39 protein-coding genes, 1 tRNA gene and 1 pseudogene (1 of these 41 running past the window's edge) are annotated in these 57,671 nt (G+C 66.8%); 16 read left to right on the forward strand and 25 right to left on the reverse strand.

Annotation, left to right across the window (positions count from 1 at the left end):
* Positions 1 to 308: 308 nt before the first annotated feature.
* The 4 genes from STRIP9103_RS19210 to STRIP9103_RS19225 all read left to right on the forward strand — a co-directional run bounded on the left by STRIP9103_RS19210 (position 309) and on the right by STRIP9103_RS19225 (position 4,392).
* Positions 309 to 1,514 (forward strand): DNA polymerase III subunit delta', encoded by a 1,206-nt coding sequence (locus tag STRIP9103_RS19210; RefSeq protein ID WP_009315093.1) that lies wholly within the window; start codon positions 309 to 311, stop codon positions 1,512 to 1,514.
* Positions 1,515 to 1,701: 187 nt separating this feature from the next.
* Positions 1,702 to 3,288, forward strand: a complete 1,587-nt coding sequence (locus tag STRIP9103_RS19215; protein ID WP_048820567.1) for an alpha/beta hydrolase — start codon at positions 1,702 to 1,704, stop codon at positions 3,286 to 3,288.
* Between the two features lie 124 nt (positions 3,289 to 3,412).
* A tRNA-Thr gene (locus STRIP9103_RS19220) sits at positions 3,413 to 3,486 on the forward strand.
* Between the two features lie 267 nt (positions 3,487 to 3,753).
* Positions 3,754 to 4,392 (forward strand): hypothetical protein, encoded by a 639-nt coding sequence (locus tag STRIP9103_RS19225; RefSeq protein WP_009315112.1) that lies wholly within the window; start codon positions 3,754 to 3,756, stop codon positions 4,390 to 4,392.
* A gap of 146 nt (positions 4,393 to 4,538) precedes the next feature.
* Here STRIP9103_RS19225 and STRIP9103_RS19230 read toward each other — a convergent pair whose 3' ends face one another.
* Both STRIP9103_RS19230 and STRIP9103_RS19235 read right to left on the reverse strand, forming a co-directional pair.
* A complete protein-coding gene (locus STRIP9103_RS19230; RefSeq protein WP_158696890.1) occupies positions 4,539 to 9,290 on the reverse strand; it encodes an NACHT domain-containing protein in 4,752 nt (1,583 codons plus the stop codon).
* A 25-nt stretch (positions 9,291 to 9,315) separates the two neighbouring features.
* Positions 9,316 to 9,744, reverse strand: a complete 429-nt coding sequence (locus STRIP9103_RS19235; protein WP_158696891.1) for a CU044_2847 family protein — start codon at positions 9,742 to 9,744, stop codon at positions 9,316 to 9,318.
* A gap of 252 nt (positions 9,745 to 9,996) precedes the next feature.
* Here STRIP9103_RS19235 and STRIP9103_RS46655 point away from each other — a divergent pair.
* Positions 9,997 to 10,871 (forward strand): IS5 family transposase gene (locus STRIP9103_RS46655; RefSeq protein ID WP_234022174.1). Its coding sequence is split into 2 segments (ribosomal slippage): positions 9,997 to 10,378 and positions 10,378 to 10,871, totalling 876 coding nucleotides; the frame shifts between segments, so codons are not numbered across the junction.
* 21 nt (positions 10,872 to 10,892) lie between these two features.
* Here the strand turns inward: STRIP9103_RS46655 and STRIP9103_RS19250 are convergent.
* Together STRIP9103_RS19250 and STRIP9103_RS19255 are read right to left on the reverse strand one after the other, a co-directional pair.
* On the reverse strand, positions 10,893 to 12,434 hold the full coding sequence (locus STRIP9103_RS19250; RefSeq protein WP_009315101.1) for a tyrosine-type recombinase/integrase: 1,542 nt from the start codon (positions 12,432 to 12,434) through the stop codon (positions 10,893 to 10,895).
* Positions 12,431 to 13,081: a helix-turn-helix domain-containing protein gene (locus tag STRIP9103_RS19255; protein ID WP_009315167.1), complete on the reverse strand. Its 651-nt coding sequence runs from the start codon at positions 13,079 to 13,081 to the stop codon at positions 12,431 to 12,433. The genes STRIP9103_RS19250 and STRIP9103_RS19255 overlap by 4 nt, the downstream gene beginning before the upstream one ends.
* Before the next feature lie 90 nt (positions 13,082 to 13,171).
* Between STRIP9103_RS19255 and STRIP9103_RS19260 the strand changes: the two genes are divergently transcribed.
* The 6 genes from STRIP9103_RS19260 (at position 13,172) to STRIP9103_RS19285 (ending at position 31,504) form a co-directional block, all read left to right on the forward strand.
* Positions 13,172 to 13,435 (forward strand): hypothetical protein, encoded by a 264-nt coding sequence (locus STRIP9103_RS19260; RefSeq protein WP_048820570.1) that lies wholly within the window; start codon positions 13,172 to 13,174, stop codon positions 13,433 to 13,435.
* A 318-nt stretch (positions 13,436 to 13,753) separates the two neighbouring features.
* Complete coding sequence (locus STRIP9103_RS19265; RefSeq protein ID WP_009315119.1) at positions 13,754 to 14,818, forward strand: serine/threonine-protein kinase; 1,065 nt, start codon at positions 13,754 to 13,756, stop codon at positions 14,816 to 14,818.
* A 62-nt stretch (positions 14,819 to 14,880) separates the two neighbouring features.
* Positions 14,881 to 17,820 (forward strand): DEAD/DEAH box helicase, encoded by a 2,940-nt coding sequence (locus STRIP9103_RS19270; RefSeq protein WP_009315128.1) that lies wholly within the window; start codon positions 14,881 to 14,883, stop codon positions 17,818 to 17,820.
* Positions 17,817 to 22,733, forward strand: a complete 4,917-nt coding sequence (locus tag STRIP9103_RS19275) for a type II restriction endonuclease subunit M (RefSeq protein WP_199790555.1) — start codon at positions 17,817 to 17,819, stop codon at positions 22,731 to 22,733. The genes STRIP9103_RS19270 and STRIP9103_RS19275 overlap by 4 nt, the downstream gene beginning before the upstream one ends.
* Before the next feature lie 9 nt (positions 22,734 to 22,742).
* Positions 22,743 to 29,351 carry a DEAD/DEAH box helicase gene (locus STRIP9103_RS19280; RefSeq protein WP_009315126.1) on the forward strand — a complete coding sequence of 2,203 codons (6,609 nt, stop codon included), beginning with the start codon at positions 22,743 to 22,745 and terminating at the stop codon, positions 29,349 to 29,351.
* Positions 29,351 to 31,504, forward strand: coding sequence for a UvrD-helicase domain-containing protein (locus STRIP9103_RS19285; RefSeq protein WP_009315148.1), 2,154 nt, complete (start codon positions 29,351 to 29,353; stop codon positions 31,502 to 31,504). Before STRIP9103_RS19280 ends, STRIP9103_RS19285 begins: the two co-directional genes overlap by 1 nt.
* Positions 31,505 to 31,864: 360 nt before the next feature.
* Here the strand turns inward: STRIP9103_RS19285 and STRIP9103_RS46660 are convergent.
* A protein-coding gene (locus STRIP9103_RS46660; protein ID WP_374005668.1) for an IS5 family transposase occupies positions 31,865 to 32,739 on the reverse strand; the annotation gives its coding sequence in 2 pieces (ribosomal slippage) (positions 31,865 to 32,347 and positions 32,350 to 32,739; 873 coding nt in all).
* A 73-nt stretch (positions 32,740 to 32,812) separates the two neighbouring features.
* Here STRIP9103_RS46660 and STRIP9103_RS53465 point away from each other — a divergent pair.
* The gene (locus STRIP9103_RS53465) at positions 32,813 to 33,292 is read left to right on the forward strand and encodes an ATP-binding protein (RefSeq protein ID WP_078613964.1); all 480 of its coding nucleotides are present in this window, start codon (positions 32,813 to 32,815) and stop codon (positions 33,290 to 33,292) included.
* Positions 33,293 to 33,412: 120 nt separating this feature from the next.
* On the opposite strand, the gene STRIP9103_RS19300 is transcribed toward STRIP9103_RS53465, so the two are convergent.
* Both STRIP9103_RS19300 and STRIP9103_RS19305 read right to left on the reverse strand, forming a co-directional pair.
* Positions 33,413 to 33,604 (reverse strand): hypothetical protein, encoded by a 192-nt coding sequence (locus STRIP9103_RS19300; RefSeq protein WP_009315151.1) that lies wholly within the window; start codon positions 33,602 to 33,604, stop codon positions 33,413 to 33,415.
* Between the two features lie 67 nt (positions 33,605 to 33,671).
* Positions 33,672 to 34,852, reverse strand: a protein-coding gene (locus STRIP9103_RS19305) for an IS3 family transposase (RefSeq protein ID WP_086019286.1) whose coding sequence is annotated in 2 segments (ribosomal slippage) — positions 33,672 to 34,588 and positions 34,588 to 34,852 — 1,182 coding nt in all. Because the reading frame shifts where the segments join, the coding sequence is not laid out codon by codon here.
* A 139-nt stretch (positions 34,853 to 34,991) separates the two neighbouring features.
* On the opposite strand from STRIP9103_RS19305, the gene STRIP9103_RS19315 reads away from it, so the two are divergent.
* Both STRIP9103_RS19315 and STRIP9103_RS51605 read left to right on the forward strand, forming a co-directional pair.
* On the forward strand, positions 34,992 to 35,627 hold the full coding sequence (locus STRIP9103_RS19315) for a GNAT family N-acetyltransferase (RefSeq protein WP_078613965.1): 636 nt from the start codon (positions 34,992 to 34,994) through the stop codon (positions 35,625 to 35,627).
* Between the two features lie 205 nt (positions 35,628 to 35,832).
* Positions 35,833 to 36,204 (forward strand): annotated as a pseudogene (locus tag STRIP9103_RS51605) (ATP-binding protein); the annotation flags it as partial.
* Between the two features lie 16 nt (positions 36,205 to 36,220).
* Here STRIP9103_RS51605 and STRIP9103_RS19320 read toward each other — a convergent pair.
* The 15 genes from STRIP9103_RS19320 to STRIP9103_RS19390 all read right to left on the reverse strand — a co-directional run bounded on the left by STRIP9103_RS19320 (position 36,221) and on the right by STRIP9103_RS19390 (position 53,678).
* A complete protein-coding gene (locus tag STRIP9103_RS19320; protein WP_009315172.1) occupies positions 36,221 to 37,960 on the reverse strand; it encodes a LacI family DNA-binding transcriptional regulator in 1,740 nt (579 codons plus the stop codon).
* A gap of 47 nt (positions 37,961 to 38,007) precedes the next feature.
* Positions 38,008 to 38,388 (reverse strand): helix-turn-helix domain-containing protein, encoded by a 381-nt coding sequence (locus tag STRIP9103_RS19325; protein WP_048820571.1) that lies wholly within the window; start codon positions 38,386 to 38,388, stop codon positions 38,008 to 38,010.
* Positions 38,389 to 38,871: 483 nt separating this feature from the next.
* Entirely contained in the window at positions 38,872 to 39,915 is a 1,044-nt protein-coding gene (locus STRIP9103_RS19330) for a S66 peptidase family protein (RefSeq protein ID WP_048820585.1), read from the reverse strand.
* A 163-nt stretch (positions 39,916 to 40,078) separates the two neighbouring features.
* Complete coding sequence (gene hisS / locus STRIP9103_RS19335) at positions 40,079 to 41,371, reverse strand: histidine--tRNA ligase (protein ID WP_009315155.1); 1,293 nt, start codon at positions 41,369 to 41,371, stop codon at positions 40,079 to 40,081.
* A 180-nt stretch (positions 41,372 to 41,551) separates the two neighbouring features.
* Positions 41,552 to 42,619 carry an SAM-dependent methyltransferase gene (locus STRIP9103_RS19340; protein ID WP_009315160.1) on the reverse strand — a complete coding sequence of 356 codons (1,068 nt, stop codon included), beginning with the start codon at positions 42,617 to 42,619 and terminating at the stop codon, positions 41,552 to 41,554.
* Positions 42,616 to 43,563 (reverse strand): aminotransferase class IV, encoded by a 948-nt coding sequence (locus STRIP9103_RS19345; protein WP_009315168.1) that lies wholly within the window; start codon positions 43,561 to 43,563, stop codon positions 42,616 to 42,618. Before STRIP9103_RS19345 ends, STRIP9103_RS19340 begins: the two co-directional genes overlap by 4 nt.
* On the reverse strand, positions 43,560 to 45,086 hold the full coding sequence (locus STRIP9103_RS19350; protein ID WP_009315095.1) for a class I adenylate-forming enzyme family protein: 1,527 nt from the start codon (positions 45,084 to 45,086) through the stop codon (positions 43,560 to 43,562). Before STRIP9103_RS19350 ends, STRIP9103_RS19345 begins: the two co-directional genes overlap by 4 nt.
* Positions 45,083 to 46,255: a DapH/DapD/GlmU-related protein gene (locus STRIP9103_RS19355; RefSeq protein ID WP_158696892.1), complete on the reverse strand. Its 1,173-nt coding sequence runs from the start codon at positions 46,253 to 46,255 to the stop codon at positions 45,083 to 45,085. The genes STRIP9103_RS19350 and STRIP9103_RS19355 overlap by 4 nt, the downstream gene beginning before the upstream one ends.
* A gap of 20 nt (positions 46,256 to 46,275) precedes the next feature.
* Entirely contained in the window at positions 46,276 to 47,304 is a 1,029-nt protein-coding gene (locus STRIP9103_RS19360) for a DegT/DnrJ/EryC1/StrS family aminotransferase (protein WP_234022242.1), read from the reverse strand.
* A 32-nt stretch (positions 47,305 to 47,336) separates the two neighbouring features.
* On the reverse strand, positions 47,337 to 48,152 hold the full coding sequence (locus tag STRIP9103_RS19365; protein ID WP_009315163.1) for a sugar phosphate isomerase/epimerase family protein: 816 nt from the start codon (positions 48,150 to 48,152) through the stop codon (positions 47,337 to 47,339).
* Positions 48,149 to 48,895 carry a class I SAM-dependent methyltransferase gene (locus tag STRIP9103_RS19370; RefSeq protein ID WP_009315090.1) on the reverse strand — a complete coding sequence of 249 codons (747 nt, stop codon included), beginning with the start codon at positions 48,893 to 48,895 and terminating at the stop codon, positions 48,149 to 48,151. Before STRIP9103_RS19370 ends, STRIP9103_RS19365 begins: the two co-directional genes overlap by 4 nt.
* Entirely contained in the window at positions 48,882 to 50,303 is a 1,422-nt protein-coding gene (locus STRIP9103_RS19375; protein WP_009315132.1) for a pentapeptide repeat-containing protein, read from the reverse strand. The genes STRIP9103_RS19370 and STRIP9103_RS19375 overlap by 14 nt, the downstream gene beginning before the upstream one ends.
* Before the next feature lie 50 nt (positions 50,304 to 50,353).
* Complete coding sequence (locus tag STRIP9103_RS19380; RefSeq protein WP_009315152.1) at positions 50,354 to 51,058, reverse strand: PIG-L deacetylase family protein; 705 nt, start codon at positions 51,056 to 51,058, stop codon at positions 50,354 to 50,356.
* A complete protein-coding gene (locus tag STRIP9103_RS19385) occupies positions 51,055 to 52,410 on the reverse strand; it encodes a UDP binding domain-containing protein (RefSeq protein WP_009315171.1) in 1,356 nt (451 codons plus the stop codon). Before STRIP9103_RS19385 ends, STRIP9103_RS19380 begins: the two co-directional genes overlap by 4 nt.
* Complete coding sequence (locus STRIP9103_RS19390) at positions 52,407 to 53,678, reverse strand: ATP phosphoribosyltransferase regulatory subunit (RefSeq protein WP_009315125.1); 1,272 nt, start codon at positions 53,676 to 53,678, stop codon at positions 52,407 to 52,409. Before STRIP9103_RS19390 ends, STRIP9103_RS19385 begins: the two co-directional genes overlap by 4 nt.
* Positions 53,679 to 54,225: 547 nt before the next feature.
* Between STRIP9103_RS19390 and STRIP9103_RS19395 the strand changes: the two genes are divergently transcribed.
* A complete protein-coding gene (locus STRIP9103_RS19395) occupies positions 54,226 to 55,263 on the forward strand; it encodes an AAA family ATPase (protein WP_009315116.1) in 1,038 nt (345 codons plus the stop codon).
* Between the two features lie 20 nt (positions 55,264 to 55,283).
* Positions 55,284 to 55,817, forward strand: a complete 534-nt coding sequence (locus tag STRIP9103_RS19400; protein WP_319279466.1) for a phosphotransferase-like protein — start codon at positions 55,284 to 55,286, stop codon at positions 55,815 to 55,817.
* Here the strand turns inward: STRIP9103_RS19400 and STRIP9103_RS19405 are convergent.
* The 3 genes in view from STRIP9103_RS19405 to STRIP9103_RS19415 are tightly spaced (at most 34 nt apart) and all read right to left on the reverse strand, a layout consistent with a single transcriptional unit that may run on beyond the window.
* Complete coding sequence (locus tag STRIP9103_RS19405; RefSeq protein ID WP_048820576.1) at positions 55,801 to 56,670, reverse strand: NAD(P)-dependent oxidoreductase; 870 nt, start codon at positions 56,668 to 56,670, stop codon at positions 55,801 to 55,803. The genes STRIP9103_RS19400 and STRIP9103_RS19405 overlap by 17 nt on opposite strands.
* On the reverse strand, positions 56,667 to 57,335 hold the full coding sequence (locus STRIP9103_RS19410) for an HAD family hydrolase (RefSeq protein ID WP_009315100.1): 669 nt from the start codon (positions 57,333 to 57,335) through the stop codon (positions 56,667 to 56,669). The genes STRIP9103_RS19405 and STRIP9103_RS19410 overlap by 4 nt, the downstream gene beginning before the upstream one ends.
* Positions 57,336 to 57,369: 34 nt before the next feature.
* Positions 57,370 to 57,671: the end of an HAD family hydrolase gene (locus STRIP9103_RS19415; RefSeq protein ID WP_009315123.1), read on the reverse strand. 493 nt of this gene lie beyond the right edge of the window; the window shows 302 of its 795 coding nt (coding positions 494–795); its start codon lies off the right edge, out of view; it ends in the stop codon at positions 57,370 to 57,372.

The following is a 57,671-nucleotide window of genomic DNA, read 5'->3' on the forward strand; positions in this document are numbered from 1 at the left end:
CGTTGTGGTCGCGTGCGTACGCTGCCCAGCCGCTGGATCGCCAACTTGGCTGTGGGCAGTCGTGCCGCTGGGGCGATGGGGGAGGGTGGCGCAGCGGCACCCTGTATGCGCCGGTAAGCGAAACCCTGCGCCCGGCCGGCTCCGGCATTGGGTAGCCCGCGACAACGCTCCACCTTCGCCGGCCCGATACCCCCTCACCTCAGTCCCCGCGCTCGTTGTTCGGCGCTGCGGGCGGGGCGGCGGATGTTGTCAGTGGGGTCGCGCAGAATGGGGGGTGGTGCGGGGGCGTGGGATGGAGGACGTGGGTCATGGCGGTGTGGGATGACCTGGTGGGGCAGGAGCGGCTGAGCGCGCAGTTGGATGCGGCGGCTCGGGATGCCGATGCCATCGTCACCGCGGCGGAACAGGGGGCGCCGCCCCCTGAGGCGTCGAAGATGACGCATGCGTGGTTGTTCACGGGGCCGCCGGGGTCGGGGCGGACGACGGCGGCGCGGGCGTTCGCGGCGGCGTTGCAGTGTGTGAGTCCGGACCGGGCGCTCGGGGGGAGCCCGGGGTGCGGGTTCTGCGACGGGTGTCATACGGCGTTGGTGGGGACGCACGCCGATGTCACGACGGTGGCGGCCGTGGGTACGCAGATCCTCGCCGAGGACATGCGGGACACCGTACGGAAGTCGTTCACCTCGCCGGCGACGGGGCGCTGGCAGATCATCCTCGTCGAGGACGCCGAGCGGTTGAACGAGAAGTCGGCCAACGCGGTGCTGAAGGCCGTTGAGGAGCCCGCACCGCGGACGGTGTGGTTGCTGTGCGCGCCCTCGCTGGAGGACGTGCTGCCGACGATTCGTTCGCGTTGCCGGCACGTCAGCCTGCTCACGCCCTCGGTGGACGCCGTGGCCGACATGCTCGTACGGCGTGAGGGCATCGAGCCGGAGGCCGCCGCGCGGGCCGCTCGGGCCACGCAGGGGCACATCGAGCGGGCCCGGCGGCTGGCCACCGACCCGCGGGCGCGGGAGCGGCGGGCCGCGGTGCTGAAGCTGCCGTTGCGGGTTGAGGAGATCGGGGGGTGTCTGAAGGCCGCGCAGGAGCTCGTGGACGCCGCCTCCGAGGAGTCCAAGCAGCTTGCCGAAGAGGTCGACACCAAGGAGACCGAGGAGCTGAAGGCGGCGCTCGGGGCCGTTCAGGGCGGGCGTATGCCGCGCGGGACGGCGGGGGTGATGAAGGACCTGGAGGACAAGCAGAAGCGGCGGCGGACGCGTGCGCAGCGGGACAGTCTGGATCTCGCTCTGACAGAGCTCACGGGGTTCTATCGGGATGTGCTCGCCCTGCAGCTGGGGTCGCGGGTCGCGCTCGCCAATGTCGAGGTCCAGGACAGCCTGGAGCGCTTGGCGCGGGCCGGGACGCCGGAAGCGACCCTGCGGCGGATCGACGCGATCGCGGCCTGCCGGGACGCGCTGGACCGGAATGTGGCGCCGTTGCTGGCCGTCGAGGCGATGACGATGGCCCTGCGGGCCGGGTGACGTCGGTTACGTGGGTGGCTGCGGCGCCGGTGGTCGCGGGTGAGGCGAGGCGGCGTGTTCGGCCGCCGAGGGTGGGCCGAGGGTGGTGGGTGCGATCGGATGAATCAATGGGTTGACCGTGTCACTCGTACGAGGAGCATGTGTCGCTGATCGTGATCGTCGGGGTGCGTGTGGTTACGCTCGCGAGATGCACACCAGGCGTACTTTCCGGCCGAATCGGTCCCTGCGTACCGGCGGCGCGTTGTTGGCCGCCGCCGCGCTGCTCGTCTCGGCCTGCTCCTCCGGCGGTACGAGTACGGCGGCCACGGCGGCGGACAGGGCTCCCGCGCTCGGCGCGCTGCCCCGGTCGACACCGGCCGCGCTGGCCCCGTACTACGAGCAGAAGCTGAGGTGGCGGGGCTGTGAGATGCCCGGTTTCCAGTGCGCCACGATGAAGGCGCCCCTCGACTACGAGAAGCCGGGCGAGGGGGACATCAAGCTGGCGGTGTCGCGGAAGAAGGCGACCGGTCCGGGTGAGCGGCTGGGGTCGCTGCTGGTCAATCCGGGTGGACCGGGCGGCTCGGCGGTCGGCTATCTGCAGGGGTACGCGGGCATGGGATACCCGGCCGAGGTGCGCGCCCAGTACGACATGGTCGCCGTCGATCCGCGTGGCGTGGCCGGCAGTGAGCCGCTCGAATGTCTCACCGGCCGCCAGATGGACGCGTACACGCAGACGGACATGACCCCCGACGACGAGGGGGAGAAAGCCGGGCTGGTCGCCTCGTACAAGCGGTTCGCGGAGGGGTGCGGGGCGCGGGCGCCGAAGCTGCTGAGGCATGTGTCCACCGTGGAGGCGGCCCGTGACATGGACATCTTGCGCGCGGCGCTGGGCGACGAGAAGCTGACGTACGTCGGCGCCTCGTACGGGACGTTCCTGGGCGCGACGTACGCGGGGCTGTTCCCCCATCGCGTAGGCCGACTGGTCCTGGACGGCGCGCTGGACCCGTCGCTGCCCGCCGACCGGCTCAACCGGGAGCAGACGGCGGGTTTCGAGACGGCGTTCGAGGCCTTCGCGAAGGACTGCGCACGCCGGAAGGACTGTCCGCTGGGGCGCACGCCCGCGCAGGTCGGCAAGAATCTGCGCGCCCTGTTCGAACGACTCGACGCGCGGTCCGTTCCGACCCGTGATCCCGGCGGCCGGCAACTCGGCGAGTCGCTGGCCACGACGGGTGTGATCGCGGCGATGTACGACGAGGGGCACTGGCCCCAGCTGCGCCAGGCGCTCACCGAGACCATCCGGGACAACGACGGCGCGAGCCTGCTCGCCCTCTCGGACAGCTACTACGAACGCGACGCCGACGGCAGCTACTCCAACCTGATGTACGCCAACGCGGCCGTGAACTGCCTTGACCTGCCGCCCGCCTACACCGCCCCCGACCAGGTCGAACAAGCCCTCCCTGCCTTTGAGAAGGCCTCTCCCGTCTTCGGCCGCGCGCTCGCGTGGACCTCCCTGAACTGTGCCTACTGGCCGGTCGAGCCGACGGGTACGCCCCACCGCATCGAGGCCAAGGGCGCCGACCCGATCGTCGTCGTCGGCACCACCCGGGACCCCGCCACCCCCTACCGCTGGGCCCGGGCCCTCGCCTCCCAGCTCTCCTCCGCCCGCCTCCTCACCTACGACGGCGACGGCCACACCGCCTACGGCCGCGGCAGCGCCTGCGTCGACGCCGCGATCAACGCCTACCTCCTCCGCGGCACACCCCCGGCCGATGGAAAGCGCTGCTCACAACCCTGATCACCGGCCACGCCGGCCGCCGGCCCGGCCCGCCTCCCGGGGTGCTCTGGCTCTTGGTCAGGAGCACCCCGGAAACTGTGTAGACTTACCGACGTCGCTGATCGCACCATGGTGTGGACAGCTCGCCGCCTTAGCTCAGATGGCCAGAGCAACGCACTCGTAATGCGTAGGTCTCGGGTTCGAATCCCGAAGGCGGCTCTTTGAAAGGCCCAGGTCAGATACCCGCTGACCTGGGCCTTTTGCTTGTCCTTGACCTTGTGAGCCGGAAGCTGTGAGCGCTGCTTTCCTCCGGTCACCGTGAGGGGAGGCCAAGGGGAGGCCATTGGCGCAACGACGGTGCAGCGGTGATCGGGCGACGGTTGGATGACAGCCTCGCGGGGCGGCGAACGGAGCGCGATGGGTTACTGCCCCTCGCTTGGACGGCTTTGTCGCAATCCAACAAAGCGCCCCTCTACGCTGGTCCTCATGGCGGACATCAAGAGCGGCACGGGCTTCAAGTCCCTGGTGGCCCAGACCACGGCAGTGCTGCTGACGCGCGGCCTTGAGGTCGAACCGGTAGCGGTTCGAGATGTGGTGGCCTACGTGGTCAACACGGCCGCCGAGAAGGTCAGGCTGGACCCCGAGGAAGCAGTCCATCTGGTCTCGCCGGAGATGGTCGCGGACGCGATCGCGACTGCGGCGGACGACTCCAACGAGGATGCCTCCGCTGTCCACGCTGTGCGCCCGGTACGTCTGGACACGCGCACTGTGGACGTGCCCACCATGGCCCTGGGGCGCCTGGTGATGGCCGGGGCGCAGGCCGGAAAGTACGCGGCGGCCAACCGCGACGGCCGGGCGGCAGCTCACGCAATGGACCTGGTGACTGAACTTGGTTCTGCCACGGTGTCGGCGAGGGGCAGCGAACTTGTCGAGGTGCCAGTGGGAGTGCTTGACGAGCTTGCTGACCTTGTCCAGCAGGTCGTCGGACGGGTCGACGCCGGTGAGTGGAGCATCTGCCCGTGCGGGGAGCTTCACGAGCAGGAGGAAGTGGACCGCCGGGTCGTGGTCGCCATGGGCCAGGATGCCGCTATCGCGCGAGAACTACGGGCCAAGGCAGGCCAGTAGCCGGAAGTGCGGGGGAGCGGAGCTCAGTCGATGAACGCCGTCTGGCTCATCTCTGCCAGCAACTCGCGGCGCCGGGCATGCATGGTGCGGCTCCAGAGTACGAGGGCGCTGACCAGGCTTTACGATCCGGGGCCATGCGGCGTGGCTCAGCTGCGGAGCCAGGAACCCGGGGGTGGGCCATCCGGTGTGTGGATCCCGCCTCGGGCGCAGTCCACCGCGTAGGTCGCCCAGTTGCGTGTGTGCTCGCTCAGGGATCGGTCGGTGGTCATGTGGCGGAGGGTCGCCAGGGTGCCCGGACTGCACGTGAGGTCGACCATGAGGAGGACCGTGGCCGCCTTGTAGCGGAGACTGTCCGGGACCTTGGCGTCGAGGATCAACTCACTCAACACGCGCCGTGCCTCTAGCAATCCTCCCGTAGCGGCGAGGTCTCGGGCCGTCTGCAGGGCCAGCGCGGGCGAGATCTGACTCTTACTCACGAGCTGGTGCAGTACCTCCCCCGAGGTACGAGACATGCCTGCGCCATGACGCAGCAGGGCATGGGCTGCGGCTACGCGGACGCGTGGCTCTTCGCCCGCTGAGCGTGCGATACGGGTGAGGAGGCGGGACGACCGTGATTCGCTGGTCCACCCCCATTTATGCAGCTCGGCCGCCATAGCGACGCGCTCGATACCCGTTCGGCGTTGGGCCAGACGCTCCCAGATGCCCTGAGCCGCGCGATGGAGATCCGGCCCCCACTCAGAGACGCTTCGCAGGATCGTGAGCCGGTCAGCGTCCGAATCCGTCGGGCGGGCGTGCAACTTCTCAAGGTCAGCGACCAATTGACGGCGGACGTCGGGCCCCAACACCGCGAGAAGCGCGAGGGCCTGTCGACGGGCCCCGGACGGGAGCGTGACGTCGTCCAGGGTGGAGGAGATCAGAGTGGTTGCCGATCGACATCCCCGCGGGTCGATGTGCCGTAGCGTCTCAGCCAAGGTGACTCGTTCCGCAGGTGAGGCGTCAGCGGTCAATTCCGCCATCACCACGTGTGCCCGATCAGCACACTCCTCATGGCCCTCGCCGCGAGGTAGCAACTCGATAGCCTTGCGCCGCTCCTCTGTCTCTGCAGAGGCGTCCTGCGCCAGCTCCAGCAGGTACTCGGTGGCCGCGTCCAGGGCGGAGTAATCGATGAGCACCCGGCACAACTCCAGGATCTGCTCCGGATCGTGGGCTGCCTCGATGACCTCTCGCACCAAGCGGACCACCGGTGAAGTGGCCTGAGGAAGTCGCCTGAGCAACCGGATGGCGGCGCACCACTCCGAGAAGCCGCCAAGAGGGCCATGCACTTGAGCCGCAAGAAAGCGGATGGCGTCGGGCACGTGGTCGTCGCTCAGCGAGAGCAGGGCCCGGACGGTTCCCCGGGGGTCACTGGACCTGTCCGATACCAGACGGGCGGCGAACAGGTCGCTTCCCATAGTCCGCGCGGTCCGCACGAGGGCAGAGGTATGCCGGTACTCGCTTTGCCGGAGTTTGGCGCAGATGGCGGCGACTACGGGCTCGGCAGTGGCCTGGTTGACGGGCAGCCGTGCACCTTCGGTGGCAATACGAAGGAGTTGTAGCGGGACCTCGATCGCGGTCTGGCTGAGGATCCGGCGCGCAAGCAGTTCGTACGCGCGCCGAGCCGTGGATTGCGGCCCGTGGATGAGTGCTGCAGCAAGGGCATGTACCCGGCTGGGCGTAGCCGAAGCGATGACCTCTCTGACATCGAAGGACACTTCGGTCGTGGCTGGCACATGCGCCTCAGGGTGCGCGCACAGCCAACGAGCCACGGCGTCCCACTGCTCTTCGGACAGGTCGGGCCCTGCCGGGCTCTGCCCGCTGGTGATGTTCACACCCGGATGAAGGATGACGTCCTGGGGCAGCAGGGGATCCCGGTCAGCCCCGGGAGGTCCGGGGGCCGTGATCGCTGCCCATATCGCGCTGTAGACAGCCGCTGCTGTCGTTGCGGGATCGAGAGTGCCCACCTGTGGCAAGCCCAAAGCTGCCCGCACCTTGGGGTACAGGACGTGTCCACGGGTACCGGATTCTCTACGGTCTGCAGTGGCGGAAACCGAGCCATTGAGGCCCACTGTGCCCCTCGGCCCAAGAGGTTCAGTCGCGCCTAGGTCTAGGGCCACCGGCTCGTAGGTCTGGACGATGTTGTTCCACTCGGCGAGAGCGCCGGGCCGGGCTGCCGGGCGATTTCCCGGGACCAGTGTCGAGTACGCCCAGGCCTCGGAGCTGCCGAGATCCGCGCCGTTCCTCGGAGCCTGGACGCCCTGGGCCTCTCGTGACGGTGCTGACGCGTCGATCTCCTCGATGAGCTTCGTGGCGCGCTCGCGGACACCGGAGTTCACCCAGTTGCGCTCGCCGGAGATGCGCAGGAGGCCTGCCCGGGCCGCGGCACGCGCTTCTGCACCGAGGTCCATGAGCATCTCCGCCGCGCGTACCCGCTGGGCTCCGGTGAGGGGGCGCTCGTCCATGATCGCGACGAGTGCCCGCACTGCCTCGGACGTGGCGCTTCCCGCGCGCAAGAGGGCACGGATCGCGGCATCGCGCAGCTCCAAGGGGTGACGCGAGCCATCCAGCATGTCCACAAGGAGGTCAGCCACGGGGTCAGGGGCGATCCGAACCGTGTCGATCACGCGCACCAGCTGATCGAGCCACATGTCCGACCGACGAACTCGCGAGACCCAGTAGTTGAGCGTCTCGGTAAGTGCTTCGTGCTGTGCTGGCGTGCTGGGAACGCCTTCGAAGATCAGGCGGGCCCCCAGCTCGCGCGCTTTGTCGTCGCCGGCAAGTAGCCAGTCCAGCAGATCGCCGGTGTCCGAGAGCAGTGCGCGGTGCAGTACGACTTCGTGGTCTTGAGGACGGCCACCGGTCAGTGCGCCGCGGAGCGTGTGCCACCACTTGGGATTGTCGGCGTCGAACCGGGCCGGAAGACGCCGTGCTGCTCCTGCCGAGGCCAGGTGTTCAGCGAAGCTGCGGTGCACGAAGGTGAGGTTGGTGCCGTCATGGATCACTAGCCCGGTCGAGGTTAGGACGGCGGCGACGACGTCAGGCCAGTCGGTGGGCTGCGGATATGGCTGGGAGTTGGCCGTACGCAACCATTCCAGCGCGGCGGGCAGGATCTCCGCGCCGCGTAGCCAGGCCGCCGCACTGTGCTCCAGCAGGTCGATTCGCCCAGTCACCAGGCGTTCCATGATGTGGTCGGCTTCAGCCCAACCTGCCAGCCGGGCGCGCAGGTTGGTGGTCAATTGTTCCAGGCGTGATTCGTAGAGGTGCGACACGAATCGTTGGTAGAGCGCAAAGGCGGTCTGTGGCAGCGGTTGCCCGGCTCGTTCCTCGAAGACGATGGCCGCGACGGTGGCCAGCAGGGGAACGGATACGACCTCCTCCAGCCGGGCCGTGCTGATCTGGGTGAGGAAGTCATCGGCGAGGCTGGGCTGGTTCCGAAACCATCTCCGGACGAAGTCCCGGCGCTGGCCCCGCTCGAACGGCTCGATTTCGCATCGGCCGAGATCACGCCTGGCTTGCCACCGCGTGCTCTCGCGTGACGGCAGCTGCCGCGTTGTGATCAGCAGCCGGTGCTTGGTCTCGATATCCATGAACCGTCGCAGCCGATCGGACAGGTCTGCGCGCGCGGTCGCATCCTCTACCTCGTCCAGGCCATCGATGATGAGCAGCCATGCCAGCTCCCCGGCCGGACGCACGCACAGGTCCTCGCCGATGTCGATGTGAAGTCGGGCTGAGACGGCAGCACGGGCTGAGGCGGATATCGCGGCGGTGAGCTCTCCTTCGGGACGGTTTGCCAGGTCCCGAGCTGGCACACGGATCGGGACCAGGTGTGTCGCCTGACCTTGCCGCAGGCCAGGGATGCGTACCAGCTCGGCAGACAACTGCAGGGTGAGGGTCGACTTTCCCGTTCCGGGGGACCCGACGACCAGCACATGACGGAAGCGAGCGAGGAAGTCCTCGACGGTGCGAGGCGGACGCTCATCCTCAGCCTGGGCGGCCTCTTGCGCAGTATGGGACCGGTCTTGGGGCTCGGCGTTGGCAGCGAGCTGCTGGCGTACGTAGACCTGGGTGAGATCGTCCCGATGGAGGCCCACGGACCGGTAGGGGAAGGACACGGCCGCCTGCTGTTGCGCCTTCAGGAGCCGCCAGATGCGCGGATCTAGGCGTCCCCGAGGATCTTGCTTGCCCAGGAGACGCTCACGCAGAACATCACTGCGGATGCCATAACTCTGCCGGATTGGCACGGCCGTGGTCATGTTGCTGTACGCGACGCGCTCGTGCGCGCTGACCATGAGCCCGACCACGGCTGCTCGCTTGCGGTCCCACAGTGGGCCCCCGCTGTAACCCGGTTGCACAGCGAACCCGGTCGGCGGAGCTTCGAGGACCAGCCACTCGCCCGCCGCCCCATTTGCTCGCAGGCGCACGATTGTGCGCGGGTCTCCGTTGCCACGCCAGGCCCACAGCGTGTCGCCCAGTTCCGGAACTGCTAGAGGTACCGGCTGTAGCTCAGTCGGCAGGGGCATCATCGGCTTGAGTTCAGCAATGTCTGCCGCCCAGCGGCCGTCGCGTCCGCGCACGGGTGGTGTGTTCGGGTCGGTCAGCCCGCTGGCCGGCCACCACCGTCCGACTCGGGCTTTGATTCGGACACCGGGGACAGCTGGGAACTCCAGGGTGACTTCGGCCTGGCTGGGGGACTCCACGGTGAACTCGTTGCGGCCGAGAGCGAGATTGACGACATGCGCGCACGTCAGGAGCGTTGGGCGTTCCGGGTCCCCGCAGTGCGCGTAGATTCCGCCGCCGATGATGTGTCCGTCGTTCGCCAGGACCGTGACGAACGCGTTCCACAGCGGCTCGTCTGCCTCCATCACGGTCTGTCTGCCAGGACCTGCATCAGCTCAATGCCTGCCTGCTACCGACAACTGGGGCGGTGGGCTGTGATGCACCCGCAGGGCTGTGGCTCTGCGGCTGCGTTCCGGACGTGTTCCATGTGGCGGTCACAGTGAAGCTGGCCTCTCCGCCACTCACGACTGCCATCTTCAGCCCGGCAGTGAGCTTCACGCCGAACTCGACGGACAGTTCATCCGGCGCGTTGCCCATCCCTCGTGCTTGGTCGTGGATGCTCGACAGGATCGGCACCAGCGGCGCGAAGGCGTCGTGCAGCAACTGACCCGATCGCTGGATCACCCGGGAGCCGGCGCCGACCGGCCCGACGGGCGAGTCGTCTTCCCACTGGCCGTCGCCGCGGGTACCAGAATCGGTCCCGGTCACGGGCGAAACCTCCACCAATGCAGAGGTACCGTCCTCGAACTCGAAATCCACAAACTGGGACACAATTCCCCCGTCACGCCAGTGAATGAACCCCCATGAAGTCACAAAAGAATAGCGTCCGCCCGCAGTCTCACAGCGAAGAGGCTTACAACCAGGGAGCCGGGCGCGCCGACGCGCCCCGGTCCCTGGAGGCTGCCTCCTGGGACGGGCTCTCGGTCAGATACCCGCTGACTGAAGGCCCGAAATGAGGCGGTGCTAGGGTGCGTTTCATATGTGGATCTTGATGTGTCAAGATCCCACTTCGTGGGGCGGCATGATCTGACGAATACACAGTGGGCGAAGCTGGAGCCCCTGCTCCCGGTCGGCAAGAAGCCTGGACGGCCACCGGTGCACACCAAGCGGCAACTGATAGACGGCATACGGTGGCGCACCCGCGCCGGTGCTCCCTGGCGGGACGTGCCCGAGCGCTATGGCCCGTGGGAGACGGTCTACGGCCTGTTCCGCCGCTGGCAGCGGGACGGCACCTGGCACCGCATCTTCGAACAGCTGCAGGCCCAGGCCGACGCCGAGGGACTGATCACCTGGGACGTCTCGGTGGACTCGACCATCGCCCGCGCCCACCAGCATGCGGCCGGCGCCCGCAAAAAGGGGATCTGCAGACCGAGCCGCCAGGCGGTGTGTTCATCGAGCCCGACGACCACGGGCTCGGACGCTCCCGGGGCGGGCTGACAACCAAGCTCCACCTGGCGGTCGAGCAGGCCCAGAAACCGATGTCGCTGGTCATCACGGCAGGACAGCGCGGTGATTCCCCGCAGTTCCAGGTGGTCTTGGGCCGCATCCGGGTGCCCCGGCTCGGGTCGGGCCGCCCGCGCACCCGGCCGGACAAGGTGCGTGCCGACAAGGCGTACGGCTCCCGCGCGAACCGTGCCTACCTGCGCAAGCGCGGTATCCGCTGCACGATCCCGGAGAAGCGCGACCAGATCGCCAACCGCAAGAACCGCGGCTCCCACGGCGGCCGGCCACCTAAGTTCGACAAGGCCGACTACAAGGAGCGCCACGCGGTCGAGTGCGGAATCAATCGCCTCAAGCGGCACCGCGCTGTCGCCACGAGATACGACAAGTTGGCAGTTCGCTACGAGGCGACCGTGCTGGTCGCAGCCATCAACGAGTGGCTGTGACCAGCACTTTCAAAACGCACCCTAGGCCGTACGCTCGTCGGAGGTGCCTTTGCTCCGGCGGCGTCGGGCGCGAGGCACCAGCTTGACGACCGCCTCTGCGGCAGCGCGTGCGAGATCGTCGAGGACGGCCTGATAGATGTCTCGCGTGATCCGGGTGTCGCTGTGTCCGAGCGTGTCAGACACCACCTTGATATCGATCCCGGCCGCCAGCATGAGCGTGGCTGCGCCGTGACGGAGATCATGCAGCCGGATCGGCGGCAGGCCAGCGGCGCTGACCAGCCGCTCGAAGAGATCGCTCACCTTGCCGGGGTGGAGCCAAGAACCGTCCTCTTGAGTGAAGATCCGCCCGGTCAGCTTCCAGGCGGTTCCCCACTCACGCCGCTCCTTGTCCTGCTGGCGTTTGTGATCGCGCAGATACTCGACAGACTCGCCGTCCAGCGCGATGAGCCGGATGCCGCTGTCGGTCTTCGGAGCGCCCTCGATGATCTCCCAGCCGTCCTGGACGAGCTGGGTGGCGACGGCGAGTGATTCGCCTGCGAGGTCGAGGTCCATCCATCGCAGGCCGCAGGCTTCACCGCGCCGCAGTCCCCGGAACGCGATCAGATGCCACAGGCCATATAGCCGGTCCTCGGCGATGAAGTCCAGGAAGCGCCCAGTCTGCTCCGGCGTCCAGACCATCACCGGAGACGGCTTCTCGCCGGTTGCTTCCCAGTGGGCCACCCGCTCGTCGGTCCACACAAGCGCCTTGGGTTTCGCCCCGGGCTCCAACTCGACATGCTCCGCCGGGTTGAAGTTGGACATGACCTGCTGAGCGATCGCGACGTTCAGCGCCGCGCGCAAGGTGGCCTTGATGTGCTGCTGAGTGCTGGCGCCAGTAACGCGCCGGAACGGCGGCATGGCGTCGATCGACTCCTGCACCGCCTTACGGCGGGCTCGGTTCTCCGCGCCCTTCCACGGGATCGTCTTGAGCAGATCGAGTGCGGCTCGCCGCTGGGCATTCTGCTCAACGATCTCGATGTTGGCCTCGTTGATCGCGTCGAACATCTTGTCCAGATGATGAACGCGCAGCTTGTCGAGACGGACGTCGCCCAGGTGTGGCTTGAGATGAACGCGGATGTCGCACTCGTACCGCTTGAGGCCGGTGACGCGCAGCCGCTTGCGTCCGGCGAGCCAGAGGTCGAGCCATTCACCGACGGTCATCTTGGAGTTGAGGCTCTGGCCGGTCGCGAATCGGCGGCGAGTCTCGTCGTAGTCGGGAAGTGGCTCCTTGTTCTTCGCGCAAGCTTCCAGGAGGTCGCTGATGGCCATTTGGCCGATCGGATCATCCTCATCGGGCAGCGCCAGCAGCGCGCGGGCTTTGTTCAGCTCCTCCGTGGCCTTCGTGGCGGTCTCCAGCCCGTACCGACGGAACCGGCGGCGGGTGCCGTCCTGCCGGGGGAGCAGCTCCTGTACTACGACCCACGTGCCGTGGCGCTTGTTGGAGAGTTTCGGGCAAGACTTCCCATAGTTCTTGCCCGTCTGCGGGTCGCGGCAAGAGCAGCGCCGGGTGATTGTCCCGTTCACTCACTGTCCTTGGAACTGGCGTTGGGCTGGTCCACGAATGCGAGATCGGCGGGCAGCTTGGGGGGAACGAGCCCGCGCTCGCGCATCGAGTCGCGGAAGGCTCCGAGCGCTCTGCAGTCGTCGAAGGCGAACTGCTCGTACCCGGTGGCGGCGTCCAGCAGCTCGGTCCGGCGGGCCGGGTCGAGTGTGGTGTTGGCCATGCGGCGTCGTTCCTTGGCCAGGGACGTTGAGGCCCGAGCGGCGGCCACCGCGTCGCCGTGAGCCCGGAAGAGGTCCAGCAGCTCGCGTGGACTGCCTTTGGGAGAGGCCTCTGGGGAGGCAGTCTCACCGGTGAACCATGCGAGGCCGTCCCAGGTCGAGACCGGCTGGCCCGGGAGCACATCCACCGTGGGCGCGGTGTCGAGAGGAAAGAGCAAGGTGATCGGCGGCACTCCAAGGACGTCGGCCAAGACGAGGAACTCGGCGAGGTCGACGGAGCTGCGGCGTCCGGTCTCCAGGTTGGTGATCGTCGTCTTCGGTACGGGAAGGCCGCGGGCGGCGCAGGCGTCTGCCGCTTCTGCCACCGTGAGGCCGGCGGCCTTGCGGTGGCGGCGGATCTGCTCCGCTACGCGGGTGGTGAGCTGGGCACCCCAGTCCTGTGTTGTCATGGCTGCAACTTACGACATAGAAAAATGTGGCTGCAACATCCGTGGTACACATTCTGCTGTCGGAGGACCCCCGCAGGATCGGAGTACGTCATGGCGACATCTGAAAGCGCCTGTGGAGTGCAGGGCTTGACCCGGGCAGAGCTGCTGGCTCTGCCCGTAGCGGTCGACCTCGACACCGCCAACCGGGCCCTGTCCATAGGGCGCAGTACCGGTTACGCCCTGGCCAAACGTGGCCAGTACCCGTGCCGAGTCCTCCGTCTGGGCAACGCCTACCGCGTGGTCACCGCAGAACTGCATCAGCTCCTCGGCATAGACCCGGCTGAGGCGGCCGAACGCAGTGAGCTCTGCGCGTAGTCGCCGAGGTGCGAGGGCGGTCGAGGCCATGATCAGTCGGCCCTGCCGAACCTGGACGCCAGCGCTCTGGTGGAGGGAGGCAGCCCAATGCGACCAGTAGCGAGGCGGGTTCTCTGAGGCGGCCGCCAGGTCGATATGGATCTTCTTGAATGTGCCGCTCAGGCGTTCGACGTGATCTCGGCCGAAGGCCCTCGGTGGAGTTCCCAACGGGGCACGAACACCAGCCCGCACCGCTGATAACCTCACCTTTGTTGACGTGGGTACTTCGCGTCCCGTGCGTCTCGTCTCAGCACGCTCGGACGCGGAACGGGGGCGAGGGTGTTCGAGCCGCTGAAGGACAGTGACCCCCGTGAGATCGCAGGCTTCCGCTTGGCGGGGCGGCTCGGTCAGGGGGCCATGGGCGTCGTCTACCTCGGCTACCGCAGTCCCCGGCCTGTGGCAATCAAGGTCGTGAAGCCGGCGTTGGCCGACGATCCGTACTTCCGCCAACGCTTCGCTCAGGAGCTGGAAGCGATCCAGCGTGTCGGGGGGTTCCACACCGCCGCGCTTGTGGCGGCCGATCCGGGTGCCGAGCGGCCGTGGATCGCGACCGAGTACATCCATGCGCCGTCTCTCGAAGCGCTGCTGAATCAGCACGGGCCGGTAAGCGAGCTCGGCGCATGGTGGCTGGCCGCGAGCCTCTCCGAGGCCCTCATCCACATCCACTCCGTCCGCCTGCTGCATCGTGATCTCAAACCGAGCAATGTGCTGGTCACCACGCAGGGCACGCGTGTCATCGATTTCGGGGTCAGCCATGTTGGCGGCGCGACTGGACTCACTTCCGGCGACTCGCCGCTCGGCACGCTTGCGTACATGGCTCCGGAGCAGGCTATGGACTCGCGGAAGGCGAGCGAGGCCGCGGACGTGTTCAGCCTGGCCGCGACTCTGGTGCATGCGGCGACGGGGCACGCTCCGTTTTATGCTCACCTGCCGGCTCAGCGGACACTGCAGAATGTCCAACCGGACCTTTCGGGCTTACCCGAGAGTCTGCGGGATCTGGTTGTCAGTGGCCTGGCCTACTCTCCTGAAGACCGGCCCACGGCCCACACCGTGCTGGAGGCGGCCATGGACCGACTCCTGGAGCAGGCAGTACCGGTGAATGGGGGCATGTATCCGCCGCTGCCCGACGCGTTCCTCACGGATGTGTTGCAGGTGGCCAATGGGTCACCACCCGCGCCGCCGCCGGTGGTGGAGCAGGTTCCCGAGGCGGTTGTGGAGGAGCCGGAAGCTCCGGTGCTGCCCCCAGAGCCGGCTGTTGCAGGGGCGTCCAGCGGTGGTGGCGAGCCGTGGGCTGACCGCTGGCGCGGGAAGATCCGCGACCGCCGGTCCGACTTCGGTGGGTGACGCCGTCGATCCGTACGTGAGCACGATGAGGCAGTTCAGTAGTGAGTGAAGGAGAGAGCCTGGTGACCAGTGACGCAGGCACCGCCAAGTTCGCCGCGGGTATGCAGGTCCGCGCGCGGGACGAGGACTGGCTGGTCGTCGAGGCGTCCGAGACGACGCAGGACGGTACGCGACTGGATGTCCGCGGGATTTCTCCGCTCGTGCGCGACCAGCGGGCTGTCTTCTTCGCTCACCCGTCGCTGGACAAGGTCACACCCCTGCGCCCCGAGGACACCGACCTCATTGTCGACACCTCTCCGGAGTGCCGGCGCTCTCGTCTGTTCATCGACGCCCTGATCCGCAAGACCCCTCTGCCGCTGTCTGAACAGAGGCTCGCGACCGTCGGCACTCATCTCGTCGATGACCTCGCCTATCAGAGGGAGCCGGCCCGGGCGGCACTGCGCGGCCTGCAGCCGAGGCTGCTCATCGCCGACGCGGTCGGTCTGGGCAAGACGCTGGAAGTCGGCTTGCTGCTCTCGGAGCTCATCCGGCGGGGCCGGGGCGAACGCATCCTCGTGGTGACGCCCAAGGCCATCCTGGAGCAGTTCCAGCACGAGCTGTGGACACGGTTCGCCATCCCTCTTGTACGTCTCGACTCAAGCGGCATCGAACGTATCCGACGGAACATCCCGGCCGGCCGGAACCCCTTCTCGTACTACAAGCGCGCGATCATCTCCATCGACACCCTGCGCTCCGACCGCTGGCGCAGCCACCTCATGCAGGTCAACTGGGATGCCGTCGTCATCGACGAGTCCCACAAGTTGATCAACAAGGGCACTAAGAACAACCGGCTCGCAGGACTGCTCGCCCCCCGGACCGACGCTCTGATCCTGGCCAGCGCCACACCGCACAACGGTGAACGGGAGTCGTTCGGCGAGCTGCTGAGCCTGCTGGACCCGACCGCCATCCCCGACACCAGCGACTACGACGAGACCCAGCTCGATCACTTGTACGTCCGGCGGCACAAGATGTCCCCGGACGTGGCCGCGGAGATCGGCCACAAGTGGGCCACCCGCAAGAAGCCCGTGGCCTTCGACTGCCCCGCGAGCGATGCCGAGCAGAGGATCTTCGAGGAGCTGTACGACGTCTGGATCAGCCCTGGGGAGGGCCGGTCGGCTCCGGTGAGCGGCAAGGGCGCCCGTCTGTTCCCGTACACGCTTCTGAAAGCGTTTCTGTCCTCGCACGAGGCGCTGGCCGAAACCGTGGAAAACCGGATCAAGGCCATCGACAAGGACGCCGAGGACCACCCGGAGAACAAGGAACGACGTCTCCCTGAGAGGGCGGCACTCGTACGGCTCGGCGAACTGGCTGCCGAGGCCACCGTGCAGGAGGCCGCCAAGTTCCGCCGCCTGGTCGACGAGCTGAAGGCCATGGAGGTCGGCCCGGGGGCCGACACGCGTGTCGTCATCTTCTCCGAGCGCCGGAAAACCTTGAAGATGCTCCACGAGGCCCTGCCCGGTGCGCTCGGCTTCGAGGCAAGCACGGACAACCGGAACGGCGCGATCCGTCAGCTTCACGGCGGGCTGCCTGATGACGAACAGCAGCGCATCGTCAAGGAGTTCAGCCTGGCCGACAGCGAGCTGCGGGTCCTGCTCACAGGAGACATCGCCTCCGAGGGCGTCAACCTGCACCGCCAGTGCCACCAGATGATCCACTACGACCTGCCCTGGTCGCTGATCACGATCGAGCAGCGCAACGGTCGTATCGACCGCTACGGCCAGCAAACGCCCCCGGAGATCCGTGCCCTGCTGCTGGTCCGTCAGGACGAGGACTCGGATGTCCCTTCTGCTGACCGGCTGGTCTCCCGCCGTCTGCTGGAGCGCGAGGACGAGGTCCACCGCACTCTGGGCGAGGCCGCCTCCATCCTCGGCCTGCGTGACGAGGACGCGGAGGAGACCGCGATCAAGACCGGGCTCGCGGATGGGAAGGCGTTCGACGCGATCGTCCCAGCACAGCCCGTCGACCCCTTCAACCTCTTTATGGCCCACCACACGGTCGACGGATCGGGAGAGCACTACCGCGTCCCCCAGCTGTTCGCCTCGACCCGTGCCTTCGTGGAGGAGGCACTGGACGAGGTATACGACAACAATCCCCAGGCGAAGGTCGGAAAGCAGTGGGGCGAGGACCATCCGGAGATGCTCTCGTTCGCCCCCGATCGTGAACTGCAGCGGAGGCTCCTCGTCCTCCCGCAGACCTACCTGGACGAACGCGGGGTGCTCGACGAGTTGCGGGTCACGTTCGACCCGGCGTTCGCCCAGCAGCGTCTGGACCGTGCCCGGGAACGGAGTGGTGAACGCCCCAAGGGCGCCATCAACAAGCAGACGCGGCGCGAGACATCTGGGTGGCCTGATGTCAGCTACGTGACCGACCAGCATCCGCTGGTGGAGTGGCTCACCGACAAGGTCCTGGTCCGGCTCACGCGGAACACCGCACCGGTCATCACCGCCAATGTCGACGGACCCAAGTTCCTGATGCAGGGCATGTACTCCAACGCCAAGGGCCACCCGACGGTCCTTGCCTGGTCGTGCGTGAGCGGGCTGGAGCACGGAGCCCCCGAATTCGACGACGACCTGGTCAAGGTGCTGAACCGAGCCGGAGTGGAGCCGGGCATGCTCAACCGCCCCTTCACCGGGGACCTCGATGCTCTGAGTGCTCTGGTGCCGGACGCGGTCGAGGCTACCCGCCGGCACCTGGACAAGCTGCGCGCCATCCAGGAAGAACCCCTCATCGAGAGGCTGGTGGAGTACGAAAAGCGCCTGCAGGCCTGGCGCAAGGCGAGCGAAACGGCCTTTGAACAGCTCACCCTGGGCGTCCGGCGCGAGGACGCAGAACAGCGTGTGGAGAACACCGCCATAGAGGTGGAGCAACTGCTCATGGAGTTGGCCACGCAGGGCGAGGCCATGGTCCGGGTGATCGGGGTCCTCGTCCCGTCCACCGGCATCGGCGAGAAGAAGGGCGCGTGACTGTCGTGGCATTCGAAGCGATCGTCAACCGCAATGAGTACATCTCCGCCCACTACCTTGCCGAGGTCTTCTCCAAGGACCTCGTCGACCTGCGCAAGCGCTGGACGGCGGCTGACCGGGCAGGACAACCAACCTCACGCTCGGGCATGAGGAACCTGGGCCGCGACTACTTCAAGGCCAAGGTCCGCATCACCGAGAAGGGCGACTTCGACGGTTCCGACCTGCGCAGGCTCAACGACGCCCTGCTCGCCGCCCTCGCCTACACCCACCCCGACGGTGAGCAGCCCCAGCGCGACGACGACACCCATATCAGGATCCAGCGCGGCGTCTTCGAGGTCATGCACGCCGATAAGGTCCGCGAAGTGCCGGTCGCCCTCGCCGTGAAGGGGCCTGGTGGCGTTGAACTCGTCGCCCTGGACGTCACGTGGAACACCAATGCCGACCTTGTCGTCTCAGATGTAGAGGACGACGGATCCGAACTCCTCACCCCTATCGGGCTGGATGGCAAACACCGGATTACCAGCGCTGCGGATGCCGTCACCTTCCTCTTCGGCTGTGACGACGCCTACACGCCGCGGTTCGTACTGCTCCTCGCCGGCGGTGCCGTGCTGCTCGCCGACCGCACTGCATGGCACGAGGGCCGGTTCCTCGGCGTCAGCGTCGACGCTGCCCTCGACCGAAACCTGGCTGGCGACGGTGGCGAACTCGAAGCTGTGTCCGCCCTGTTCGGAGCCGAGTCCCTACTGACACAGAGCGGTGCCGCCGGGTACCTCGACGAACTGGTCGACAAGGGCCGCAAGCACGCGGTCGGCGTGTCCAAGGAACTGCGAGAGGGCCTGCGCGAGTCCGTCGAGCTGATCGCCAAGGAAATCCTGAGCCGGATCCACGCCCATCCTGCTGACCCCGCCGAACTCGGCGACAGCACCGAACTGGCCACCCGCCTCACGCGCGAATCGCTGCGCTACCTCTACCGGATCCTGTTCCTCCTCTATGCCGAAGCCCGTCCGGAACTGGGCATCCTGCCCACCAAGGACGAGGCCTATCAGGAGGGCTACGGCCTCGCCCGGCTCGGTGAGCTGGTCTCCTACGACCTCCCCGAGGAATCCCAGGACGGGTTCCACTTCTACGAGTCGCTGGACCTGCTCTTCCTCCTCGTCGACCAAGGTCACCGCACTCTGGAGGACCGCGAGAAGGGCGACCGCGAAAAGCTCGACGCCGACGGCATCCGCTTCGAGTCGCTGCGCAGCGACCTGTTCAAGACCGACGCCACCCCGCTGATCGGCACAGTGCGCATCGACGGGGAAAAGGTCGACACCCGGCTGCGCAACAAGGTGCTCTGGCAGGTGCTGAACCTGCTCATGCTCAGCCGCGGCAAGAACGGCAAGGGCTTCATCTCCTACGCCCAGCTCGGCATCAACCAGCTGGGCGCGGTATATGAGGGGCTCATGTCGTACACCGGTTTCTTCGCGGCCGAGGACCTGTACGAGGTAGCCAAACCCGACGCGGACGCACTGGCCGGAACCTGGGTTGTTCCCCAGAGTGAAGCTGACAACTACGACGACGAGGTATTTGTTAAGCGCCGCGACCACATCACTGGCGCGTGGAGGCGCGTCGAGCACAAGAAGGGCTCGTTCGTCTACCGCCTCTCAGGCCGCGAGCGCCAGCGCTCCGCCTCGTACTACACCCCCGAGGTGCTCACCCGCAGCACGGTCAAGCACGCCCTGGACGAACTCCTCGACCAGGACGGGGAGACGACCGCAGCCAGGGACATCCTCGACCTGACAGTGTGCGAGCCGGCCCTCGGTTCGGGGGCCTTCCTCAACGAAGCCATCAACCAACTCGCGGCCGAGTACCTCAAGCGCCGCATGACTGAGCTGTCCGCTGAGCGTGGGCAGGAGGTGCAGCTGCCGCCGGACCAGTACGAGGCTGAGTTGCAGAAGGCCAAGGCGTATCTGGCCCTCCACAATTCCTATGGCGTGGACCTCAACCAGACCGCCGTCGAGCTGGCCGAGGTGTCGCTGTGGCTCAACGCCATGCACGAGGGCCTGAAGGCCCCGTGGTTCGGCCTGCACTTGCGGCGAGGCAACTCCCTCATCGGCGCCCGACGGGCGGTGTACGAGAAGGAGGCGCTAAAGCGGAAAGCATGGCTAACCACGGTGCCGACCGACCGGCCTCTCCGGGAAGGCGCCGAAGACGGCACATTCCGTGCCGACAAGGAAATCCACCACTTCCTGCTGCCGGCCAAGGGTTGGGGTGCGGTCGCGGATGCCAAGCAGGCCAAGGAGCTTGTGAGGGAGGAGCGCGATCGGCTCGCGGAGTGGCGCAAGAAGGTCGCCATGACTCCGTCGGTGACTCAGACAAGGCGGCTGCTGGCGCTCGCCACACGCGTTGAGAGGCTGTGGGAACTGACCAAACGACGCCTTGTCGTGTCGGAGTCTGAGGTCCGCCGGGACATCGACGTTTGGGAGGTCGACGAGCAGCGGCCTCTGCCAAGGTCTTCGGGGGCCGTCTCACGTGAGCAGGTCGAGCAGGCGCTTCAGCAGCCGGGCGCACCGCGCGGGCGGCTGAAGCTCGTGATGGACGCGTGGTGCGCGCTTTGGTTCTGGCCCGTGGGGCAGCGAAACACTCCAGAACCGCCGACGTTCGACGAGTGGCTGGACTTCTGCGAGGCCGTGCTCGGTGTGCCTCCGGCTCGGGTGAAGGCCGAGGACATGAAACGTGGTGCCAATAGGGCGGGACTCGACGACAGGCTCGGGTTGTTCGGCGACACAGGAGCCTTTGAACAGCTTGCGATCGATGACGAACTGGACCGCACCATGAGCCGGTGCGCGGCCATGCCAGCGGTGACGCTTCGCTTCCCGTGGCTCAGTGAGGTGGATGCGATCGCCCGGCGGGAAGGGTTCTTCCACTGGGAGCTGGAGTTCGCCCACGTCTTCGAGCGGGGTGGATTCCATCTGCAGGTTGGGAATCCTCCGTGGCTCAAGTTCGAGTGGGACGATGACCTGGCCTTGGCTGAACATGACGCCTGGTTTGGCCTTGAGAAGCAAGCACCGGAAGATGAGAAGGCTGAGCGGCGAGGCAGTGTCGTCTCAAGGAGTGCAGTCCGAACGGCCTATCTCGCAGATGTCGCCTCGTGGGCAGGTGTCAATGATCAGCTGGGTTCGCCAACTGAACATCCTGTTCTCTCTGGACTGCAAACGAACCTCTATGCGAACTTCATGGAGCGTGCGTGGCGGAACCTACACCCGCGAGGATCTGCTGCCTTGATCCATGAGGAGAACCACTTCTCTGTGCCAAAGGGTGGGAAATTCCGCGCTGCTACCTATGCTCGCTTGCGTCGCCACTTCCAGTACGGGAACAACATCCTCCTGTTCGAGGACGTTGACAACAATAAGAACTTTGGAGTCAGTGTTTACGGGGCGCCGCGCAAAGTGGAGTTTCTGCAAATTGCGCGAGCGGTTCATCCGTCTACTGTGGACGGCTCTTTTGCTCACAATGGTGAAGGACCCATACCCGGTATTCAATTCCCTGAGGGGGGCTGGGACATGCGCCCCCACCAGCGGCGGATTGTCCAGGTTGACAGTCAGGTTCTTGCCAGTTGGGCGGCCGTCATTGATGAGCCAGGCACGCCGGCTGAGCAGGCTCGTGTATTGCGTGCGGTGACAGTAGACGATAATGAGGCGTTGCGCATACTCTCTGCCTTTCCAGAGCGGCTCCATGACCATCATTATTGGTGGTCGCGGGATCTGGATGAGAAGGGGGCTAAGGAAAGGGGCGTCATTGAGCGGCGCACCACTGTGCCGGAGACCTGGGGTGAGGTTGTAATCCAAGGCCCGCACTTTTCAGTCGCTATCCCCTTCGCTAAACAGCCGAACCCTGGCTGTAAATCCAACAAGGACTACACAGACTGGGATTTGGAACGACTCCCCGAATTCGTAATTCCGCGAACCAATTATGTGAGAGCATGCTCGAAACAAGATTTTGAGGCGGCTCGACGGTCATGGGATGGGGCCCCTTCAGGTAATTTCTGGAGGGTCATGTGGCGTCGCATGATCACGTCGAATACGGAGCGCTCTCTGCAGGCGGCTTTGATGGTTCCGGGGCCGACGCATGTCGATTCGGTTCCCACGCTTGCGCTTTCGTCGAACAGGAATACGGCAATCGTGGCTGGCCTGTGGGCCTCGCTTGACTTTGACTATCTGGTCAAGGTCTCTGGAGCGTCCAAGGTTAATATCGAGCTTGCGCGGAGTTTCCCCAGCCCTCTCAGTCATCCCCTTACTACCCCTCTTCTCCTGCGTACCCTTCGTCTCAACTGCCTGACCCGGGATTACGCGCCCTTGTGGGAAGAACTCTTCGAACACACCTGGCTCTCGGACCGCTGGACAGACCCCGAGTCACCTCGCCCCAACCTCCAGGACGTCGAGCCGACCTGGTCCATGACGACGCCGCTGCGCACGGAGTACGACCGGCGCATGGCGCTAGTCGAAATCGATGCGATCGTCGCTGTGATGCTTGGCCTGACCGCCGAGCAGCTCTGTGCCATGTACCGCTCTCAGTTCGCGGTACTGCGCAAGTACGAGTGGGAGATGTTCTTCGCCGCGGACGGACACAAAATCGGTGCTGCGACCCATAACGTGGGTATCCGGCAGACCCCCGAGGAGACCGCCTTCGTCAAGGGGTGGGCGAAGGCCGCCCGCGCTGGCGATCTGACCCCTGAGATGCCCGAGGGCTGGGTGAAGCCCGACCGCGAGGCTGAGATGACCCGGGCCCACGCAGACTTCACGGCCCGGCTGCTGGCTGGCGAATACGGCGACTACGCCGCGTACGCCGCCGAGCACGGGGACCACGGAAACCTCCTCGGCAGGGCAGAAGTCGAGCAGGCTCCGTCCGACGTTCCGGTAGAAAGCAGGTAAGTCGCCGTCATGCTGCCCTCTCTGGTTGCCGAGGACCTGCGTCGAGCCCTGGCCACCTACCTGACGACGAGCTTCGCGCTCGCCGACGATGACGTGCGCGAGGAACTTGACGCATTCTTGGAGCGCCCCGAGAGCCGACTGTTCCGTGGCCCGTACCTACGTGTCCGGACGCCCTTCCGCGAGGCCAAGAAGGGATGGGAGGCAGCACTCGACTGGCACCCGGACGAGTTCACGCCCTACACCCACCAGGCTGCCGCCTGGCAACGGCTGTCGTCGAAGGGAGGGCGGCAGCCGGAGCCCACCATCGTCACGACGGGTACCGGCTCGGGTAAGACCGAGTCGTTCCTGGTGCCGATCCTGGACCACTGCGCGCGGGCGCGGGCCGCAGGACAGCGGGGTGTGAAGGCCCTGCTGCTGTACCCGATGAACGCCCTGGCCGACGATCAGGCGCGTCGTATCGACGATTTCCTCGCCACCGAGGAGGCGCTGAAGGACGTCACGGCCGGCATCTACATCGGTGGTGCCTCCGGGCCCCGATCGGCCTCGGACGAGGATGAGAACGAGCCTGGCCCGTACGGCCGTGACACCGGATCGACGTCCCTCGCCGGCGACCCGACGGTCAAGAAGCTGATCACCGATCGGGACGCGATCCGGGCCGACCCACCGGACCTCCTGCTCACGAACTACAAGATGCTTGACCTGCTGCTGCAGCGGATTCCGGATGTTCCGCTGTGGCAGTCCGATTCCTTGGCGTACGTCGTCCTCGATGAGTTCCACACTTACGACGGCGCCCAGGGAACCGACGTAGCCATGCTGCTGCGCCGCCTCGGGGCGGCGACCGGGGCTGCACGTGGCGGGCGTCCGCTCGGTGACATCACGCCGGTGGCGACGTCGGCGACGCTGGGCGGGAGCGTGCCCGACGGGCCGGTCGCGGAGGGGCCCGAGCGGTCGGACCGTGAACTGCTACTGGAGTTCGCGGAGAAGGTCTTCGGCACACCGTTCCCGGATGCAGCGCTCGTCGGTGAGGACCGGCTGCTGCCCAAGGAAGTGGTGGATGAACCGGACTTCCTGCTTCCCAGCCCGGCTCCCGCTGCCTTGGCCGCGTTGCCTGATCCGCTGGACGACGAGTCAGCCCTTGTAGAGCTGGCGCGGCTCATGCTCGGCCAGCCGATAACCGATCCGCTGCAGGTCGGGGCCAAACTGAAGCAGCACATCCTGGTCAAGGCGATCCTTGACGTCGCCGGCAGTACACCGGTGACCGTCCCGGAGATCGCTAGGGAGTTCGCGCAGCGCGGTGGCGGTCCGGCGTGGGACGAAGCGGCCCGAAGCGACCCGGGCGTGCTGGAACTCGCCTTCGCGCGGATCCTTGCGCTGATTTCACACGCTCGCACTCCGCATCCCGTCACGGGAAAGCCCGTTCCGTTCCTGCGTGTTGAGGCGCAGCTGTGGGTGCGAGAGGTCCGGCGCGTCATCCGGGCAGCGACCGCCGAGCCGCACTTCCGCTGGTACGACGACGACGGCCCCACGGGTGACTCACGCCCGAACCCAGCCAACCTCGCCATCTACCAGCCGACGGAGGTCGACAGCGCCGGCGAGATCGGCGATCGGGAGGACGCGTCGCGTCGCCCCGTGGGGCCGCCGTACCGGCGCCACCTTCCGGCGGTCTACTGCCGTCACTGCGGGCGGTCGGGCTGGGCCGCGCTGTCCACGGAACTGGAGTGGCAGCAGCTCAAGACGAACACGCTGGAGATCTACAAGGCCGCCGCGCAGAAGAAGCGGCCGGTGCGCTGGATGCTGCGGGCCCGGCCGGACGAGTACCCGGTGCTGCACTTGCACGCGGAGAACGAACGGTTGTCGACCAACCCGGCGCAGGACACCGTCGCGGTCGTCACCTTGCTGGGGCCGCTGCCCGCCGACAACGATGACGAGTGCCCCTCATGCGGGTTGGGCGATGGCATGCGCTTCCTCGGCGCCGGCACGGCGACCCTCGCATCGGTGGCCACCACGCAGATGTTCTCCGAACGGGGGCTGGCGAAGAGCGAGCGGAAGCTGCTGGTGTTCACTGACGCGGTGCAGGACGCGACCCACAGGGCTGCGTTCATCGCCAACCGCAGCTTCGGCTTCACTCTTCGAGGTCTCCTTGCCAAGCACCTCACTCCTGGACAGCCGATCGCGGTGCACCATCTCGCGGCCGATGCCGCCGAGGCCGTTGTCATGGCCGCCGGTGGCGGAAAGCGCGAGGAACTCGCCTCGATCGTTCCCCCAGACCTACGAGAGAACCCCGACATCCAGACCCTGCTGGACGAGTCGAACAGCTTCAGCGACGCCGGCGCGGAGATGCTCCACAGCCGCCTGGTGTTCCAGACCCTGCTGGAGTTCGGCCTGCGTTCCCGCCTGGGCCGCACCTTGGAGCTGACCCGTACGGCGGCTGTCGAGGTCGACCTCAAGGGAGTTCCGCAGCTGTGCGCGGAGCTGAGGGATCGGCATCAGCGTCTCCCTGGGCAGATCTCCTTGCCGACCGATGACACGGCGTACGAGGTCTTCCTGCGGGGCCTGGCCGAACGGCTGCGATTGCGCGGAGCGCTGTTCCACCCCTGGCTGCAGGAATACATCCGCCAGGCCGGAGCACGGCGCTGGCCGATCTGGGGAGGTCGGCCCACTGGCATGCCGGCCTTCCCGCGCGGCCTCGCCGCGCCCGCGTTCCCGGTGTCCGGCGGCATCCGCACCACCGGCTTCGACTCCCTCACCCGCGACAACACCTGGTTCGCGGACTGGGGCCACCGCACACTCGGCTGCGACCGGCGCGAGGCGCGCGCGGTGACCGAGCTGGCCATGAAGCTGCTCGCTCAGCACGACGTACTGGCCACCTACCACGCCGAGGGCGGGGCCGTCGTCTACGCTCTCAAGCCTCGCAACGTCCTTGTACACCGTATCGACGACGCCGTCTCACCCGACGAGGACGGTGTCAACGCGTGCGGTGTGCGCTGCAACACGTGCACTTGGCGGCAGACCGTGCCGCCGGGACGGCGTGAGCAGTGGATGGGCACCCCGTGCCTGCGGTTCCGCTGCTCGGGCCAGTTCATCGAGGACGACCGCGACTACAAGGCCGACTACTACCGGCGCTTGTACACCGTTGACCGGCCAGGCGATGTGCTGACCGCCGAACACACGGGTGCGCTGAGCCGGGAGCGGCGTGAGCAGGTCGAGGCCGCCTTCAAGAACCGGGCCTCGGCGTTCGACCCGAACGTGCTCACCTGCACGCCCACTCTCGAACTAGGCATCGACATCGGCGACCTGTCGGCCGTGGTGCTGGCCTCCATGCCGCCCGGACCTGCCAACTACGCCCAGCGGATCGGTCGAGCAGGGCGCAGCACCGGCAACTCCCTGGCCGTCACCTTCGTCCCACGAGGCAACCGCAACCACTACTACCTTCACACCCCGGAGCACATGCTGGCCGGCCGGATCATCCCGCCAGACTGCTACCTGGACGCCTCCGAGATCCTGCGCCGCCAGTACCTGGCGTTTCTCTTCGACCGCGCCGCCGACCGCACCCTGTGGGAAGGCACGGCGATCCCCGAGCGCCCCATGCCGCCGCGTATCGGTGAGCTCTTCGGGCCGGGGCTGGCCGCGGACGGGTGGTTCCGTCGCTTCCTCGACGTCGCGACCGCCCGACATTCCCAGTTGTCCGCCGCATTCATCAAACTCTTCCCCGCGATGAGCGAGGAGGCCCGCCAGGGGGTCCAGGCCTTCGCGGCACAGGAACTGGAAGAGACCGTCGGGGCCGCTGCGAGCGCATGGAACAAGCGAGTGGCGGCGCTACGCGCGAGGATGCGGCAGATCGGCCGGGCCTTCGACGCCCTGGCGTCCGTCTCCGGAGACCCGGAACGTGACAAGCAGCGGCGTCAGCTCTTCGCCGAACAGCGCACCGTACGCAAACGCCGGGACGACCTCGTTTCGGAGAACTCGATCAATGCCCTGGTCCGGCTGGGCCTTTTGCCCAACTACACCCTCCACGACGACGCAACCGTGCTGGACGCCACCTTGTGGTGGCGGAACAGCGACGGCGAGTTCGACGAGAGCGCTACCGACTACGGGCGCGGCTCACGCCTCGCGCTGACCGAACTGGCGCCCGGCAACATCTTCCACACCGACGGCTACAAGTTCATCGTCAACGGCGTGGACCTTGGCACCGGCGTCGGCGGCGGCGAGGACCCGTACGCCCTGTGGCGGTTCTGCCCCGAGTGCGGATTTGTGGCCACGGAGGAGACCGGCCTCGACATCACTGCCTGCCCACGCTGCAAAGCCCCGCAGATCGCCGATCCGGGAGCCGTCCACAAGGTGCTGGTGCCCGAGCGGGTGGTGGCACGTGAGCGCCGCGAGGACGCACGCCTCACCGACGAGAGGGACGAGCGGGAGCGCAGGCAGTTCGATGTGATCGCCCTGGTCGACATCGACAAGGACCAGCCCCAGGGGCTGAGGGCCTGGCGCCGCATCAGCAAGAAGAAGGAGGAGAAAGTCCCTCCCTTCGGGGTCGAGTTCGCCCGGGTGGCCACGATTCGCACCATCAACCTGGGGCCGTCGGCCGCCCCGGGCTCGACCCATGTGATCCGCGGCGACGAGAACCAGGTGTCCGGCTTCGAGACCTGCCTGGAGTGCGGGGCGGTCCGCGGCGTGCACCCGCAGGCATGGGACCCTTCGGCTCAGCGCGTCGGCACCCGCCATGCGTACTGGTGCACGCACCGCGACGACGGCGTGAACCACGAGCCGACGGAGAAGCTGCTCCTGGCTCATGAGCTGACCACGCAGGCCCTGCGCATCCTGCTGCCCGTATCCACGATGGACCTCGCCGAGCGCCTCGTCTCCTTCAAGGCGGCCCTGCTCCTGGGCATCACCAAACACTTCGGCGGAGCCCCCGACCACATCCGCGTGGTCACCGACAGCATGCCCGGCGACAGTCGGGAACTACGCAGGCGCTTCCTTGTCCTGCACGACTCCATGCCCGGGGGCACCGGCTACCTCGAACACCTCGCGGACGCCCAGGTGCTGCACCGCGTCCTGAGCCTCGCCCAGACGGCTCTTCGGGAGTGCCCCTGCCAGAAGGAGGACCAGCGCACGCCCTGCCACCGCTGCCTGCTGCCCCACGTCACCAGCAGCGAGCTTCCGCACGTCTCGCTGCGCATCGCCAAGGAGCTCCTGGACGAGATCCTCAAGGACTGGGACGTCGAGAAGGTCGACACGCTCTCCGGCGTCCGCATTGACCAGCTCGTCGAGAGCGAACTGGAGGACCGGTTCGTTCGCACACTGGTCACCTGGGGCCGCCGCGAAGAGGAGGACGGATCGGTCACCGCCAAGGCCGGCCAGCGCGGCATCGAGCATGAACTGCGCTTCACCTGCGGTGGTACCACCACGCGCTGGCGCATGCAGGACCACGTGCGGATGAACACCGCCGTGCCCAGTGAACCCGACTTCCTCCTGGAACGCACCGACGGCCCCACCGAGCGCGTCGCCGTCTTCCTCGACGGTTTCGCCTTCCACGCCAGCGAACGTGTCAACCGCATCGCCGACGACGCGGCCAAGCGGGCGGCCTTGCGAGCCGAAGGCATCCTCGTCTGGCAGCTGACCTGGGATGACGTCATGGCATGGGCGACGGCGGTCAGCGGTGCGGTTCAGGGGCAGAAGGTCCGCACGTCCGCGCCACCCCTGCACACAGAGGCGGCATTGGGGCTCGCCCGGCAGATACACCAGAGCTTGGTCGGCGAAGCCCGGCCCGATGACACCCTCGACCCGGCTCTGCGTAATCCTGTGGAGACTCTGCTGGAGTTCCTCGCCGACCCCGACCGGGCCAAATGGGCGCGGCGAGCAGCCGGACTGCTGGGCGGCTTCGGAGCGGTGGCACGCCCCCAGCCGGTGGATCGCGAGGAGGTCGGACGAGCCCTCCCCGACATTCTGCGCGGCGCAGCCCTGCCCACCGTGCCCCAGGCCACCGAGGCGGTCGCCTTCGACGCCCGAACCCCCGGTCAGGCGCGGATCACCGGCCTCCTGGACCGCCGACCCGAGCCGCGAACCGGGCAGCCAGCCATGCGGGCCTGGTCAGCTCTGGCCGTACTCGACGACCGGCCGGACGCCGTCGCCGACGAGGACCACAAGAACCGCTGGGTGGACTGGCTGCGCTGGTCCAACCTCCTGCAGTTCCTCCAGTCCACCGCCAGCGACGAACTGCCCTGCTCCTTCCACCAGGTCGCGGTATCCACCAGCGATCAGGTGGACCCGCACGCGGTGGCCCTGCTGACCAGCGCGCTGCCCACGGAAGGAGGAGCCCCGCCGCCTCTACCGCCCAGGTGGGCCGAGGCTGTCGAATGGGCCTCGAGCAAGGTCGAAGACGTACTGCTCGCGCTCGTCGAGGAAGCCCGCGGGGGCCGCATCGACGTGCCAGAGGTCGGCTTCGAGTACGGCGACCAGGCGCTGCTGGCCGAACTGGCCTGGGAAGACGAGAAGGTCGCGATCTTCATCGACGCGGACGAGGAACGAGACGCCACATTCGAGCGCGAGGGCTGGTACGTGGCACAGGCCGACGCCGTGAACGTGCCTGAACTCATCAAGAAGTTGGAGGGGAACTGATGTCCGGCGCCAAGGTGATCATGGCGGACGTCTTCGGGAAGTCCTATGACGCGCTGGACGGCTCCGTCCAACCGCTGGTGCTGCAGTTCATCATGAAGATGCAGCGCGACCCGGACTCCAACGGCCTCAATCTCAAGCCCCCGAAGGGCGCCAAGGACAAAAGAGTCCGCACCGCTCGCGTCACCGACAACTACCGCGCCGTGCTCATGCACTATGCAGACCGCATCTACTACCTGGTTGCCGTTCTGCCGCACGACGACGCGTACGACTTCGCCGCGAACATCCTCTTCGACATCAACAAGGTCACCGGCGGCATCGAGCTGATCAACCTGGGCAGCCTGTACGGCACCCTGAGCGGGCAGCCGAAGAGCGCGGACGGCACGACGGACACGAAGGCACCGTCGCTCTTCGCCGGCGTCTCGGACGCCGACTTCGAACGCCTCGGCGTCCACTCGTCCATCGTCCCGGCGCTCCGCGAGATCCACAGTGAGGACGCCGTCCTGGGGATCGTCGAGACACTTCCGAAGCTGGCCCGCGACGTCATCCTGTGCCTGGCCGACGGCATGTCCGTCGAGGAGGTCTGGGAGCAGGTCAGCTCCGTCGCGGCCACCGAGGACGAGATCGACACCGAGGATTACGAGGCTGCCATCGAGCGCCCAGCCACCAAGGAAGCCTTCGTGGTCACGGGCGACATCGCGGAGTTCGGACGCATCCTGACCGAACCGCTCTCCGCTTGGCGGATCTTCCTCCACCCCGCTCAGCGGGCCCTGGCCGAACGGAAGACCCCGTACAGAGGCCCCGCACGCGTCACCGGAGGCCCCGGCACCGGCAAGACCGTGGTGGCGCTGCACCGCGTCAAGGCCCTCGCCGATCGCCTGCCGCCCGGCCAGGCCATCTTGCTGACCACCTTCACCACCAACCTCGCCAACCTGCTCAAGTCCCAGCTCAAGGACCTAGGCGGCGCCCAGCTACTGGCTAAGGTCGACGTCCGCAACATCGACAAGGTCGCCTACGGCACGGTGAAGGAGACCTTCGGGCCCGAGGCACCGAGCAGGCTCAAGGACAGCGAGATACTCAACCGCTGGATCGAACTCGCTCAGGAACAGCCCGGGCACCGCTTCGACGGCCGCTTCCTCGACGCCGAGTGGAAGCAGGTCGTCCTCGCCCAGGACATCCGCAGCCGCGACGAGTACTTCGTCGCCAAGCGCGCGGGACGTGGCCGACGGCTCAACCGCCCGGAGCGCGCCCAGGTCTGGTCACTTATCGAGGAGTTTGAGCGCCGTCTGGACCGGGAGAAGACCGCGGGAGTCATCCAGCTCGCCGCCCAGGCGGCCCGGATCGCCTCCGGCTGGTCCGACGAGGAGCGGCCATACCGGCACATCGTCGTGGATGAGGCACAGGACCTGCACGCAGCCCACTGGAAGCTGCTGCGCGCCCTGGTCCCCGAAGGAGGCGACGACCTGTTCATCGTCGGCGACGCCCATCAGAGGATCTACGACAACCGGACATCCCTCAGCGCTCAGGGCATCAACATCCGCGGTCGTTCCAAGCGGCTGACCCTTAACTACCGGACCACCCGGCAGATCCTGGTGGCCTCCCTGAACCTGCTCGGGAAGGTCGAGTTCGACGACCTCGACGGGAACAGGGAGAATCTGCGCGGCTACCGTTCCGTCCTCTCGGGGGCTAGCCCCGAGACGCAGGGCTACCGCACCTCCGCCGAAGAGATGACCGCGTTGGCGCAGCGCGTCGAAGGGTGGCAGAAGGAAGGCATCAAGCCCCATGAGATCGCGGTGGTGGCCCGGACCCACGCACTGGCCGACGCGGCCCTCCAGGCCCTGCGCGACGCCAAACTCGACACCGTGAAGGTCGAGGACTCCCGGGTCCCCGATCCCGACGAGGGCGTGCAGGTCATGACCATGCACCGCATCAAGGGACTCGAATACCGCGCGGTCGCCATCGTTGGAGCCGGAGCCCAGCACATGCCGTTGCCCACCGCCCTCACGCCGGAGGCCGAAGACCGACTTCAGTACGCCGCCGACCTGCGCCGCGAGCAGTCATTGCTCTTCGTCTCCGCAACGCGAGCACGTGAGCAGCTGTCGATCACTTGGTCGGGGCGGCCCAGCCAGTTCCTGGAGCCTCCCAAGGCCGAGTAGCGGACACCAAGCCGGTACCACATCAGACGGCGGGACAGCCCTCCGTAGGGGGATCCCCGGAAGCGCGGAGGGCTTGCGCTGTTAATGCTCCAGAGCAGGCAGGCCAGCCAGTCCGGTATCGCACATGACTCGGTCGACGGTCCTCGACCTCGGCCCTCCGGGGGGCTCCATTGCATCGGTGATATCACCGCAGCGATAGGAGCCAGGCCACCTGTGGTCCATGGTGGTCGTCCGCCGACCGCCGAGTTGCTGCCCCGTTTCGATGGGGCACCTGTGGACGCGCCCGGCGGATTCGGCGGGCGATCCTTTTATTTATGGGAGATCGCACTGCCGCCCTAGGGTGCGTTTTGAAAGTGCTGGTCACAGCCACTCGTTGATGGCTGCGACCAGCACGGTCGCCTCGTAGCGAACTGCCAACTTGTCGTATCTCGTGGCGACAGCGCGGTGCCGCTTGAGGCGATTGATTCCGCACTCGACCGCGTGGCGCTCCTTGTAGTCGGCCTTGTCGAACTTAGGTGGCCGGCCGCCGTGGGAGCCGCGGTTCTTGCGGTTGGCGATCTGGTCGCGCTTCTCCGGGATCGTGCAGCGGATACCGCGCTTGCGCAGGTAGGCACGGTTCGCGCGGGAGCCGTACGCCTTGTCGGCACGCACCTTGTCCGGCCGGGTGCGCGGGCGGCCCGACCCGAGCCGGGGCACCCGGATGCGGCCCAAGACCACCTGGAACTGCGGGGAATCACCGCGCTGTCCTGCCGTGATGACCAGCGACATCGGTTTCTGGGCCTGCTCGACCGCCAGGTGGAGCTTGGTTGTCAGCCCGCCCCGGGAGCGTCCGAGCCCGTGGTCGTCGGGCTCGATGAACACACCGCCTGGCGGCTCGATCTGCAGATCCCCTTTTTGCGGGCGCCGGCCGCATGCTGGTGGGCGCGGGCGATGGTCGAGTCCACCGAGACGTCCCAGGTGATCAGTCCCTCGGCGTCGGCCTGGGCCTGCAGCTGTTCGAAGATGCGGTGCCAGGTGCCGTCCCGCTGCCAGCGGCGGAACAGGCCGTAGACCGTCTCCCACGGGCCATAGCGCTCGGGCACGTCCCGCCAGGGAGCACCGGCGCGGGTGCGCCACCGTATGCCGTCTATCAGTTGCCGCTTGGTGTGCACCGGTGGCCGTCCAGGCTTCTTGCCGACCGGGAGCAGGGGCTCCAGCTTCGCCCACTGTGTATTCGTCAGATCATGCCGCCCCACGAAGTGGGATCTTGACACATCAAGATCCACATATGAAACGCACCCTAGCTCCCGCCCGCGAGAGGTCACAGCTATGCCCCGCCCGCTCGGAGATTCGCCCTATTCATTCACCGTCCCACCTTTGGTTGCGGCCGTACCAGCCGCGCGAGAGCGCGTTGTCCACCGGGCGCAGCGGCTCGGGCTGGCCTTGGGGGAGGAACTGACCAACGACTTGCGCTTGCTCACCGCAGAAGTAGTCGCGAACTCGGTCACGCACACGCGGGCCCCGTGTGTGGTCGTTGTGCGATGGACCGGAGAGCGGCTGCGTGTGGAAGTCACCGACGTCGATCCCACCTTGGTGCATCCGTCCCAGGCTGGGGCGCTGGACGAGAGCGGGCGCGGTCTCTTCCTCGTGGACGCATTGGCAACCAGGTGGGGCTCACAGCCGTGCGCGGCCGGGAAGATCACATGGTTCGAACTGGCAGTCGCTGCTTCCGAGGAGGGCACTGCCGATACGGAGGAAACCGTGCCAATAGGCAGTGCACAAGAACGAATCGAGCCTCAAGCAGCCTGAGCTACTGCTTCTATCAGGACCCGATCGGTACCTAGTCTTGGGAGCGCGTCCTGGCAGCACCGTTGCCCGTCCTGAAGCTGAGTGGGCTGTCTGTCGAGTAGTGAACCTGATGTCCGCAAGTCAGAAGATCCAGCCACGCCTGTCGGCCAGCCAGCGCAGCGTGACCTCCCCACACCACGTCTGGTGCTGGCGAATGTGCGGTGACCAGTCCGCTGGGGGCTGTCCGCCGGTGGTCAGGAAGAAACCCGAGAGCGCGACCAGCGCTGCATCGAGTTGTTCGTCGGCGACTCCGCGGGCGGTGGGGTGCTGCATGAACAGGGACGTGGCATCGTGGCCTGAGGGGCCTCGCGTTTTCCGGACAGGCTTCTGACCGTTTATTTCACGCGGCGATTCGCAACTTCTCATACTCGGCGTGGACTTCGCGCGGATGGCGGTAACCCACCGCCGAGTGGAGGCGTTTGCGATTGTACCAGAATTCGATGTAGCGAGTGATGTCCTGCCGGGCGGCCTCGCGGGTCAGGTAAGTCACCCTTGATACGCGCTCGTTCTTCAGGGCACCGAAGAATGATTCGGCCATGGCGTTGTCGAAACAGATCCCGGTGCGGCCGGCAGATCTGCGGAGCCCGAACCGGTCCAGCGTCCTCCCGAACTCGGCTGACATGTAGTTACTTCCGCGATCCGAGTGAAATATCGCGTCGGCCGAGAGGTTCCTGTTCCGTGCCGCGTTACGGATCGCCCTGGATATCAGTGAGGTTTGGTAGTGGTCGTCCATGGCGTAACCGATGACTTCCTTCGTGCAGCAGTCGATGACCGTTGCGAGGTACAGCCAGCCTTCCCCGGTCGCGATATAGGTAATGTCACCGACGAGCTTCTCGCCGGGCGCATCCGCGGTGAAGTCGCGGCCGACGAGGTCCAGCACCTGGCCGGCCGCAGCCTGAGTGAGGTTGAACCTCTTCGGTCGTGGCAGGCAGGGCATCAGGCCCAGTTCGCGCATGAGGCGGCGGACCAGCTCCACGCCCGCGGCGACGTCCCAGCGGTGCAGCTGGGCCTGGATGCGCCTGTGCCCGTAGGTGCTGTCGGACATGTCGAAGGCTTTCTCGATGAGCAACTTCAGTTCTTCGCGCCGCTGGGCGGTCGCGGATTTTGGGCGGGATCGCCAGTCGTAGTAGCCGGATCTGGAGACGCCGAGTCGGCCGCACATGAACTCGACGCTGTATGCGTACTTCTCGGTGTCGAGCCGCATCTCGTCGATGAACTCGTACTTGCTTGCTACCGGGGATCCTTCGCGAAGTACGCTGCGGCTTTTTTCAGGAAGGTAACTTCCATCTCCAGCTCGCGGTTGCGTCGTTCGAGTTCCTTCAGGCGTGCTCGCTCGTTCACCGTCAGTTCCGCCTCGGGGGCCGGTTCCTGCTGCTTCTGGTACTTCTTCACCCAGCCGCGTAGCGTCTCCGAGTTCAGCTCAAGCTCCCGGGCGACTTCGGAGATCGTCTTGCTTGACCTCAACGCGATCTGGACGGCTTCCTCGCGGAACTCCGGCGAGTACTTACTGGGTGGCGCCACTTCTTCCTCGTTTCCTTGTTCAGGACAACCCTATTGGGTGCCTGTCCGGAAACTTCGTGGCCCCTCACAGCGAGCCGCAGCCGGGGACTGGGGCGCCTACGCGGCCGAGGCCAGCCGCCGCCTGATAAGGGAGTAGCTCATGGACATTCGACAGTGCCGGGAAGAAGATCTCGATCTACTGGAGAGGCACATGCCCTCGCCCGGGCGGACGCAACGCCACGCGATGCGGTTCGAGAAGCAACAGCAAGGCTTGAGCACTTTCCTGGTCGCCTGGTCCGACGGAATCCCCGTCGGGACGGCGCAGATTCTGTGGCAAGGATGCGAAGCGCCCGAAGTGCGCGAGCGTTTCCCCGAGTGCCCTGAGTTGAACGGTCTGGGAGTCTGGCCACCGCAGCTGCGGTCCCAGGGCATTGGGACGGCCATCATCCGCGCAGCGGAAACCCAGGCCCACCGCTGCGGTCACCACCGGATAGGTTTGGGCGTGGACGACCGGAATTACCGCGCAGCCTCGCTCTACCTCCGGCTCGGCTACCAGGAAACCGACTGCCACTACCTCGACCGTTACCACTACCTCGATGAAAACGGCTTGCGACACGAGGTTGCCGACGCCTGCCGGTTCCTGGTCAAGCAGCTCACTGGCCAACCAAGCTGGCCTCAACCAGGCAGGCACCCGCATCAGGAGCGCGAGTGCCTGCAAGAACATCTCGAGGCTACCCAAGTGCGTCCTTGGGCACATCGGATACCGCGAGGGAAGTCGTGCAGCGGGGAGGTCTGATGTGAGATGTGAAGGGGTACGGTTTATCGCGAAGTGCATCTCCCGGTGATTTCGACGTCAACAGAAGTCGACCCGCGTACCACAACTCACCGACGGTTCAAGGCGTCTTGCCCGGAGTGCCTACGGACAGACTGTCCTCGCACAGCTCTTTTCGGGTGGAAGGCTTCTTCTTCACTGAGGCCACTACCGAGGTGAGGTTGTCGTCATGGCGCGTCGCAGTCCCGAATGTCCGACGTACGGATTCACGGTTGCGGCTGCCGTTGGCGCTGTCCCGGCCGCGCGCCGCCGCGTTGTCTCGCTGGCCAAGGACTTGGGCCTTTCCATGTCGGATCAGACGCTGGAGACCGTCGAGTTGCTGGCTGGCGAGGTGATCGCCAACGCTGTCCTGTACACGGACGCTCCGTGCCACGTCTCTGTGACGCGGGCGGATGAACGGCTTCGTGTTGAAGTCACGGACATGGACGCATCGTTGCCGAGCGCTGTTGAGGCCGGGCCGAACGACGAGAGCGGTCGGGGCCTCCTACTCGTGGACGCCTTGGCGGATGCCTGGGGGACGCGACCGGAACCCTCGGGTAAGACGACATGGTTCGAGATCACGCCGGAGCCGTCGATCGACGGCTTGGGCAACAACACTGCGGATGCACGGCCCTCACCCCATAAGGGTGAGGCTGTCGTGCCGCGAACTGAGTGTCAGGCCCGCATAGCGTCGTCGGCCAACTCGCGGTCGTCGTTCCTCCCAGCAACTGCTGGGAAGCAGCATCAAGCTGCCTGAGGCTGCGATCCGAAACGACCGAGCCCCGCGGCCCGCTCAGATGTCGCCATAGGCTGGGCGCGTCTCGCCGCAAAAGATCGTTAAGCATGCGCACCGGAGACGTCGGACACAGGGCCAGTCGGGCGTCGAGCGCCGTCTCCCACTGCTCGGTCAGGCCGAGTATGAGGCGTTTGCGCATGCCGGGGGTGACGTGGGCGTAGCGCGCCGAGGCCGAGCCGTCGATGTGTCCCATGCGTTGGTCCATAAGGACCTTCTCGGTGCCGAGGTCCTCCATCATCGTCCGGTGGGTGTGGCGCAGGCCGTGGGGTGTGAGGCCCTTGGCGATTGGGAGCCAGCAGGCGTCGGCCCGGTCGCTGGCGCCGCGTCCTCGGGCCGGGACTCCGGGCCATGGCTCGCCGAGCAGGGGCACGGGGCGGGCCTCCTGGGGTGCCTTCTTCGGGTACCAGCCGGAGACCGCCGGGGTGAACAGCCAGGTCGCGAAGCCGTTTCGGCGCCAGTGGGCAGCGTGTTCCGACACCGCGCCGCGCCGCACGAAGCCCAGGTCCGCGATGGCCTGCTCCACCCTCACCCGCTTGGCTTCGGTGACGCGGTCGGGGTGGTTGAGGACGTTGGACACCGTGCCCGTGGAGACTTCGGCACGGCGGGCGACGTCGACGAGCTTCGCGCCCTGGTGGCCTCCGTTGCGAGCGGCGCCCTGCCCCCGGAAGACGTAGGTCCTGCCGTGACACGGGCAGGGTGTCGGCCTCGTGCGGGCGACGTGGTTGGCGATCAGGGCCGACAGCCAGTCCATCGCGTCGATGGCGCGGTAGCTGTCGTCCTTGGGCGGACAGCGCACGAGCTCACCCGTGTCGAGTTCGTACAGCTGCCACTCGACGCGGATCGAGCCGGGACGGGCGTACTCCGTCTCCAGGCCGACGATTTCGCCCCAGCGCATGCCGGTGTAGCCCTTGAGGACCACGGCGACGAACTCGTCGTCGCGACCCGAGAGTAGGGCGGCCCGTTCAGCCGTCAGCAGGATGCCGAGCGCGTCGGTGACCACCTTCTCCGGGCCGCGGTCGCGGGAACGGCCGGCGCGCTTGCCGCGTCCGCGCCGCCTGGCGGCCGGGTTGGACGTGATCAAGCCCTCGTCGATCGCGTCCTCAAAGATCAGGTGGAGCGTCGAGCGCCAGGTCTTGACGCTGGAGGCCGCGTACACGGCCTTCTCCTTCTTCTCCCACAGGTCGACGTCCGTGCGCAGAATGCCGGCGAGCGCCTTGTCCTCGAACTCGGGGAGCAGGTGCTCCTCGATGTGGCGCCGGTAGTTCTGCATCGTCGAGACAGCCAGGTCCTGGGCCTCGTACCAGCGGTTCGCGTACTCGCCGAAGGTCTCCTGGCCGAGTGCCGGGTCGCGCCACTCGCCGCGCCGGTACTTGTTCTCGGCCTCGCTCGCGGCGCGCTGGGCCTCGCCCTTGGTGGCGAACCGGATCGCCTTGCCGTTCTCGTCGACGACCGTGAGGTGCTTGCCAGACGCGATCTTGTATCGGCCGCGCCAGTAGTTTCCGCGCTTCTCCGCGAAACCCAACTTCCGTCTTCCTCTCCCTGTCCTTGGCTTATGGCTGGCGTGGCGCGCTATGCGACGGACTTGTACTGGGTGCGGCGCGGTGGCCGGGCACGCAGACGCCCCGGCGTCGTGGCCTTGGCCGGTCGGGGAGGCTGCGAGGCACGAGCTCGTACGCGGTGAGGCGTTGTAGGTTCGGGACCGGCCACCGGGTTGTCGGCGGATCGGACCGGGCGCTCTTCGTGGAGGCGGATGATCTCGGCGAGGTGTGCGGCGGTGAAGCGGTAGGCGCGGCCGACGCGGGTGTGCGGAATGAGGCCGCGTCGGGCGCGGTCCTTCACCCACCAGGTGGAACAGCCGAGGGCTTTGGCGATCTCCTCGGGGCGATGTAGACGGGGCAAGGAGGCTTCGCCCTCGGTGCTGGGGGGGTGGTGTACGAGGGCAGGGGGCATCGCGGAGTGTTGCAAGAGGAGTCCTAACTCGGTTGGAGGCGTTCTCGGTCAGCGGCGCTGGGCGGGGCCTCGTCACGCGGCTCTCGGCCCCTGCAGAACGAGGGGCGAGACGCGTGGGACTTCGGTGATGGCGATTCTTGGTGTCGACCGCAGATGCTCTTCGCCTCACTGCGCTCACCGTTCAGATCGGCACCGGCCGTCTTGCAGTTCCGGCCCAAATGCCGCGCAATCGCAGAGATCGTCCATACCTGGCGATGCAGGGCGTGAGCATCCACGTCTTCCTCCCGCGTGAGCATTCAGGCCCCGACCAGGCCGAACTCATGGCTCACACAGGCTCTCCACGACACTCCCGGGCCGACTCGACACGCCGGAGAAGATCACGCGAAGAGACCGGACAAGGTCACACGAAGGGTGGGGAGATCAACAGAGCAGGTTTGGCCCATGCCTCAGCAGGGACGGCCGACCTTCGCGGCTGGCCGGTCCTCAGTATGTTACGAAGACCCTGCGCTCCGGCCCGTCTACGCGGATAGTCCCGCCGCAGGGGATTACGAGCTGCGGGTCCGTGTGCCCAAGGTCAACGTCGAACACCGCCACCACGTGAGGTGCGTACTCTGTCAGGGCTCGCAGCACTGCCTCTCGCTGTGCCTTGCGAAACTGTGCCTTCTGGTCAGCGTCCAGTGTGCGATGACGGGACCACGTCTTCGGACGGCCCATCAACAAGGCGGAAAACTGTTCGAGCAGACCTCGCTCTCCCATGCTGCGCATGATCACATACACTTCCTCGGCGCTTGGCATGGAATCGCCGGTTTCCAGGAACAGCACGCCACCGGAGTACACCTCGACTGGTTGCACTGCCAGGTCCGCCATCAGTAGCCAAGACACGATCTCCAGGTCGCCTCCCCAGCTGGCGCCTTCCACTACTCGATTTGCGTTGTGCCAGATCCAGCCATCGGCGGGTTCCATCTGTGGTTCGACCTCGAAGGTCCTCGGATCCTGCCAGGAGCCGAGGACCTCGCCGAACTGGGGTGTCTGCCGGAGTTCGAACTCGCCGGAAGTGAAGAGTGCCGCTTGCAGGGATTCTGCTGTCATCGGGTGCAATGCGCCGGGTCGGCCGTACTGAGTCATGACCATCCCGCCGTGAAAGCTGACGATGCCCAGGCTCCGCAGGAAGAGCACCAGGTTGGTGTTGTCGCTGTAGCCGAAGAACGGCTTCGGGTTGGCGCGGATCAGATCTCGGTCGAGGTGGCGCAGCACTGTGATCTGGTCGGAGCCGCCGACGCTGGCGATGACTGCCTTGATCTGGGGATCAGCGAAGGCCGCGTTGATGTCGGACGCGCGAGCCTGCGGGGACGCTCCCATTGTGCGGGTGGTGGGGTATTCGACGGCCCTGAGTTGGAAGTCTTCCTGAAGCCTTCGCAGTCCCAACTCGTAGGGCAATGGCACCTCTCCGGGCAGGCCACGAGAAGGCGACACGACCGCGACGCAGTCGCCGGGCTTGGGTTTGGGGGGATAGATCGGCACGGCCACGTCGTCATGGTAGTTAGCCAGTTGCCAGATCCCTGCGAGGTCGTTGCAGGGCACGCCGTCACGGGCAGTTCCTGCGTCGTTGGCGGACCGCTGGACAGCGAAGGAGACCACGGCGGGCGACTGGCCGTCAGTCCGACAGTCGCCCGCGCGTCCAGGTCCTCGGTCAGCGTCCGAGGAGCTTGTTCACCTGTCCAACGACCTCGCTGAGGGTCACCTCGATCTGCTCGCGGGTGGCCAGGTTCCGAACCGCTACGAGTCCGCGCTCCCACTCACTTGGAGCGATGACGACGGCGACCTGGGCCCCGACCTGGTCGGCGCGCACCAGCTCCTTGCTCAGCTTTCGAGGCTCCAACGGCGTAGACGTGCGGATGCCGGCCAGCCGCAAGTCCCGGGCGACGGTCCGACAATCAGGCAGCAAGTCCGCACCGACAGGGATCACCACGGCGTCCACCTCGGCGCGGGGCTCCGGCAGCAGCCCGTGTCCCTCCATGAAGTCGTGGAGTGTCACGTCGCCCATGCCGAACCCAATGCCCGGAATCCTCTGGGTCGTGAAGAGCCCGGCCAGGTCCTCGTACCGGCCGCCGCCGAAGAGCGAGCGGCTGTTCTGGGGGTGTTGGTCGAAGACCTCGAACACGGTTCCGGTGTAGTACTGCAGGCCACGCACGATGAAGGGGTCGAAGGTGACCAGGTCCCGGGAGTCACCCGCCAGGATCTGCGCCAGCATGGACCGGCTGCGGGCCTCCTCGGAGACATAGTCCAAGACGCCGGCACCGCTGCTCAGGACCTCTTCGAGAAGGTCGAACCGCTTCTCGTCGATCCCAAGGCCCTCGGCGTCGGCGACGAGCTGCTCGCGGGGGTATTTCGCCCATCGGTCGATCAGTGACGATGTCTCCTGCAGCTTGTCGGCCGGGACTTTGACCACGTCGAGGAGGATGCTCTCCAGGAGGACGCGGTCGCCAGCCCGTAGCACCCACATATCCCTGGTTGCACCGATTGCGGCCATCATGTCGTGGATCAGTTCGAAGATCTCGATCTCGCAGCTCACGCTGTCGGAACCGAAGATGTCCACGTTGATCTGCAGGTGCTCTCGCATACGGCCGCGCTGTGGGCGTTCATAGCGGTGGCAGATGACGTGGCTGTACCAGCGAACTGGCAACTGAAGTTGTCCGGCGTTGCCAGCGATCATGCGGGCGACCGACGGCGTCATCTCCGGGCGCAGCGCGAGCCGGCGACCGCCTCGGTCGGTGAGGGAGTAGAGCTGCTGGTTGGCGATCTCCTGGCCGGACTTCGCCTCGTAGATCTCCGCCGACTCCAGAATGGGGCCGTCATAGCGGACGAAGCCGTAGCGCTCGATCGCTTCGTAGAGCTGATGGAAGACCTGCTGCCGAACGGACATCTCCGAGGGGAGGAAGTCCCTCGTGCCGCGATACGGGGTTGTCGGCAACAAACGTCCCACCAGGGGTGCCTTTCTACGAGAAGCGAAGCGAAGTCCGCCACGGAAACAGACGAATCGTCAGCCTAGCAGCGGCGCGGTTACGGTGTGTCGATCTTGCATGTGTCAAGAGGGCCTCCGCTCGTGGCTTGCCGGATCCGGGTTCAGCTCCGGCAGGCCACGAGCGAGCGCGGCTCGGACGTACTACTCAGTGCCCTCGAGCCTGCGCGGCACCAGGTCGTAGAACGCGAAGCGCGGGCCGGCGTTGCGTCGCGAGTAGACCGCGCGGCACGCGAGGTCAGAGCGCGGGAAGAGGTCGAGCCAACCGTTGTGCCTGCGCGGGAAGCCCTGGAGCGTCAGGATGTGCACCAGGTCCAGGTCGGAGTCGTTGTCCTGCCTGTCGTAGTACAGCTCGGGCTCCCCGAGAATGATCGATTTGAGCCCCCCGTCCCAAGCTGCGGCGAAACGGTTCAAGATCTCAATGACCGCCTCCTCCCCTTGCCGAAAGTGCTCGTGCAGGACGCCGGCTGCGAAGAGCGCGTCGGCCCGCGTGCATGCCTCCGGCCAGGTAGCCGCGTCGAAGGCGTCGGCGACGTGAAAGGACACACGCTCGGCCACGCCCGCCTCGACGGCCCGCTTGGAAGCTTCCGCGATCGCCCCTTCGGAGATGTCCAGTCCGATGCCGCGGAACTGTTGGTCACGCCGGGCGGCCTCGATGAGGAAACCGCCAGCCCCGCACCCCAGGTCCAGGGCACAGGTCGCACTGCGCCGGGCGAAAGCTTCGAGCACCACATCGATGTGATAGAGGTCGAACAGGGTGTTGCAGCTGCGTCCCAGCGCCGCGCCATCGCGCTGGATGTCGTGGCCGTAGCGCGCGGTTCCCCTCAGAAGGTCCTCGATGCGCTGCGTCACCGGACCGTACGCCTCGATGTAGAAGCTGAGTTGCGCGAGAGCGGTGTCACTCAACAGTGCGGCGCCAGCCTCGGTGGGGGCGTATCCGCCGTCGACACGCTGGGTGTATCCGGCGGTGGAGAGCCAGCCGAGCAACTTCTCACCAAAGTAGGGATCAAGAGTGCCGAGGAGGTCGCCGAGGTCCGTGCGGCCCTCTCGCAGCCGCTGGAGCACTCCGGTGCGCATGAGTGCCGCCAGGACGACGGCCTTGTGGTAGCCATCCAGGATCTGCGGCATGTCGGACAGCCGGTAGGCGCTCCATGCCTGTTCGGTGTGCTCGTCCTGGAGCTCGACACTGCGGTGGTCGTAGCGGGTGATCACGATGCTGCTCCTCCTGTGCTGAGTGATGAGGGATTGCAGGGGGTGAGCCAGTCGCCACAGGTGGGGTCAAGGCCCCGGACGACCTTTTGATAGCGACTGGCAAGCTCGTCGGCGGCCGGGCTGGTGCCGTTCCCGATGGTCTTGTGCTCGACGGAGCGCACGGCGCGGATCTCCGCACCTGTCCCCGTGAGGAACAGCTCGTCGGCGCCAAGGACCTCGTCCAGTCGGAGCGACCGCTCGGTCACCTGGAGGCCGGCCGCGGGGGCCAGGGCGAAGACGCTCGATCGCGTGATTCCCGGCAGAGCGCCCTGCGGCAGTCCCGGGCTGATCAGTTCGTCTCCGATGCGGATGAAGAGATTGGCTCCGGTTGACTCCACGACGTGGCCGGCCTCGTCGAGGAGCAGCGCATCGTCATAGCCCCGTCGGACCGCGTCGGCCTTCGCGAGCATGAGTGGGCCGTAGCTTCCGTTGGCTTTCGCGCCGGGCGGAAGGATCGCCGGGCCGGGCCTGCGCCACGGACTGATCGTCAGCTGAAGATCGCCTGCTTGCAGGAGGCCACCCCAGGCGGTGACCAGGACTATCGCCCGCGCGGTGCCGACCGTCGGGTCGTTACCAACGCCGCCTGTGTGTAGATGGATGACCGGGCGTACGTAGCAGGCGTCATGTCCGCTGGCGCCTACGGTCTCCACGACCGCGCGACGAAGGTCCTCCTCGGTCCAGGGGATCACGTCCAGCGGAGGATAGAGGCGGGCCGACGCGAACAGGCGGCTGATGTGCTCGGCGAGCCGGAAGGCGCTTGGGCCGCGGGGAGTTGGGTAGACCCGGATGCCTTCGAACACGCCGTAGCCGTAGTGAAAGCTGGGCGACCAGGCTTCAGGGCGAGCCGCAGCCTCGTCCAGAAGTGCTCCGTCGACCCAGGCAACGGCGCCTGCTCCGCCGGTCATGAGGCCGTCCGGGTTTGCTGCAGGACCCAGCTTCTGAGCTCCGCGCGGTCGATCTTTCCCGTGGATCCAGTGGGCAGGCTCTCCCGGACGTACAGCACATCGGGCACCTTGTACCGCTCGACCCGTTCGAACATCCACCGAATCAGTTCCTCCGGCGTGGGCTCGTCCCCTGGCGTCGGGGCGACGACGGCGCAGAGCCGCTCCCCCAGCAACGGGTCCGGGACCCCGCAGGAAAAGGCGTCGACCACTTGGGGGTGCTGCTCCAGGACGGCCTCCACCTCGGCGGGAGCGATCTTGTTCGCCCCCTTGACGACCACGGCAGTGCCGCGGCCCAGGACTGAGATGCGGCCTCCCTTTCGAACTTCCACCTGATCCCCTGTACGGAAGAAGCCGTCCTCGACCGCGGCGCGGGTCAGCTCTGGTTGCCCGAGGTAGCCGCGCAGGACGCCGGCGCTGGACACCGCGAGAACGCCGCTGTCGCCGACTGCGGCGGCCCGATCCGGAGCACCCACGTACCAGCGCACCCCGCTCAGGGCCCGGCCCACGGTGTCTGGATGCGCGTCGTAGTCGGCGGCGGGCAGGATGAAGTCGGGGGCGCTGGTCTCGGTCAGCCCGTAGATGATGGAGATCCAGCTGTGGGGCAGAAGTGTTCGGTAGCGGTCGCCGGTCTGCGGGGGAAGCAGTTCGCCGCCCACGACCACCTGCTGGGGCGAGCGTGTCCGCACCAGCGGATCGCGTACTGATGGGTCTTCCAGTAGCGGCAGGACCTGCCTGAGCATGGTGGGGACCACCGCGACGCGCGAGACCCGTTCGTCCGCCAGCGCTTCGCAGAGTCGGCTGGGGGTGAACTTGTCCAGCAGCCGGACCGAGCCACCCGTACCGAGAGTCAGCAGGATGTCCCACTGGCAGAAGAGGAAGCTGGTCCGGAGTACTGCGAGAGCCCGGTCGCCAGGTTGATAGGCCAACGCCTCCTGAACCATGGCCAGTTTGGCCAGGATGCCGGTGTGGCCGAGGACCACGCCCTTGGGGATCCCGGTCGAACCAGAGGTGAAGATGACCAGTGCGGCCCCGGCAAGCAGCGGGTCACGTTCTCCATCCTGCGCGGACAACACCCGGAGCCCACCGGGCACGGCCTCCCCCAGTTCCCTCAGATCGTCGCGGGAGTGGTCGATCTCGCCCAGACTCACCGCTGCGGCACCGGTACGGTCCACCGCGCTGATGACCACCGGAGCCGGCACCGAGGCATCGAGAGGGACGGCACAGCGTCCGGACCTCCAGACGGCGAAGAGGCGCACCAGGCTGTCGACGCTGTTGTCCATGAGGACGAGCACCGGTCCATCGCTGACTGTGGCGCTGTCGTGGATCAGCTGGGCCGCCTCTTCGACAGCGGCGTGGAGCTGGCTGTACGTCATACGCGCCCGGCTGTCCGAGAGCGCGAGTCGGTCCATGTGCTTGGCGCAACTGAGCGCCAGATAGTTGCTCAGGTCCTGTGTGTCGGTCGGCGGCGCTGTCTGGGACGTCATACCTTCCCTCCGTCGGTCGTGGGCGTGATGGCCTGCTGGAGCCGCTGGAAGGGCAGCGGCGTGATGCTGTTGAAGGTCCGGGTGTCCCCGCAGGGCATCGTCCGGCGGCGCAGGTGGTCCCTCAGGTCTTCGACCAGATCGTCCGTCGGGCCCAGGAGCAGCCCGCGCCTCAGTACGAAGACCGTCGGGCCGTCAACGGAGGTCTGCGGTTCCCCGTCGAGGGCCACCACGATGCGGCCTTCGGTAGAGCTGTCGAGGACCGTGGCCTGTGCCGCGTCCTGCCACAGCTCGACCACCCTGGTGCACCCACGAAGGTGCACGCTCCAGCGGTCGCCTGACGAATCGGATTTCATGCCCTTCCAGCCGAGCTCCCGCTGCCAGGCGTCCAGGGCTTGGCGTACCTCGTACATGGCCTGGTCATCCGTGAGCGGTTGCTGCTCGAACAGTGCCTTTTCGCGGGCCGGTACGCCTGCCAGGAGTCGGCGGGGCGGGAAACTCTTGGCGACGACGGCTCCAGCGGCGACGATGCAGCTGTCGCCGATGTCCGCGCCGGGCATGATGGAGCAGTGGTAGCCGAGCCACACCTTGTTCCCGATGCGCACGCCCTCGAAGGCGGTGCTGTAACCGTCGAGGACGCTGTGGGCGAAGTGGTAGCCGTGGGTCCAGATGCTGACGTACTGGCCCGAACCGACGTCCGAGCCGATGTCGATCAGACAGTTGGCGTTGAGGATGTTGTGGGGGCCGACGGTGACGCGGTCTCCGATGCGCACGGTGGCCGTGGACTCGAGGGTCCCCCCGCCGCCAACTGTGCTGTGCGGGCCCACGTAGAGGAGTCGGCCCGCGTCGAAGGCTCGGGCGACGATATCGACGCCGGTACAGATGCGAGCGGCTGGCCCGGTGCTGAAGCTGTCGGCGCAGAGGACCCGCACGCCAGCGGCGATCTCACTGTTGTCTCCGATGCTGAGGTGGCCGCCGCGCAGGTCGGCTCCCGCGCCGAGGTGGACTTCGCGGCCCAGGTGGATGCGGTCGCCCACAAGCCGGACGCCGTCGTCGAGTCGTACGCCAGGCTCGATCACCAGCTCGTGGGCGTGGATGACCACGTCCCGTCCCGCTACGCAGTCTGCGGGCAGGTGCGCGCGGGGGATGGCGGAATCGATGAGCAGGGGCATGCGGACCTCCATGGAGTCAGTCAGCAGGGCAGCTTTGTCAGCAGGTCGCAGACGCGCTGAACGTCCGAGTCGGACATGGCCGGGTACAACGGCAGGGAGAGGGTTCGGCCCACAGTGGCCTCAGCCACAGGGAAGTAGCCGGGGGCGGCCCCGAGTTCTCGATGCAGCAGTTCATGACGTTGTGTCAATCGACTCGCGTCGACCTCGTGCTTGTGGAAGAACCCGAGGAGGCGTTCGCGTTCCTCTTCGTCGGCGCACCGAAGAACGAACCGATAAACGAGCCGTCCTGGATCGGGCAAGCCCGCCGGTGCGAGCGCATCGGGGCAGGCCGCGAGGTACTGGTTGGTGATCCACTCCCTGCGTTCCCGGACTTGGGCGAGGCGCGAGAGCTGCGAGCGGGCCAGCGCCGCGTGCACGTCGGACAGGGTGAGGGGCATCCGGGGCCAGCGGCTGCTGCGAAAGCTCGCCTCGGTGTAGGAGGTGATCCGTTCGGAGATCTCGGTGTCTGCGCTCCAGCACAGTCCCCCGGTGGCCCCCGTGAAGACCTTCGTGGCGTAGAGCGAGGACACCGCGACCCGCCCGAAGGTTCCGTGTTCACCGTGCGGACCCCTGCTCCCGAACGAATGGCAGCAGTCCTCGACGAGGTTGGGGCAGATCTCAGCCAGGTCAGGCAGAGCTGCGGTCGCACCGTAGGTGTGCACCACGAAGGCGGCGTACGGCCTCCCTGTCCGGTCGGAGGCGTCCCGCAGCGACTGCGGAGACATGGTCAGTCCGTCAGGCTCGACATCGACGACGAGCGGGCGGCAGCCGGCCAGGCGAACGGCGTCGAGCAAGGCCACACAGGAATAGGTGGGTACGGCGATGAGAGCGTCGGCTGGTGCCTCCAGGCCAACGAGTGCGAGGAACAAGGCGAGCGTGCCCGAGGTCGTGGCGACAGCACGGCCCGCGCCGAAGTACGCGACCACGTCCTCCTCCAGGCGCCGGCGCTCGGGCCCGGGGGCAATCCAGCCGGACTGGAGGACTCGGTCTACGGCGGCTCGGTCAGCCATGGTGACCAAGGGCGCATTGTGATCGATCCAGGTCACTGCTTATCCCTTCTCGGGGACAGGCACTCAGCCAGCTCGCGCAGCCACTCAAGGAGGCGCCGGTCAGGGTGGCCGTGCCCTTCGTCGTGTTCCAGGGCGACTGCTGCCGGACGACAGGTCCGCAGAACATGGGCTACTACGCCGTACGGGACCTGCGGGTGCGTGCCACTGCCCGGGGCCGGGTACGGCCGGTGCCCAGACCTTGAGCGATCGTTGTCGTAGAGGTGCACGGACTTGATGCGGGGGCCGAGTACGTCCGCGAAGGATCGCACCGCCTCAGGGCCGCCTAGCTGGTGTGCGTGGCCGATGTCCAGGCACAGACCCAGGTTGGGCCACTCTTCGAGAAACCGCAGGTACTGCTCGGCGCTCGCACAGTGAGGGTTGTCGGTCATGTTCTCGATCAGGACCGGGACCTGGAAGAGCTGGGTGAGCCGGTCAGCCTCCGCGAGGAACGCCGTGGCAAAGTCTTCAAACCCCTCGACGGGAAAGGGCGGATATGGCGTCGGGAAGTGTGCGACGACGTGCTGCGCTCCAAGATCTGCTGAACACCTGACCGTGGTTTCAAGGGCAGCGATCGCCGCAGCGGCTTCCTGTGGGTCAGGCCCCGTAGGGCAGTAGCGAGGCATCAGCTGCGGGTGGGGAGTCGGGGTGTGCAGCGCCGGCCTGATGTCGTGGTCGGCGCAGAACTTCCGGATCCGGGGCAGCGCCTCAACGGGGTAGGTGTAGAACTCCACGAGGTCCGGCTGATAGTCCAGCAGCGCCTCCAGGTCCGACTTGACCTGCAACACGCTGGTCGAGACGCCGAGCATCATGTCCCCCCTCCAGGTGCGCACCGGGCGATCTCAAGGACGGCGTGTTGATGGATGAGTTGGCTTCCGTTGATCAGCCGCTGCTGTCCATCGACCTCGGTGGACCAGGAGTGCAGCGGGTCCTCAGACCAGCGCGACACCGTTCGGGACGGCGCCAACGCCGTCCAGCGCCACCACAGTCCCCGCTCTCGCAGGCCTGCTTCGACGGTCCGCCGCGACCACAAGGTCCAGCCGCTCTGCCATTCCCCGGGCGTGCCGGGGCCCGAGCGGCGTACCCGCACCAGGGTGTCCACGTCCTCAGGGTTGAACAGCCCGAAGACCACCAGCCGGACCTGTGGTGTGCCCGCGCTGAGCGCACCGTCCAGCCAGATCAGCGGTTCGTCGAAGATCGAGTGGACGCCGAGCAAGGTGACGATGTCCTGGTTTCGCGGCAGCGTCGTCGGATCGAGAACATTTCCAACGCGCAGGTCCATCTCCGGCTGAAGCTCGCGGGCGTACTCCACCACCTGCGGCAATACGTCGATGCCCGTGCACCGCAGCTGCGGCCAGCGTGCGCGGAGTTGCTGAAGGAATCCGCCCAGCGAGCAGCCGATGTCCAGCAGGGACGCGGAAGGATTCGCATCCAGGAAGGGGCCGAGCAGATCGATGACCGCCGTGAAGTGCGGCTTGTCGAGGGCCCGGTCGGGCTCACCGAGGCAGTTCAGGTCGATACTGCGGGAGCCGAGGGGCAGCTCAGGTCGAGCCATGCTGCTCACCTCGCAGGACGCCTTCGAAGGCGGTCAGGTAGGTACTCAGGGCCGCCGTGTCCGGCGATTCCGTGGCGTTGAGTGCCTCCTTGAGTCCGGTGCACCGGTCGGCGAAGAACGGCGGCTTGATGCCCGCGAGCTTGGTGCGGCGGCACGTCACCTTCACCCAGGTGGACTGGAAGAGCGCGGCTCCGGTCAGGTCCGCGTCCGTCAGGTCCGACTGGCTGAACCGGCTGTACGCTGCGTTGACCTCGCGCAGGTTCGCGTTGCTGAGGTCGGCCGCGATGTATGCCTGGACGAGGATCGCGCCGGCGAGTGAGGAATCGGCCAGACACATGCCGCGCGGCGGGTCTCCGGTGATCATCGCTCGGTAGAGGTTGCTCTGCGCGAGATCGGCACCCCGCATGTCCACGTCCCGGAAAACGGCGCAGCGGCCGGTGAATCCACCCATCCGGGCCCGCTGGAGCTGCGATTCGACCACGTGCAGGTTCTCGGCCTGGGCGTTTCCCAAGTCGGCCTCGGTCAGGCAGGTCCTGTGCACGGAGGCGGCCACGAAGCTGGCCGAGGAGAGCTTGGCACGTGTCAGGTCGCTGTCGCGCAGCCTGAGCCCGGGAAGGGCGGCTGTGCTCAGGTCGATGCCGGGCAGGCTGCAGTGCCCGATGTCTGCGTCGGGCGCATGGAGGTCACGCGCGACCACGGTGTCGCCGCGAAGACCGTCGAGGCGCAGGCGCGGCAGTCTCGCTCCGCTGAGGTCGAGGCCGTCGCAGTTCGTGGCTCGCTGGATGACGACACCGGCCCCGCTCATTCCGTTGAGTCGGGTTCCGGCCATGTCGCTCTTGGTCATGGTCAGTTGATCGGCGACGGCGTTGTCGAAGACGGTCTTGCGCAGGACGGATTCGTTGATGCTCGCGCCCTGCAGGTTCGCGGCCTTGAGGTCGGATCCTTCCAGGTCGCACTGGTAGAAGGTGGTGCCGGCCAGGTGGCCGTTCGGCAAGGAAGTGCCTCGCATGGAGCAGCCGTGGAAGAGGCTGCCGGTGGCGTCTCGCAGATTGCTGAGGTCGGCGTTGTCGAAGACGGAGGTCTGTGCGGCGAGGGCGTGGACGTAGGCGTCGCGCATTCTGGCGCCGGTCAGATCAGTGCGTTCCATTCCCGGGCAGATCATGGTGACCCGGTCCAGGAGCGCCCTGCGCAGCGAGGTGCCGTGCAGAGTGGCGCGGTTGAGGACGGCACCGGTCAGGTCGGCGTCCGTGAGGTTCAGGTTGGCGAGGTCCGCCTCGGCGAGCTGGAGTCCGCGTCCGGTGCTGTGCAGGAGATCTGCGGTAAGAGCTGCGATCTTCTTGAGGACGGGTTCGCGGTCTTCGGCGGCGTCCAGAGCGGTCAGGAGGCTCACATGCGTGGCGTTGGCCATCGGAATTCCCCTCTGTCGGTACGTGCGGGTCGAGTTGGTCCGCTGCCTGCTCAGCCCTGGGGCAGCGCTGCTCCCAGTCCGTGTTGGCGTTCCAAGGCGAAGGCTTCGGCGTACTCGGTGCCACTGAGCTGGCCGTGAAAGCGGTCGGCGAGTTGGACGGCGGCACCGTCCACGGGCCGGAAGCCCGGGCGAGCACGGGTGAATGGTTCGAGGGCTTCGGCCTTGCGCTTGAACTGGTCGCTGATGTCGACGAACACGGTGGGGCAGAACTGCGAGGTGGCGATCGTTCGAGGCTCGGCGGGGCGAAGAGAGAACAGATCCGCCCGGTGGTTGCGCAGAGCTGCGGCGACGGCTCGTCCAGTCAGGGCATGGTCGACATGCCCGTCACCGCGCCAGTGGGTGAGCACCGTCTGCGGAGCTATCTCCGTCATCAGCCGGTCGAGAGTGGCGACGAGGGCCACCTCCCCGTAGTCGGAGACCTGGAGCGCAGGCTCCCCGTGGGGCCAGCGAAGCTCGTAGCCGAGGAGTCCGGCGGCTCGTTCGGTGTCCGCGATTCGCTGTTCCGCGCTGGGGCCGGTCTCCGCGAGAGAGAGCACCGCTGTGACGACCCGCACGCCCGCATCACTGAGGCGAGCGATCGTCCCCCCGGCAGCGATCTCTGCGTCGTCCGCGTGAGCGACGACAACCATGACGGTACGAGGCGGTGTGTCCATCTCGGCCCGCGTACCGATGGGCAGGCCCTCGTCTGCACTCATCGGGCCGATCCCGAAGCTGAAGATCCGCCGACCGGGGTCGGAGTGCCCATTTCCACGTAGCGGACCCGGGTGCCGGCAAATGCTCTGCGAAGCCGGCCGAGGCTGTCGATCACAGTCGGCGGGTCAGCAAGAGCCGACAGACGCTCGGGTAGATCCGAGTACGCCGCATGCGGGGTGGCGATGACGAGTGTCCGTACCGATGCCAGGTCTTCCGGCCAGCTCAGCGCACTCGCGCCCTCCCCGCGGGCAAGGACTTCTTCCGCTGAGAGAAAGGGGTCGTGAAGTCGGACGTCCGCCCCGCGGGCAGACAGTGCTGCCGCGAGGGCGAGAGCCGGCGAACCTTGGGGCAGGTGAACGTCCGGCGCGTAGCTGATGCCGAGAATGCCAATGGGACCGTCGAACTCGCTGGTCAGCCACTGGGCAACCCTGCCGGGGTGAGTGGCGTCCCATTCGAGCGCGCTGTCCACGAGGGGCAACTGTCCCTCGCCGAGGAGTCCATCGCCGGCGTAGTGCGGGCTGAGCGGTATGCAGTAGCCGCCGATCCCGATCGAGGGATGGAGGGTAGGGACGTTCCACTTGGTCCCGGCCAGCCGGAACACCTCGGCCATGTCCAGATCTGGATAGGCCGTTGCGAGCTGGTTGGTCAACACCAGGTCCACATAGCGATAGAGGTTCTCAACCGACTTGGACAGGGCCGCGCGGGTCCAGTCGCCAGCCACGTGAACCACGTCGCTGACGGTCCCATACAGATCGGTCACCAAGGCCCGGGATGCCGCACTCTGGGTGCCGATCACCCGGGGCAGACTGCGCAGGTTCATCTCCGGGTCCAGCAGCCAGTCTCTGCGCGGGGCCGTTGCGAGATGGATCCCAGCTTCCATCACCCCAGTCGCACCCGTGAGCAGTGGAAGCACCAGGTCCAACCAGCGCACGCTCACCGTGCTCTCGATGCTGACCAGCAGCTCCTTGTCCGTCCGGTACGCGGAGCCGATGGCCTTGAGTACGACTTCGAGGGGATCCCGGAACGCCTTCCCGCCGCGCTCAGTGTTGACGCAGATGAGGTGGATCTGGGCCTCGAGCGCCTCCGCGTCGTCCGGCGCAGCCGCGCGGAGCCGGCCGTCCCGGAGTATTCCCGGGTCCAGGTGGATCTTGTCTTCGAAGCCGGGTAGCGGCACCGTACCAGCGTTTATGCAGCGGACCCGGTAGGCGTCCACGTCCACGATCGTGCAGCGGAAGCCTTCTTGGGCGAAGGCAGCGGCTGCCGAGAGCCCGATGAATCCGGCTCCCCAGACAGTGATCCGAGCCGACCTGTCACTGATGCTTTGATGGAGAGGAGAGGGGTTGGTGGCCATCATGCCTGCTTCCTTTCGGGACGTCGGGGAGCCACCACATGGCCTGTCAGCCGATCGCCGAGGGATGTCCTGACCGGGACTTGCCGCGTGCGGCCGACGACGGCCGTGTTCTGTAGGGTCAGTGAGCCACTGGCTTGCTCGCGTTCGCCGACGAGGGCGAACCAGACCAGCTCGTCACGGGGCATGCGCTTGAGCTCGCGGCCGAGACGTCCGGGACGCCAGTGTTCGATCACCTGCATGCCGCCGGCGCGGAGCTCACTTGCTGCCGCGAGGAAAAAATCAAGATCAGCTGCGCCGTGGACCTTCAGCAGATGGACCTGCTGCGTAGGACGCTCAGGCACCAGCTCGGCGAGTAACTCGACCGAGACGGCGGTGCTCCAACAGGTCTGTATGTCTTCCCGCAGGGCCCGGACGACGTGGTGGTAACCGCCACCATCCCCGAGCATTCGACCGTCCTGGTCGTGCACGGTGAAGCTCAGCCCAGCGCCATATTCGGTTGCGCGTGACCATTTCAAGGAGAAGGCGGTGGCAGCGCCCAGCCCTCTTGCCGTGCTGAGCACTTGGCGTACATGGCTGGTCCGGGATCGCAGCAGTGGTTCGGCACGGTCGATCGCCGATAAGGACTGCTCCGCGTCAGAGTCCTCACAAAGCGCCACAAGCTCCTGGTACCGCTGTAGGAAGCCCATCGCGCGCTGGTCAGCGACTGGTTGATCCTTACGGACTTGGTGCAGGACAGTCCGCGCCTGCGTCAGCGAGAGCCCTTCGTCCTCCGCCAGAGTGTCGATCATCTCGAAGTCGCAGTAGCGGAAGCCTGCGCCCGGAGCACGGCCACCCAGGAGAGCGGTCCAGAGGCGAAGGAGGGTCAGGTCCGCGCCGACTTCGTCCTGTTCGTTGCACAGGACAGCAACAGCCTGTGTCCAGCCTCGGCGGCGCTTGTGTCGATATCGTGCCACGGGGACGCAGGCGGCGGCCCGAACAGGCTGACCGTGCCGTAACTCCCCGGACCCTGCGATCGCCCGCAGCACTGCGACCAGGGAGTCCGCCGTCAGGGCGAGTTCCCTTCCGCCCAGGTCTGCGAAGCTGAAGATCCGGCCCGTTGCCGCCGTACCGAACTGTTCGAACGTCGCCGCATAGCCAACCGGCGACACTTGCACCGGGAGGAATCCGAAGCTGCTGGCCGCCGAACGGAACTCCGCCTCCGCCCGGAAGATCCCTGCTGCCATCGGCCCCACGTCGTCGGCGAATCCTCTCGGGGTTGCCCATGCGTCCACGTTGGTAGCACCTCCTTGGGAGTCGTTGGTCTTGGTCCGGGGCGTCGCGCCGCCCCGTGGCTCTCAACATCCGCAGGCTTCACAAGCCGTACTCCGGTAGTCCGGCTCCATGGCGGGGGTTTGGCCGGTCATCTCCCGGTCTCTGAGACCATTCCACTGTCGGGCTCGCGTGAGCGGACAGGCTGTCCGTAGGGTTTCTGCGCAAGGGACTTGACGAGACGTCAGTGAGATGCAAGGCCCAGTGGGAGAGATGGCTTCCGCGTTCAGGTAGGGCGCAAATCTCCGAGGCAACGGGAGGGGCGACCATCAACGCACTGCGGCTGGGTGACCATTCGGGAGGCTCCGTCCCCTCGTGGGCTCTTGTTCAGTGACTTCGGCTGGGCCTCACAGAGGATGTTGGCCCCCGCTCTGTCGGGAACCATGAGACCGGCAGTGGCGTGCCCGGAGTATCACGCACAGTTATCGAAGCTGCTCATCACGCAGCCGCACGGTTTTTCAACATCCGCTTACACATGCGTTCATGAGGGGCAGACTTAGCCTCCCGAACATGGCGAACATGGAAGAGGCGGTAGGGGACGTGGGTAAGGTCCGCGCGGGGTGGCGGCCGGAGAAACTACGGCAGCAGCGCGAAGCGCATGGGCTGACGCTGGAAGGTGCTGGAGAGAGGCTGCGAGAGGTTGCGGGAGCCGCCGGACTGACGGTTCCCGCCGCGAACTTCCAGACCCTGTGGCAACACGAACAAGGCGAGGTCTACCCCGGCCCGCACTACCGGCGCGCGTACTGCCTGCTCTATCGGGCCACCGAGCCTGAGCTCGGATTCCGGCGCGAGCTACCGGGCGAAGAGACCCGGATGCAGCTCACCCCGTCCAGCGAACCGCACAACGGTGCTCACGTCCTGGCCGTTGAGCGCGCCTTGCTGCAGATCGCACCGGCCGGCGGAGACGCTGACGGCCCCAAGCTGCAGCAGCGCATCCTCGACGCGTGGAAACGCCGGCATACCGGTGGCGATCCGAACCGGCCCACGCTGGTCATGGTGGGCGGCTACGCGGGCAGCGGGAAGTCGGAGTTCGCGCGGTTCCTATCCCAGCTCACAGGCTGGCCCGTGCTCGACAAGGACCCGATCACCCGGCCGCTGGTGGAACGCCTGCTCGTCGCCCTGGGCAGTGATCCGAACGATCGGCACACCGCGCTCTACCGCGAGCAGGTACGGCCGCTGGAGTACCAGTGCCTGTTGGAAGCCGCGTATGCCAATGTGGACTGCTCGATCAGCACCGTCCTCACCGCACCCTTCATCACCGAATTCGCCGACGTGCGCTGGATGCAGCGCTTCGTCAACCGGTGCGAAGCGCGAAATGTCTCGGTTTCGCCGATCTGGATTCAATGCGACATCGACACCATGCACGAGTACATCAGCTTCCGTTCGGCTGCCCGGGATTCCTGGAAGCTCCAGCACTGGGACGACTACGTCGCCACCATCGATCCCGACATGCGACCCGCCATACCGCACCTCACGGTCGACAACCGACTCGGCGCGGCCATATCGCTCACTGACCAGGTCCGTCAGGTCGCTGGGACGGTGTTCTGATGGGCCGCCAAGGCGTCCTCTTGTACGGACCGCCAGCTGCGGGCAAGGACACCGTCACGGCTGCGCTCGCAGCCCTGGATCCGCGTTACGTCCCCTTCGCCCGGCTCAAGATCGGAAGCGGGCGAACCCGGGGATACCGGATGGGCACGGCGGAGCAGTTGAAGGAGATGGAAGCGCGTGGCCAGGTCCTCTACCGCAACGACCGGTACGGCAACACATACGTGGTCGACCAGTCCGGTCTGCGTGATGCCACCGCGGACGGACAGATCCCTTTGATCCACCTCGGACAGATCGCTGGGCTCCAGGCCGTCGCCGACGGATTCCCGGCCCGCTGGCGGCGGGTGCTGTTGTGGTGTCCGCGAGAGATCACCGAGCAGCGGTCATCGGCACGAGGAGACGGCGATACCCCAGCCCGGCTTGAGGCGTGGGACGCCACGGAGCGCGACCTGGCAGAGCATCCCGGTGTTGTCTGGGACCTGGCCGTACACACGGAACTGGTGTCTCCGCAGGAGGCCGCCACCCAGATCCACGAGCTGGTCAACTCTCAGGGCTGACCGGTGGGGCAGTGTCACCACGCAATTGATCGAGGGCGTCGCTGATGCTCAGATCGGCATCCCGTGCACGGTCCCAGCGAGACAGGATGGCGGCGGAAGCGCGCATGAGGTCGTCCGGCAGGCCCGCCTCGGCGAGCAATTCGGCAGCCTCTTCCATCTCCGGACCCCAGCGCCATGCGCGGGCGGCGGTCTTCGGGATGTACTCGGTCTCGGCGAGGTAGCTTCCGGTGCGCAGACGGGCGATGTCGAGCAGCTCGTCGGCGACTCCGTTGGCATCCGCCAGGCCGTATGCCACAGCGGCCAGGACCCGGGATGCCTTCTGGTAGCTCGTGTAGGCGAGCTTGAGCGACGACGCCTTGCCGATCTCCTCCCCGAGGGGGCAGAACTGTACATCCGTTGTGGCGAAGAGGTCGTCGAGACGGTCGAGGGCAGCGGAAGGGCCGGAGGCGTAGAGCTTCGGCCGTTTGCCACCGACCGGCGGCGAGCCGATCACCGCGGCATCGACGACGGTCACCTTCGGCAGCATTTGCGCGATGCGACGCACGCGTTGTGGGGCGATGGCGTTCGCCTCGATGAAGATCTTCCTGGCGAAACCGTGATCTGCGATCTTCCGGGCAACGTCTTCAGCCGCAGTAGGAGGACACAGGGAGAGCACGATGTCGGCGCGTGCGAGCAGCACAGAGAGATCGTCCACAGGTTCCAGCGCGGCTGCCGCCGCCCGCGCGGCGGTGGCGTGACTCCGGCCGTGGGGACTCCACAGCACCGTCGTCCCGCAACGGCGGAGCTGGCCGGCGACCGCTGCCCCCATGCGGCCGGGATGCAGCATTCCCACAGTGATTCCGGCTTGGCTCATGCGGGTTTCCCTACTGGGCCGATCGCGACCAGCAGATCGATCGCGGCACGGGCATCCCGTACCTGATGGTCGGGCGGGGGCAGCTCCTCCGGCCAGGATCGGCCGCGGTCGATCCATACGGTCTGGAATCCGGCTTCCCGGGCTCCGGCCATGTCGTTTACCGGGTCGTCTCCGACCATCCACATGCCGACATCGTCGTGCGCGCCGCCGCAGCGGCGTACGGCTTCCTGGAACATGGCAAGGTCGGGCTTGGGGGAGCCGGTTTCTTCGGAGGTGCATACGGCGTCCACACGGTCGAAGATTCCCGTGGCACGCAGTTTGGCCTGCTGAATGTCTGTGGCTCCATTCGTCGCGACGCCGATCCGCCAGCCGTCGGTACGCAGTTCCTCCAGCCCGGTCAGCACCTCGGGTGGGCAGACGACTGTGCTTGCGATGTCGGTGCAGTAGCCATTCCATAGCGTGTCGACGGGCTCGGCGATACCGAAGCGGTCGCGTACCTCAGCGAAGTGCGCCGGGGTGGCACGATCTGCGAGCAGTTCATAGAGCCAGGACTCGAACGCGCCAGGGAGACCATGGCGAACGAGGAAGACAGCGACCCAGCTGGCGAGCGTGGATTGCCGGTCGACCAGCGTGTTGTCGAGATCGAAAAGCGCCAGCGGTTGCACGGGACATGACTCTATCCCCGTATCCCGAGGATGATCACCATCCGGGATCTAGCCGTGCGCGGGTGGGTCCCCCCGACGGATGCGTCGAGCTGGTGACCGCCACCCGTGAGGAGAGGAGCTCCGTGATCGCGGTCTCCAGTCTCTCCACGTCTTCCAGTGTCCGGAGAACGACGTTCGCGCCGGCTCGTTCGAGTTCCGCCGCTGATGTCGTACCGGATGCGATGCCGATGACCGGGACGCCGCCTCCGTCCCTGCCGGTACGTACGTCTTCCAGTGAGTCCCCGATGATCACCGAGTTGGAGTGGTCGAAGAAGTGGCCGTACTTGGCCTGTGCTC

This window comes from Streptomyces ipomoeae 91-03 (assembly GCF_000317595.1).
GTDB classification, from domain to species: Bacteria; Actinomycetota; Actinomycetes; order Streptomycetales; family Streptomycetaceae; genus Streptomyces; species Streptomyces ipomoeae.

Excerpts from the sequence above, each read along its gene's own strand:
- STRIP9103_RS19210 (WP_009315093.1), top strand. The coding sequence starts at position 309 with ATGGCGGTGTGGGATGACCTGGTGGGGCAGGAGCGGCTGAGCGCGCAG.
- STRIP9103_RS19215 (WP_048820567.1), top strand. The coding sequence starts at position 1,702 with ATGCACACCAGGCGTACTTTCCGGCCGAATCGGTCCCTGCGTACCGGC.
- STRIP9103_RS19225 (WP_009315112.1), top strand. The coding sequence starts at position 3,754 with ATGGCGGACATCAAGAGCGGCACGGGCTTCAAGTCCCTGGTGGCCCAG.
- STRIP9103_RS19230 (WP_158696890.1), bottom strand. The coding sequence starts at position 9,290 with ATGGAGGCAGACGAGCCGCTGTGGAACGCGTTCGTCACGGTCCTGGCG.
- STRIP9103_RS19255 (WP_009315167.1), bottom strand. The coding sequence starts at position 13,081 with ATGACAACACAGGACTGGGGTGCCCAGCTCACCACCCGCGTAGCGGAG.
- STRIP9103_RS19260 (WP_048820570.1), top strand. The coding sequence starts at position 13,172 with ATGGCGACATCTGAAAGCGCCTGTGGAGTGCAGGGCTTGACCCGGGCA.
- STRIP9103_RS19280 (WP_009315126.1), top strand. The coding sequence starts at position 22,743 with ATGCTGCCCTCTCTGGTTGCCGAGGACCTGCGTCGAGCCCTGGCCACC.
- STRIP9103_RS19285 (WP_009315148.1), top strand. The coding sequence starts at position 29,351 with ATGTCCGGCGCCAAGGTGATCATGGCGGACGTCTTCGGGAAGTCCTAT.
- STRIP9103_RS53465 (WP_078613964.1), top strand. The coding sequence starts at position 32,813 with ATGCCCCGCCCGCTCGGAGATTCGCCCTATTCATTCACCGTCCCACCT.
- STRIP9103_RS19300 (WP_009315151.1), bottom strand. The coding sequence starts at position 33,604 with ATGCAGCACCCCACCGCCCGCGGAGTCGCCGACGAACAACTCGATGCA.
- STRIP9103_RS19315 (WP_078613965.1), top strand. The coding sequence starts at position 34,992 with ATGGACATTCGACAGTGCCGGGAAGAAGATCTCGATCTACTGGAGAGG.
- STRIP9103_RS19325 (WP_048820571.1), bottom strand. The coding sequence starts at position 38,388 with ATGCCCCCTGCCCTCGTACACCACCCCCCCAGCACCGAGGGCGAAGCC.
- STRIP9103_RS19345 (WP_009315168.1), bottom strand. The coding sequence starts at position 43,563 with ATGACCGGCGGAGCAGGCGCCGTTGCCTGGGTCGACGGAGCACTTCTG.
- STRIP9103_RS19350 (WP_009315095.1), bottom strand. The coding sequence starts at position 45,086 with ATGACGTCCCAGACAGCGCCGCCGACCGACACACAGGACCTGAGCAAC.
- STRIP9103_RS19355 (WP_158696892.1), bottom strand. The coding sequence starts at position 46,255 with ATGCCCCTGCTCATCGATTCCGCCATCCCCCGCGCGCACCTGCCCGCA.
- STRIP9103_RS19360 (WP_234022242.1), bottom strand. The coding sequence starts at position 47,304 with ATGGCTGACCGAGCCGCCGTAGACCGAGTCCTCCAGTCCGGCTGGATT.
- STRIP9103_RS19365 (WP_009315163.1), bottom strand. The coding sequence starts at position 48,152 with ATGATGCTCGGCGTCTCGACCAGCGTGTTGCAGGTCAAGTCGGACCTG.
- STRIP9103_RS19370 (WP_009315090.1), bottom strand. The coding sequence starts at position 48,895 with ATGGCTCGACCTGAGCTGCCCCTCGGCTCCCGCAGTATCGACCTGAAC.
- STRIP9103_RS19375 (WP_009315132.1), bottom strand. The coding sequence starts at position 50,303 with ATGGCCAACGCCACGCATGTGAGCCTCCTGACCGCTCTGGACGCCGCC.
- STRIP9103_RS19380 (WP_009315152.1), bottom strand. The coding sequence starts at position 51,058 with ATGAGTGCAGACGAGGGCCTGCCCATCGGTACGCGGGCCGAGATGGAC.
- STRIP9103_RS19385 (WP_009315171.1), bottom strand. The coding sequence starts at position 52,410 with ATGATGGCCACCAACCCCTCTCCTCTCCATCAAAGCATCAGTGACAGG.
- STRIP9103_RS19395 (WP_009315116.1), top strand. The coding sequence starts at position 54,226 with ATGGCGAACATGGAAGAGGCGGTAGGGGACGTGGGTAAGGTCCGCGCG.
- STRIP9103_RS19405 (WP_048820576.1), bottom strand. The coding sequence starts at position 56,670 with ATGAGCCAAGCCGGAATCACTGTGGGAATGCTGCATCCCGGCCGCATG.